This window comes from Bacillus cereus (assembly GCF_002577405.1).
GTDB lineage: Bacteria > Bacillota > Bacilli > Bacillales > Bacillaceae_G > Bacillus_A > Bacillus_A cereus_AU.
In genome coordinates this window covers 1-57,671 of record NZ_NULR01000007.1, presented here as the reverse complement: position 1 = coordinate 57,671, position 57,671 = coordinate 1, and the positions used below count along the sequence as shown (strand labels likewise).

Genomic DNA, 57,671 nt, shown 5'->3' with positions numbered 1-57,671 from the left:
TCCACTGTTGCGAACTTCACCCCTGTCACTATTGCTGCGCTAACCGCCCCCGTACATATAGATATTGGCGTTATATTTTCAGTAATTATAGCCGGTAATTCCTTTTCACGACGTTTCTCAAATCTTTCTAATGCAGATACCTCTCGTTTCTCTAGCTGGATTGGCTCTGGAAATACCTCCCGTTTCTCTAGCTGGATTGGTTCTATAGGTACCTCTGGCATTAACTTTCTAAATCGTTCCATTAAATCATCAGCTTGTGCAGGTTCAAAGCGCTCATCTAAGTAGTTTCCAACATCTCTTCTAATTTCTTTCAATAATCCTCTTGTATAACTATTGATACTTGCGACTTCATTTTTTATAAACCCTTGTATGGACTCTTCTGAAGCACCTACTTTAATATTTTTGAGATTAGTATAGTTATGATCCAAAAACTGCTGTATGTTATACTCATATTTACGGAAATCCATTAAACCAGCTCCACTTCTTCTAATCTTTGAACCTCTAAATTTTGAATCTCTAGGTATTTCTCAGATACCTGGTCACTAATCCCTATCAAATACAATCTGCGCACATCTAAATTTTCAATTTGTTGCTGTAGCCCTGTTTTACTTTCTCTACTCTGTTCTTCTAATTTATTTAATTGTTGTTGTTTCCATTGACTATAGTATTTAATTCTTGTGTCTAATAGATGTTTCTGTATTACATTTTCCACCAAACTAGGTATTTCATCGTATGTTTTCCCTCCCATTTTACGGAGGCTCTGTATCAATTCACCGTGTGTTTCTTCAATCCCCATTCTTACCTCATGACTTACATCTTCAATAAAAGCATCCGTATCAAACACCTCACGACGTTCCTCTTTACCAATCCAACTTTTTAGCCAATTGCGAAAACCAGGTATTCTCTCCGTGCTTGTACGTATGATTCTTCTATATTCAATATCCTCTTCTACACTCTTTCTTATACCCTCAACAGAATTACCTCTAAACATCTTCTCAATTTCAATTTCTAATTCACGAATTATTTCTTGAAGATCAAAGAAAGAGGATTCTGTAGCATCTATTTCTAATTTCTCTTCATAAATTTTATTAAACGAACGCTCCATATCACTAAAGATTTCAGCACATTCTTCAACAACCTTTAACAGCTCTTTTTGAATCAATTCAAAGTTTTTCTGATTAGATGATTGCTTCGTAGTTTCTACTTTAGCATCCATTAAAACAAAGAAATCATTTGCGACTTCTTCTGAATTATAGCGCGTTAATTTTCGTTTATCAGATCTCCACACCCTTTGCATTTCACCTAACCAATCTTCGGCTACCATAGGAGCATCTTCATCAAAACGTTTTCGCATCTTATTCATCAACGTTTTCTTCTGTATATCCGAGCTATCCTCTACCATCTCTTCCACAGTATTTTTAATGTCTTTCTTCAACTTCCGAATACTTGAATCGAAAATATCTTTTAACTCTTCAATTTTCCCATTAAACTCATCTGTACCTTGTTTCAACTGAGTTTTTGTCACTTGTAAACTTTCATTAATGGATCGTAACTCTACGTCTAAAGCACGATGATACTTTTTAAAGATATCTTCAATTAAATACGAATTTTTTTCTTCGAAGTACATACCTAAACTATCTTTTACTGCATGGATTTGGCTTACTTCCTTTATAAACGGTATATCACTCTCTTGAATCGATCTTCCAGATACCGGATAACCCTCTTGATCCACAAATTTAATCGTTTCATCCTTACGAATATCCTCTAAGTTTATGTATCCATTCTCATACATCGCTGTTATCAAGCCAAAATAAGATGATACTTTAAAGATTTTCGGTGTACTAATAACTCCTTCAAGCACTTTATGTAATTCCCAATATGCTTTCTCAACTTCCGCCTCAGGATACTGATCTAATTTATTTACAGCAAAGAAAATATGTCGATCTGAATTATCTATCGTACTTCTCTTTGCATTCTCCACGTACTCTTTAATTACACGCATGAAGTTAACTTCACCGACTGTTGTTGGATCTATAATAAATATAACTGCATTCACACTTGCTAAAATTGAAGAAGTAATTTTACTATGTGCTTCATATGGTGCGAAAAGACCAGGTGTATCAATTATTTCCACACCATTTTTACATAATTCAATTGGCCAATATACATCAACCGAACTAATATCATTCTCTACAACAAGTTCATCATCTTCAATACGATTAACTGCTGTATATCGTTTCAGTTGATCTTTCAATTCAAACGAGCTAAATATTTGACCTTTTTCCGGAAACTCCATGATTGATCCATCACGATAATTAATAACTACTTTTGGCTCAGTTCCATATCTAACCGTTGTTATTGCAGCAGTTTCTACTAAAATACTTGTAGATAATAAATCAAATTCTAGTAAGCTATTTATAAATGTTGATTTCCCAGCGCTAAAAGGTGCTACTACCCCAATTTTAAAAACTCCATCATTCAATCTCTTAAGATTCTCCTCAAATTCCATTGATTGGAGAATGCTTTCTGATATATTTGCTTCAGCAACTTTTTCTTCCATATATTTTTTTGTTAAGTCTAATTTAATTTTCGTTGTTTCAATCATTTTGTCACTTCCTCTACTTTATTTAAAATCTTCAATAAGCCACTTGATCTTAATATTTCTTCATTCCAATTATCAACTTTATATTTCGGCATTGGATAACCCTTCTCGTCTAATATAAGCAGTTCCTCGTCCTTTTCTAATACCCCTTTAGGAAAGTTCCTCTTCTCATATACACTCTCGAAAAACGGCATCAGACGTTGATTTAAATCCCGATTCAAAGATGCCTCATCCGGATTAAGAACAATTACATTCACATTGCTATGACAACTTAAAATGTCATTAGCCTCGTTCAATGCATCCACTGCAACAAAAGATATGACACCCGAATTATTACTCATCACTTCGAATTCGGATTGTTTATTAAAAATAGCCACACTACATCCTAATTTTTGTTCAATCTCTTCTATAATTATTTCTGGAATATTCTTACCAATAACTGTTGGAATTGATGAATTTCTCAATAATAACAGTTTATTTTCTGACCAAAGAACAAAATATTGTTTTAATGTATCAATGCCTAAAAATTTATTAAATAGCAGCATGTATTCATTATTATTATTTAATTGCTTAATGCTACAGTACTCTTTCACTTGTTCATTCCAAAATATAAACCGATCATCTTTATTCATATAAGCTTCATATCCTGCTAGGGACATTGAAATAATATTAGGATTATGAATAAATTTCTGTAATGATTTTTCCAAATCTTTCTCAATCAATATTAGGTCTGCATCCTTAACACGTTCCCTATCGATTAAAATAAATAGAAAGCTTTGATCATGAGCACCTTTGTCTTTTAACATTTGTACTTGTTCAACTAACCAAACATTATTAGCAAAATGAGTATTTAAGAGAAAGACGGAGTAATGTGAACTCTCCTCTAAAGAGTCATCACCAAACGTTTTCTTATCAAATTGAAATCCTAAATCTTCATTCATGTCTTCATTCATGTCTTCAATCATGTACATGAAACGATCAAACTGCTCGTCTTTTTTTGTATAAACATTAACTTTCAATTTTTTCACCTCACAAAGTTCCGTCTCCTATAAGAGGAAGTACTTTCATTTCTAATTAATAAATTGCGCCGTGGTTTCATTGATCAAGAACTTTTCAACTTCTTGAATCCCACTCATAGATTCCATAATTTTTAAATCACCCTCTACAAGCCCACGCCCACTAATAATTTCTAAATCTTTTTTCACATATAATGACTGATCACGCCGAATATCATCCATTGTCAAATAACTTGCTTGGCAATATCTAGCTCGACTAGCAAAGTAAGATGAAACAAAAAATATCTTTTCTGCCTCAATTTGATTTAAAATTCCCTGTCGAATCTCTTGCTCCAATTTAATTCGATCATCTTCTTTAGGAACTAAATCCATTTTATTAACTACTAAGATACATTTTTTATTGTATTTCTTTTGGAATTCTTTAATCTTTTCTATATATGGCTGAAAACCAATTTGTAATGGATTTAAAAGATAAATAACAATATCTAAGTTTTTTATATACGCTTCTGTTATATCATCATGCTCTCTTATCTTTCCGAACAAGCCTGGTGTATCGATATACTGTATGCGCTTATCCCTCGCATAATGGGGTAACATAACTTCAATAGTCGAACATTTTTCAAGTTCTAAATCTGTCGTTATTAAGCTTAACCTCTCTTTGAAAAGATCAGCACTCTGATATTCTTCATAAGTAAAAGCATATTTAAGATGACTCTTATTCGTAATAATATAGCGATCATCATACGATATTTCAGTAACTTTTGCTGTCTTCACTAATATATCCTCTTGTAATAGCGGCATGTGCAATAGACTATTCATAAAAGCAGATTTACCATATGTAAATGGGCTAACAACTCCTACTCTTAAATCACATGATTTTGCTCCAAAATATTTACATTGAATATACTCATCTGCTTTTTTTCTAGACATGCTACGATAAGCTCCAACAATATCTTCTTTTTGCCCTTCGCTATACTTCTCCCAATTCTTATTAACTTTCCAAGCTAATTTTTTATGCCAACTCTTTCCTGAAAAATTAAACACAAATTCTGATTCATCCATGCTTGAAAGGTCAATAAATACTTTATCCACTCTATTCCAGTTCATCTCTTTCACTTTCAATTTCAATCTACGAAATAGCTCATCACTATTTTCCCAGCTAATTTCTTCATTCAGACCTAAAATAGAACTAATAAACTTTGACTTATCTTTCAGAATAAAATCTTGATTTGTAAAATAAATTACATATTCCTTCTTGTTACCATCTTTAATAACAAAATATGACGAATTTCCAAAAGATATATGGATTGCTCTGATTCCATCATATCCTTGCTCAAAACAAGACACCCTCTGTAGTAGCCCACTAATTGGAAATACATTTCTAACTCCTTGAAGATTTTTATAAACATGATCAAGAACAAATAGTCGACACCCCGGGATACCATACTCTTTTAAAATTGTTTTTATAGTATCATCAAAATTGTTTTCGTCATATATAATAATTTCCTCATTTAAAAACCAATCTTCACCGGTTTCAATCTTATATAATCTCGAATCTAACAATAAAAGATTCATATTTGATCCTCCATTTAAATAACCATGCATTTACCAAATGATAACTATATTAAAAAGATTTAATAGTGACTCATTTTTAAAATTTCACTATACCTTAGTCCTATTCATACTTCCCCAACATCTTCCCCAAACTCTCCTTCAGCTCCTCGCGAAACTCCACTGGCTTCAACACCTCAACAAAAGGTCCTTGGCTTAGTAACCACATTTTGATTCCCTTACCAAATACTTTCGCTTCAATGATGGCACCATCTGCGTCTTGAGATACGACACGTGCAGTTGGGAGGCGATCTAATACAGCTTGTAGTGATGCGCCTGAAAAACGGAATGTAAGATCCATTAACGGCCCTGAATGCATAAATTGAATTTTCTTTCGAAATTCTCCTTCTTCAAAACGATCTGTATAGTTAACTTTAAAATGCTCCTTTTGAATTTCATAGTTTGTAATTCGGTCCATTCGATAAATCGTCGGAAATTCAAAGTCACGTTCTACTGGAAAAGCCGCTAAGTAAAAATAATACTCAGAAAATAGAATTCCTACTGGTTTTACTTGTCTTTTAGTTGCTTCTGTTGCCGCTTCTTTTTTATATTCCATTTCCAACAACTTCTTCGTTCTAACCGCATCACTAATATCCCATATCATTTGAAGTAAAGAACATTGATGTTGTAATGGCTCATAGTGATGACGTTCATTTCGCATAACATCTTTAATAAAATCACGATCTTTCGGTGCTGATTGATTCATAATTTTATCAAGTAACGTATTCATTTCATTCTTTGAAAAAGCTCTTGTTTCTAGCAAAACTTTTCCTAATGATAGGATTTCTTCTTTGCTAAGCCATAAATCACTACTACGTGACAAATGAACTTGTTGTTTTTTATCGTCCTGTTCTAATTGTAATGAATTACCCGAATTCATTTCTAAATACAACTCTATTTCTTCTAAATCTCTTTTAATTGTTTTCGGATGAACTCCAAAATTGTCTGTTTCATCTTTCTTTATTAACACGTTCCCCTTACATAGACGATCATATAAAGATAAAAGTCTTATTGTTTTTTTCTCACGTTCGTTCAAATTTTTCACCAACCTTCATAAAAACATAATATAACATTATTTAAAAATAGATGTTTCAACTACAGAATATATCCTTATTCTTCCACTTCGTTACACGATTACTATACCATATGAGGGTGGACAACTTTTGTCCGTTTCTAATATTTTTTTGAAAGACCCATGACAAAATTTGTATAATCATTCCAGCAATATGATTATACTATTTTTTCCTTATAAAAGGATATATCTGGTCCCCAATATTATAAAAATATGAACTTCGATTTTTTTAAATTCAACTACTTTCTTTTATTCAGCCAAATTTGAAGGGGATACAAATAACAAGATAAAAAAAAGAGGAGAACCTAACTCCCCTCTCCCTTTCTATAAATACTCTCCCGTCCATCCATCTTCATCCGCAATTGATCTTCCGTCAACGTTAACTCTACATTTCTATACTCACCTGAGTTTTGCTTTACTGCGATGATGTATGTATTGTCTCCATTCTTTGGCTCAGAGCTTACATAAAATTTATATTGCGGGAGTCTGCCACCACCTGGCTGTTCCTGTGCAACAATTAACTCACCACTTCTTTCTCCTTCACCTAATATGAAAGCAATGTCATCTCCACCGCTTGTATTAACCCAGTCACCTTCTATCTGTGTGAATGGTATTTTTGTTTTTGTATTGTTTGATTGCTCGTTTTCACCTGTATATGTTTCTCTTTTATCAACAGGCTCATAGTAGTTCATAAATTCTTCTTTCGTTATTTGTGTAAGTGAGAGGGTTGCTGCTCCATACCCTTGTCTTATTAACTCAATGTTCTCGTCATCTATTACATTTACACGAACATTAAATGGTGTGAATGTTTCTAAGTTAGATTTCGCTTCATAGATGCGCAAACTAATCTTTTTCTCATCACTCTCTTGTTGTTTGAATAAGTATGTAGCGTTTTCTTCACCGTTATAAACGGTGATTTCACCTTTTTTATCTTCAGCTACACGAATTTCAACATGACTATCCTTACTTTTGTCTACCCAATAACCATCTATATCTAATAGTGTTACAGCGTTTAGTTGTTCGTCTTCTACTTCACTAGTTTCTACCGAAGTTGCTACTTTATCATCCTCTGAGAAAAATGAATTTTTCATCATAAGTATCGCTGTTATTACAATGATTGCTCCGATAATACTGAATAGAATAAAGTTCCCTTTCTTCCTATTATCTGTTTGTTTCGGAACTTGTTCATCCTCTTCCAGACTACCTCCACATGAGACACAAAATCGTTCGTTCCCAGACCTTTCCTTACCACAATGTCCGCAAAAACGATTCCGTCCTTTCTTCGGATCCACACGTTTTAACAATTTATCTATCATGCCTTGTCCAACTAATGTTCCACTAAATACATTCAAGGCTGTTTCTTTCTGTTCTGGAGTCATGCTTCCCCACTGTGAAGAACCCTTAGTATCTGAAGTAACTTTTACATGATCATTTCCTTGCGCTTCTACATTTACAAAATTCGCATCCGGACCATGGTATGATAAGTTATTCGTTACGTCTCCGTCTGGCGCTGTTCTTATATGGCCTTTCACCGCTACCATATCTGGATTGACCGGCTTTGCATCTGGACCATGATACGACAAGTTATTCGTTACGTCTCCGTCTGGCGCTGTTCTTACATGGCCTTTCACCGCTACCATATCTGGATTCACTGGCTTTGCATCCGGACCGTGATATGATAAGTTATTCGTTACGTCTCCGTCTGGCGCTGTTCTCACGTATCCTTTTACCGCTACCGTTTCTGGATTCACAGGTTTCGCATCTGGACCGTGATACGATAAGTTATTTGTTACGTCTCCGTCTGGCGCTGTTCTTACATATGATTGTACATGTTGTACGTTCGTTCCTTTAGTTATATGCGCATCTGAAGAATGTACAACTGTTTCTCCTGTAACAGCGTGTCCATCAACCATTCCTGGTTCTGCGACATAAACATCTCCACCAACATGCATTTTTAAAAATGGCAAAATGAAAGAAATGATAATAAGAGGTACGCTTCCCATAATTCCAAGAGCTGCATAACTACTATAATTATGACCATACAACCAAATTAACGTTGTTCTTATGCCAATAAACCCTAAACCCGAAACAATAATAGACTCCATTAATTTACTAGGTGAAGAATCATAGGCTAAAGAAGCACTAGTAGGATCAAAACTCATTCTGGCTAGTAAAATAGCCGCAATTCCATATACAAGCAATCCAGCTAAAAAAGGCCTCCAATTTTTTAGCACAAACTGAATTCTCATAAAAAAGAGAACGAGCATAACAATAAAAATAATTGGTGCTAAAAAAGGAAGAATGACCGATATTATGCCTAGTATGAGCATAAAAAATAGCATTTTCTTCAATAATTTAAATGATGTAATAATAAAAAATAAAAATAATCCCAAACCAAATAATCCTGGATGGATATACCCTAAAAATAGACTGATAGGAAATAATGTTATCGCTATTTTATGATGGTTGGTTTCTTTCTGACTTGCAATCCATTCCTCCATATTTTATATTCCTTTCTTATTGGTTCATAAACCGTTTTCATCCTTATCGATTATATACCACTTTTTTAGAATTTATATATATACATTTAAATTAAAATAAACCTGTAGTTCCCCGCAACCAATACCACATCAGAACCCCCGCCCCATGCCTCCCGGTCTTGTTAATTTTCTCCAATAATATTCAACAATTTCTTGCGGATATTTATCTAAAATTTTATTAGCAAACAGATCTAATTTTGCACTAATCCCATCAGTAACATTTTAGATAATGACTTTGAAAAACATTATTGAAAATATTCAGAATTTTCACTATAATACTCTTAATATATTAAAAAAGGGGTGAATCTATGTCTCAGATTGAAACTGAAATAAGTCAATTTGGATACAAACAAGAATTAAAGCGAAGCCTTGGTTTAAAAGAGCTGACCATTTATGGCATGGTCTTTATGGCTCCATTGGCGCCGATGCAAGTGTATGGAATGGTAGCACAGCAAAGTTTTGGTATGTCATGTTTGGTGTATATCGTAGGGGTAATTGCCATGTTGTTTACTGCCTACAGCTATAGCCATATGGCAAAGGAGTTCCCTATATCTGGATCTGTATATTCGTACATCCAACGTGCAGTAAATCCGCATGTTGGATTCGTAGCAGGCTGGATTATCCTTGCTGACTATGTGCTACTGCCTGCATTGTTGTATTCGATGACTGGAAACTGGATGACCGGAATTTTTCCTACTGTCCCTTCTTCGGTATGGGCGTTGCTGTTTATTGCTATTAATACGTATATTAATATCCGAGGAATCACAGTTACTTCTCGAATGAACATGATTATGTTTTATGTACAAGTCGTCGTCATTGCAGCCGTATTGATTGTTGGTATTAACTATGTGTTTATAGGAGGTCACGGCACTGGTGGATTTACCCTTGATCCATTCTTCCAATCTGAACATTTCAATTTTGGATTGATTGCTACTTCAACTACAATCGCCGTCCTTGGTTTCTTAGGTTTTGATGGGATCAGTACGCTGTCGGAAGAGGCGACAGAACCAAGAAAAACTGTTGGAAAGGCAACGGTTCTTTCTATTGTATTTATCGGATTTTTCTTTGTGGCTCAAGCGTATATCGCACATTTGATTCATCCAAACTATGCCAACCTTGATCCAGATTTAGGGTACTTTAATATTTTGAAAGAAGCTGGTGGTACCGCCTTTTACATAGTAATAATCCTTATCAACGTAGTTGCTATAGCCGGAGCAGTAAATTTAAACTGTATGGCAGCAACCTCTAGAATTCTCTTTTCTATGAGTCGTGACAATCTTCTACCATTTTCAAATGTTTTTAAGAAGATTCACCCTAAATATCAATCACCAGTCAATTCAACTTATTTGTCTGCCATCATATGTGCCGTTACTGTTCTCGTGTTACCAACAGAAACAATCTTAATGTTTGTTAACTTTGGGGCCGTTACTTCATTTATGATTTTAAATTTATGTGTTTTTTGGTACTTTTTCTTTAAAAAGAAAAATCGTGGTTTGAAATCTTTTATATATTATTTGGTTATGCCTTTAATTGGTTTTGGCATTGTTACTTTTGTTTGGTCAGGATTTACCCTCAAGACGTTTATTTTTGGTGCTTGCTGGTTGGTTCTCGGAATTACGGTAGGAGCAGTTAAATCAGGAGGATATAAAATAAAACCACCTGCATTCCGAGAGTAATACAATTTAATGGAGGAATGGCATATGAGATTGTTAGGGAAAGTTGCGATTGTAACAGGAGCTGGAAGAGGCATTGGCGCAGCTATTGCAAAACGATTCGCTAAAGAAGGAGCGAAAGTCGTGGTGAGTGATATCATCGACCAAGGAGCGGATGTCGTAGAGGAAATACAAAATGCTGGTGGCGATGCTGAATTTTTCCGTATAGATGTTTCAGATTCCAATCAAGTTCAAAATTTAATCAATTATACTGTGGAACATTTTGGCGCTTTACATGTTATTTGTAATAATGCGGGGATAAATGTTCCTGGGAAAATTGAGAATATTACGGAAGAGGTGTGGGACCGAACGATGGATGTAAATGTGAAATCCATGTATCTTACGACCAAGTTCGGTATCCCTGAACTGAGAAAAAGTGGTGGCGGATCTATCATTAATTTAGGATCTGTAAACAGCTTAGTTGCAGAGCCTATGTTATCTGCATATGTGGCTTCCAAAGGAGCTATATTAATGCTTACCAAAGCCATAGCGTTAGATTATGCTAAGGAAAACATTCGTGCCAATTGTATTTGTCCAGGTTGGGTGAATACTACCATTAACGATGCACATGCGAATTTAATGGGTGGTATTGAAAATGTACTAAATAGTATTGATGACTTCCAACCGATTGGTCGTGTCATTCATACAGACGAAATTGCGAATGTAGCCTTATTCCTTGCCTCAGATGAATCATCAGCAATGACTGGTAGTGCTGTGGTTGCAGACGGTGCCATGACAGCTAAATAAAAAAGGTAATCACATATTAGATATGACTAATGTGTGATTACCTTCTTATTTTTAAACAGTACGAATTTATTTCAAACCTACACTTGAAAACATATAACTTCTCCCTTATCAACAAGAAAAAGACCACCAAAAGGCAGCCTCAAAACTCAATCTTATTCCCCACTCCACGCTCCACCGCTTTTTCATACAAATACTTCGCAACGATAATATCCACTACCGCCAAACCAACCGATTTGAAAACAGTAATCTCTTCATCGTTTTCGCGGCCGGCTTTTTCTCCGCTTATAATTTGACCAAGTTCAGCGTGGAGATTGCTAGCTTCGAATAGACCTTCTTTTATCGGAATTTGAAGATCACCTGTTTCTTCTAGTGCTGCTTCTTTTGATTCGACTACTACTTTGTTTGCGCTTGCGATGGCGTGGGATGGTAGTTCTTGCATGCTCGGTCTGAATGAGCCGACGGCGTTTATGTGTACGCCTTTTTGCAATGTTTCTGTGAAGACTGGTGTGGATGCGTTCGTTGTTGTGACGATGATGTCTGCTTCGCTTATTGCTTCATCTGGACTTGCATAGACGTAAGCTGGTTTGTCGAATGTCTCTTGTATATATTGCGCAAATGCATACGCTTTTTCTTCCGTTCGATTGTATAAAATGACTTTTTCGATATCCCTAACGGCGAATACAGCTTCGGCAATTCCTTTCGCCTGTTCACCGGTGCCGATGATGCATAAAGTTTTTGCGTTATGACGAGCTAAATGTTTTGTCGCTACTCCTGATAAGGCGCCTGTTCGGATCATCGTTAAGTAGGATCCTTCTAAAAGTGCGAGTGGTTCTCCCGTTTGAAAGTCTGATAGCATAACAATCCCGTTTATCGTTTTCTTTCCTATCTTTTTGTTCTGCGGGACTACTGTTACTACTTTTAAACCGAGTGCTTCAAGTCCTTCCGCGACTGAAGGCATAATTAACGCGGTATTTTGCTCGTCCGCAAATGGTAATGAGCCGCGTATTGGTGTAATCGTTCTTTCTGCGGAAAACTCTTTTAAGGCAAGCGCCGCGTATTCAATGACTTCGTTCATATTTACTAAGTTTCTTTGTTCGTTCGCGCTTATGACTAGCATATTTGTTCACCCTTTCCTATATTCTTCTCCTCACTTTGTGCTATATTTTCATTCACGACCTGCGCTCCTACTAAATCACCCGTAATATTTACAACTGTATGGCCCATGTCAACGAGCGGAGAAACAGCTGCGATGATCGGGATAATTGTTAGCGGAAGCCCTAGTGTAGAAAGTAAAATGGTCGCGGTAATAACGTCCGCACCTTTTACTCCAGCACAGCCCGCTGCAAGGACGATTCCTAAAAATACAGTTTGCATAATAAGCCCAAATGTAATTGGAATTCCGTATACATTTAATGCGAAGACCGCTAAAACACCGAGCGCCGCTGATAATCCGTTCATATTAACAGTAGCTCCAAGCGGAATGGTGAAACCAGCTACCGATTCAGGGATACGAAGTCTTTTTTGCGCCACTTCCATCGTTACTGGAAGCGTTGCGCTACTCGATGTTGTACTAGCAGCTACAATCATAGCTGGGCTCACTTGTTTATAGAAATGAATAGGGCCAATTTTCCCGAAAACTTTCAATATAATTGGATACATAATGAACACAATGAGTAGCAATGACAAATAATCAGCTACTACATAACTAACGACCGCAGTAAGCATGTCTGCTCCAAATGTGCCAACTACATGAGCAATTAACGCCATAATTCCGTACGGAGCAAATCCAATAACGATTTCCGCAATTTTAATCATTATTTTTGATCCTTCATGAACTAATTTACGAGTTCCTTTCGCTTGATCACCAAGAAGAATAAGTGCCATGCCGACAAAAATAGCAAAGATAATAATTTGAAGCATACTTGTTTCTGCAGCCGCTTGAATGACGTTAGAAGGAAACCATTGTACGATATTATCTATAAAACTAAATTCCTCTTCTTTAAATTTCTGCCCGCCCGCAAGAAGTCCTTCTACTCCTTTACCAGGATTGATAATATAAGCAATTACTACGCCGATACTTGTCGCTAATACAGCCGTGACTGCATAGTAAATGAAAATTCTTCCGCCAATTGCTCGTAACATTTTCGGATTTTCAAGTTGTGCGATACCTGAGACGATGCTTAAAAAAGTTAAAGGAACGATAATCATTTGTAATAAACGAATAAATATATCCCCAATCGGTTTTAAAACAGCTACTTTTGGTCCAAATACTACCCCTAACGCAATACCGATTAATGCCCCTATCAAGATTTTCACAGGTAAATTTAATTTTCGCCACCACTTCATCCAAAGGTCCCTCCCCTTAAGAAAACATTAAGCTAACAAAAACCCCCGATTCAAAACATCCCTCGGATCTACTACAAACTGATGAAATCCTGTAATAAATGCATTCCCGGTTACTTTCGGAATGACTGCTTCATATTGATCTACCTCTGTTACGGACAATACTTCTCCCTCGAATTTCCCATCAGTAATGCATTCGTGGACGAAAATTTCTCCCTTTTGTAAAGCCTCTTTTTCAAAAAGGGTTGCGATTCTTGCGGAAGTTCCTGTGCCACAAGGAGAACGGTCTACTTGCCCGTCAGCGAAGATCGTTACATTTCGTAACGTAGCGTCTTTTTCTTTCGGTTCATCTGAAAAAATGACGCCGTATATTCCTTTTAACCCTTCTTCCAGTGGATGCTTTACTTCCATCTGGCTCTCGATATAGTGCTTAATTTTACCGCCCCACGCTTGAATTGCAGGTAAATCTTTAAAATCGACCTTCAAACCAAATTCTTTACTATCTACTACCGCATAAAAGGCTCCGCCAAATGCGATATCTACTTGAAATTCATAGTCATCTATTTTGATAGGAACGTCTTTCTTATATACGAACGAAGGAACATTTTCAAATGATACGGACTCTACTTCGCTCCCGTTAAATTTTGCATACGCAATAACTTCCCCGGCAGGACTATCAATAATGAACTTTTGTTTTTCACCTGTCACTTCAAACATGCCCGTTTCAATTCCTACTGTAATAACAGCGATAATGCCGTGACCACACATCGTACTCCAGCCTTCATTGTGCATAAATAATACGCCAAAATCAGCGTGAGCACTTGCAGGCGGTGTAATGATACAACCGTACATGCCGTGATGCCCTCTCGGTTCATACATAAGAATTTCACGAAGATGATCCAAATGTTCCATGCAGTATGCACGTCTTTCTAACTGCGTTTCTCCCTTTATCTCTGGCACGCCGCCCGTAATAATTCGAAGCGGTTCCCCAGCTACGTGCGCATCAATTGTTGTGTATATTTTACTAACCTTCATTTCTATCTCTCCTCTATATATTGATACTATTTTCATTGCAAGTATCATGCCAAAGTGCAAAGCGTTAATTTGTTTACATTTTTCTGAAAAAGGTGTATCCTTTTGGCAACAAATCTGTATACTACTGTCTACTTTTTTATAAAATCAGTAGGGATTTTCAGCCCACAAATAGCGGGATAAATTCTTTGGAGGCCATGTTATGAAACAATTTGATAACTTTGCAGTTCCAACGTTGCATACACTCCTCTCTTACGTGGAAGAAGCGATTTCTATCGTAAATACAGAAGGAGTTATGTTGTACTGGAACGAGGCAGCAGAAAAGATGTATGACATTAAGAAGGAAGATATTATCGGTAGAAATGTGCAAGAGTTCTTTTCAAAAGAAGATATTATGAATTTAAAAGTTCTTGAGAGCGGGCAACCGGTCCGGGATATTTATCACCTGCCTCGGCCAGATAAGCACGTATTAATTAGTACGACTCCTATTTATAACGACGACAACGAATTAGTTGGTTCTATGTCTGTAGAAAGAGATATTACTGCGACGATTAAGTTAAATGAAAAATTATCCTCTACTTCTGAAGAATTACAGCAATTAAAACAAATGATTCAACATCAGCAAGATGACCCCTTCAGCACGATTAAAGGAAATAACGCAACACTTCAGCACATTATCCACAACATGAAAAAGGTAGCAAAAACTGATGCGACGATTTTAATTACAGGAGAAAGCGGTGTTGGGAAAGAACTCTTTGCCCAGGCCATTCACGAAGCTAGCCTTAGAAGCAAGCAACCTTTTATTCCGATCAATTGCGGCGCTATTCCTGCCGCTCTCTTTGAAAGTGAATTATTCGGTTATGAATCTGGAGCTTATACGGGAGCCGCTAAAGGCGGAAAAGCAGGAAAGCTAGAACTAGCAAATGGCGGCACTTTATTTTTAGATGAAGTAGGAGAACTCCCGCTTGATATGCAAGTGAAACTACTTCGTGCTTTACAAGAAAAAGAGATTTACCGAATTGGCGGACAAACACCGAAAAAGATAAACGTAAGAATTATTGCCGCAACGAATCGTATGTTAGAAGATATGGTGCTCAGCGGGACATTTCGATCTGATTTATTTTATAGATTAAATGTCTTCACAGCGCATATCCCGCCATTACGAGAACGAACGGACGATATTTCCTTTTTAACTCATCATTTCTTAAAGGAATTTTCTTTTAAATATAACAAGCCCGCTCCTTTCGTTCATCAAGAAGCAATGAATCGACTACATACATACTTTTGGCCGGGGAATATTCGCGAACTGCGCAATATAATAGAAAGATTAATTGTCCTTCATGACGGGAAAGAAATACGGGAAGCAAATATTTTACAACTATTGCCTTCGCAAAAATCCGTCTATCATACAGAGCGTTCACTCACCGATGAGAAAAAGAGCTTGGAGAAAACTAGAATTATACAAACTCTCGAAGACACGTACGGAAACAAAAGCATCGCTGCGAAAAAGTTAGGCATGTCCCGGGCTAATTTATATAAGAAGTTGAAGAAGTATGGGATTACTTATGAAGTAGAGCGATAATCAGCGGTGTATGTTCATAAGCCAGTAAAAAAATCATTTATTCATTGTGGAATTCAAGCTACATATTCGTTCTTGGGAGGTGCTGTGGCAGATCTCTTCTGAAATAATTGGATATTCATATTAAGATTATGATTATGAAGTCATATACTTAAACTATAGGACAGGATTATGGATTTCCTATATAATTATAGCAAATAAAAGATAGGTTATTTAAGGATGGCTCATATGTTGAAAACAAAAACTAAATATCAAACTTGGATACGAATTTACAAACTAATTATTTTTTTGGTTATTTCACTCATTCTTCTCTCGGTAACATTATTACCTGTTAATTTATATTTGCGAGTCCTGTCAGGTATTTTTGCGTTACCTTTTATTTATATAGCATTTATACTTTCTTATTCAGTTTACCAATTTGCAGCATTTGGGGGGAATTATCAGTTAAAAATACATGATTTAATTGTTGCCAAGGTGAATTGGAATGGAAAAGGAAAAATACTAGATATAGGAACCGGTAGTGGTTCACTGATTATTAAACTGGCAAAGACTTTTCCTAAGTCCTTTCTAACTGGAATTGATTATTGGGGCGGAAATTGGGAATATTCCAAATCTAAGTGCCAACAAAATGCTGAAATAGAAGGGGTCTCTAATAGAATTGATTTTCTGAAAGCAAGTGCTGCAGAACTCCCTTTTACTGATGGTGAATTTGATATAATTGTAAGCTGTCTAACATTTCATGAAGTAAAAGATGAAGAAAATAAAACTGAAGTAATTAAAGAGGCTTTAAGAGTGTTAAAACCTGGTGGCGAGTTTGTTTTCTTAGATTTATTTATGGATGAAAAAATATTTGGAGATGAAAGAGAGCTCTTACATGTCTTAAAGAAACATGGTGTATCTGAATTGAATAGCTACAAGCTTGCTGAAGAAATAGAGTTACCAAAACTCTTATTGAACAAAAAAGTATTAGGAAATGCAATGATTTTGAGTGGTAGGAAATAAGAATGCCCGTATAATAGCGCGGACTTCTCTATTATACGGGCAACTACTTAACTTAACAAAGTGAGGTAGCTTTATTTCAAATCCACACAAACTATTATTTAGACATTAACGAACATTAATGGTAGAAACATACGCATTCCCTACCTACAACCAACCCAACACTCCCGCAAAAATATATCAGCGATTATTCAATTATATTGAACGTAACTTCGAATATATCGGCGATTCGACACAACTTATCGACCAACCGACAAATTCCGCACGTTTACGCTCGGTAACCACCAACCAATCCCACACCCGGTACACCCGAGGAAACCCAATCTATCCATCAAACCCTAACCGCCACCACATCCGGCACTTGCTTCGCAATCTCCTCACCAATCTTTATACTTGCTGTCGCAGCTGGAGATGGTGCATTGCAAATATGCAGCGAATTGATGCCAGGGATAATGCAGAAGTCATCAACCATATTTCCGTTTGATAAGATGGCTTGTGCCCTTACACCTGCATGCGTTGGGATGATATCTTTTTCTGTTAGCTCTGGTATTAAGCGCTGCAAGCTTTTTAAAAATGATTGTTTACTAAATGAGCGCACCATTTCTTTTATGCCTTCTTTCATATTTGGCATCGCCATTTTCCAGAAGCCTGTGTATGTCATTGTTTCCATGAAGTCTTTTATGTCGAAGTCTTTTTTCGTGTAGCCTTCTCGCTTAAAGCTTAATACTGCGTTCGGTCCTGCATGTACGTCTCCGTTTATCATTCTTGTAAAATGAACACCTAAAAACGGGAATTCTGGATTTGGAACTGGATAGATTAAATGTTTTACGAGATGGCGTTTTTCTGGGACAAGTTCGTAATACTCACCACGGAACGGAACGATTTTCATATCCGTTAATATGCCTGTCTTTTTCGCAATACGATCACTATGTAAGCCGGCGCAGTTAATGAGAAATTTCGTTTTAAATGTGCCTTTGTTTGTCTCAATTGTTACGGCGTCTTTCTTCTCAGTAATACGCTCTGCGGCTGTTCCTAAATGTACTTCTCCGCCGCTTTCTTGAATCAAACGGGCAAATGCATAACTTACTCCTTTATAATCAGCAATCCCGCAAGACGGAACTCGGATTGCACCAAGTCCTTTTACATGAGGTTCAATTTCAGCTAATTCTTCCTTATCTATTTTTAAAATATGTAAATCGTTTTGTAAGCCTCTCTCATATAAATTATGTAAAAGAGGAAGTTCTTCTTTTTCTGTAGCGACAATTACTTTTCCGCACATGTCATAAGCGATGTCATTTTCTTTACAAAATTGAACCATAGCTGCGTTTCCTTCTTTGGCAAACTTTGCTTTATAACTTCCTGGTTTATAATAAATTCCAGAGTGAATTACTCCGCTATTATGCCCAGTTTGATGATGTGCAAGTTCCTTTTCTTTTTCAATGATCGCGATTTTCGCACGAGGGAATTTTTTCGTCAAAGCCATTCCAGTTGAAAGGCCAACAATTCCTCCGCCAATAATTATAAAGTCATACATCCTACTTCCCCCTTAATAGTATAAAAGGCAGGTCTCTTTTCAAGACCCGCCGTACATATTATTTAGAAAAACAACCACGCTGACGCATTAATTCTCTATATAAATCTTTATTTTTTTCAAACGCAGCTCTTCCGTGCATCCAAAATAAATTGTTTAAAAGAACTAAGTCACCAATTGGTAATTTTAATGCATGTGTCGCTGGTGAGTTTTCAACTGAATACGATAAGTCTTTCAGATAGTTTGCTTGTTCAATATTATCTGGATACGCGAACTGATCGATAAAGCAAATGCATGGTGCGTTATTTACATCAAAAAATGTTTCACGATACACGATTTCTTGCGAATTTTTACTCGGTGGTGCTTTATACGTAATTTTAACAGATGCGAGCGAATGATCTCTAAATTTCTGAAGATCTTCCCAATCGTCTAAATGTAGTAAACGGGATTCCCCTCCTACTGCATTTTGCTCTTCAATTTTCATCATAAGAAGCCAATCTGTCGGTTCATCAACGAATGTACCGTCTGTATGAAGTGTAAACAATCGGTACGCTTGACGAAGGTAAGAATCACTACTATCCGTATCTTTCACATTAAATCTAGCATAATACGTTCCTGTCATTGCATCAAAGTTTGGCGCCCCGATTAAATGCGTTAATGCTGTTGCAAATTTCACGTAGTCTGCTGGATCTGCCGTTTCACCTTGTACCCCAATTGTAAATCCGCCCGTTTCACGGTCATGAATAATGCCGCGAATGTTATCCATAAATGATTGCCCAAAAATCTTTTTCATGCTATCCGCAATATTAAACCGAGAATACGGAATATATTGTAATGACTGCTCTGAATGCTCTTTTACCTCTTCAAAAAACTGCTGAAGCAATTGCTGATTTAATACGATATGATATAAACGTTTATGCTCCGGATGAGGAACAATTTCATACCCCTCATATTTCTTTGCAAACTTCATCTTCGCACTTTGTTCTGTAATAATCGACATTTCAATTCCTCCCTAAATTAAATATGAAGAACGTATTGACGCTTTTTACAGACAGTTATCCTTATCTTCTTATGCTGAGATTCGGTCTTACTGCCCTAACAACGAAAAGGCCAGTCATACATATCCGCGACATAACAATCGCAGATACATACAACTGGCTCATAATTACGAATGTTCTTTAATCTCTTAAAGTACAATAATAATAGACAGTTCATATGAAAATATGTGTAAAACAGGAAAACAAGATCGAATTTAGAGAAGGCTAATTTCTCGAGTGGATCTTATTAATTAAATAATAATTCAAAATATTCTAATTGTCAATTCGTTTTTTATTATTTTCTCTACAAACTTTACACATTTTACAAATACCCTTACTTTCCGCACAGCCTCTTTTTTTCGTCTCTTGTTTTACAACTTGCACTTCATTTAACTTTTTCATATTCCTTGCCTCCTCAATAAAATAAGCCAGTCGTATCCCGTTAACGGAAATACAACTGGCTCTTGTTTATGGTGATAAAGTGAAACTTTGATCAGTGGGGACGTAGTTCATCCCCACTGATCATTAGTTTCACCAATCGGGCATTTACGGGCAGTTGATCTCCCGTGGAGATCTTACTGCGCGTTAATGCGGGATAAACTAGACAGTTTTTATGGTGTTGTTTCCTCGTACTCTCCCTCGAGCTGTTCATCATTTAAATAACTTACATATTGGCGATGCAAATCTTTTACCGCACTGACGATAGCATTTTGCGCTTTTCCTTGATAATGATCTGTAATATCTTGCACGATTTCTTCAATACCATCTCGTAAACTATGTCCTCTCAAAATTTGAGCGACGAAGTCTCTACCATGCTCTGTCGCAAGCGTACATGACGCTTCAATAATGACATGATATTTATGATCTGCCTCAATTGTAATTGTTAATGTTTCATACATGCTGCGAACAGCCATACCTTTCGGAAGCCTAGAGTGTCCTGCCATAAAAAATGTCCCTTTACGCATATTGCATCCTCCATTACTATGTTTTTTATTGTTTATACTTGATCTACGTATACTGTCTTTATTCTCGTGTAAAATTCTTTCGCCGCTTTTCCTTGTTCACGCGGTCCAGCGCTGGAGTTTTTCATTCCGCCAAATGGAACTTGAGGTTCTGCTCCTGCAGTTTCTGAATTCACATGAACCATTCCAACTTCCATATCATCAATGAACCTTTGCGATAAACTTAAATTGTTCGTACAAATCGATGCACTTAATCCGTATTCTGTATCATTCGCTAAAGAAACTGCTTCTTCATAACTATTCACTTTAAATAAACATATAACTGGACCGAAAATTTCTTCTTTTGCAATGCGTGCATCTACATCTACATTTTCAAAAATAGTCGGTAACACGTAAGAGCCCTTCTGCAATTCAGCATCTTTCGGCTCGCTACCACCATACAGTAAGGTAGCCTCTCCTTTTCCTACTTCAATCATCGATAAAACAGATTGCTGCTGCCCTTTTGAAACACATGGGCCCATAAATGTATCTGGTTCTAACGGGTTCCCAACTGTAAGAGCTTCCGTACGCTGCAATAGTTGCTCACGGAACGCTTCATAAATTTCCTCTTCGACTATTACTCTACTTGTTGCGGTACACTTTTGCCCCGTTGACATAAACGCACCTTTTATCGTCATATTGACCGCCTTTTCAATATCGGCATCTTTTAATACAACTATCGGATTTTTCCCGCCCATTTCTAATTGTACTTTTTTCCTAGTTTCAACGGCTGCTTTTTGAATGATATTGCCAACGTGATTAGAACCAGTAAAGGATACCGCTTTTATATCCGGATTTCCCGTTAACTCTGCTCCAACTTCAGAGCCTTTGCCGAACACACAATTTATAACGCCTGCCGGAATGCCTGCCTCATGGAAAGCTTCCACGAGATGGTACACCGATTTTGGCGTAACTTCAGCCGGCTTAATAACAATCGTATTTCCGTAAATAAGTGCTGGCGCCATTTTCCACGCCGGAATCGCAATTGGAAAGTTCCATGGCGTAATTAATCCCACCGGGCCTACTGCTACACGTTTACTGTAAAGCATCGTACTTTCATTAGCAGACGGAATGATCTCTCCGATCGGCTGATTCGCTTCCCCTGCATAATATTCAAGAATGCTAATCGCTCGCTTCGTCTCGCCTATCCCTTCCGCAATCGTCTTTCCTTCTTCATTCGTTACATCACGGCCAATTTCATTTACTTTTTCTTTTAAAATAGCTGCCGCTTTCCATAAATAACTTGCTCTCTCTTGAAACGATAATTTTTGCCATTTATGAAAAGCTTCTTTCGCTGATGCGATTGCGACTCGTGTATCTTCTACTGAACTAAATGGGAATTCACCTAGCACTTCCCCGTTATGCGGATTATAATCTTTAACGTATGCATTCGTGGAAGGTTCTTTCCACTCACCGTTTATATAATTGAAAAACCTCATGCCCCTGCCTCCACCATTTTTTTATTTTGATAGTTTCGCAATCGCAGCTTCTAAAATAGTAAGCCCTTCTTCAAGCTGTTCATCTGTTATAACAAGAGGCGGTAAGAAGCGAAGTACATTGCTATAAATACCAGCACTTATCGTAATGACCCCTTTATTATGCGTTTCCTTCATAATTGCTTTAACTTCTTCCGCTGCTGGCTCTTTCGTCTCTTTATCTTTTACAAGTTCAATAGCAGTCATCGCGCCGAGTCCTCTAACATCGCCAACTAATTCATATTTCTCTTTCCAGCTATTAAACACTTCCATCATGCGTGCACCAATTTCTACAGCACGACCTACTAAATTCTCTTCTTCGATTATATCTAAAACAGCCAATGCAGCCGCACAAGCAGCCGGACTTCCTGAGAAAGTACCACCTAATTGACCTGGTCCAGGTGCATCCATTAAATCCGCTCTTCCTGTTACTGCACTAAGCGGCATTCCAGCAGCGATTGATTTTGAAAAAGTCATCAAATCAGGAGCTACGCCGAAATGATCCATTGCAAATAAGCTACCCGTACGAGCAAAACCAGTTTGAATTTCATCCGCAATCATAATGATTCCATATTTATCACAAATATTTCGAACACCTTGCATGAATGTAGTCGTCGGAACGATAAATCCACCTTCTCCTTGAAGCGGTTCCAAAATAATTGCAGCGATATTATCACTTGCTACTTCCTCTAACATAAAGCGTTCGAAATATGCTAAAATTTGCGCGTCTACTTCTTCTGGCGTCAATCCTTCTTCAGCACGGTAGTAGTATGGATATGGTAATTTGTATACTTCTGATGCAAACGGCCCAAATCCATGCTTGTACGGTTTCACTTTACTTGTAAGTGACATCGTCAAAAGTGTACGCCCGTGATAAGCACGCTCAAACGAAACAATCGCACTTCTTCCAGTTGCTTTTCTAGCAATCTTCACCGCATTTTCTACTGCTTCAGCTCCACTATTCGCAAACATCGTTTTTTTCTTGAAATCACCTGGTGTTAATTCATTCAGTCTTTCCGCGAGTGCAATATAACTTTCATACGGCGCTACATGAAAACAACTATGAATAGAAGATTCCACTTGATCTTGAATCGCCTTTACTACTTTCGGATGACAATGCCCGACGTTTTGCATACCAATTCCGCCCGCAAAATCGATTAATTCATTACCATCTACATCAGTAATAATCGCTCCTTTTGCTGATTGCACATACAACTCTGTAATATTGTAAGGCCCTTCTGGTACTGCATTTTTTCTTCTTTCATGTAATATGCTAGATTTTGTAGTTGTAATATCTTTCTTCTCTTTCAACATGGAACATACCCCTTTTCTTATTCTTTCTCTAAACTAACTTCCGAATCTTTTATAATCGTAAAATCATTCAACTTTTGCTTATCTACCTTTCTAACTCTTAGGAAATAGCTTATTATTACTACGATTGTAGCTAGTAACGTCATATAGAATTGCATGCGCATATCTGCTATAAATGCTTGTGAAACAAATATCGTAATAATCATTAGAAGCGTTGCATATGTGAGATAAGGGAATAACCACATTTTCACTTTTAGCTTTCCAGCCCCTTCTCTTTCCCTTTCTCGTCTTAACTTGACATGTGAAACGGCAACGAACATATACATAAGCATTGTTACCCCGCCTGAACTATTCGCTAAAAATGCGAACAGTTTATCAGGAGATATAAATTTCAACATCGCGCAAATAAAGGCAAATACGATACTTGCAAATATCGCTACAACCGGCGTTCCTCTGCTGTTTAACCTTGAAAAAGAAGAAGGTGCATCTCCTTTTTTAGCTAGTGAAAATAACATACGCGAACTCGTATATATACCTGAGTTCATAACGGAAAGCAATGATAAAAATACAACACCATTCATAATCTCTGCGGCTGCAGGTACCCCTGCCATATTAAATAAACTTGCATACGGAAGTTTTAATAACTCTTTATCCGTCCACGGAATAAACATAACTAAAATTGTTACTGACCCTACGAAGAAAAGCATAAGACGCCATACAACACTATTAATAGCTCGTATAACATTCTTCTCTGGATTCTCAGATTCCCCGGCTGCAATAGCGGCTACTTCGCTTCCCGATAAAGAGAAAGAAATAAACACAACGCTCAGTAAGACAGGGACAACTCCATTCGGGAAGAAACCACCGTGTTCCGTAATAATAGAAAGACTCGGTCTATCCACCCCAGGAACAAGTCCAAAGAACATCGAAACTCCTAAAATTAAAAACGCAACAATCGCAACAACTTTAATAAACGCTAACCAATATTCAAACTCACCGTACAATTTTACTGAATATACATTCGTCATCGTCATTAAAAGGACCATACATAAACTCGCGATCCATGCTGGAACCGAAGGGAACCAATTGTTAATCATCACGCCTAAAAGCACCGCTTCAATTGCGATAATAATGACCCAGTTAAACCAATACAACCACCCAATCGTATACCCTGCCCACGGCCCAATTGCTTTATTCGCATACGTTGCGAAAGAACCGCTATCAGGATTTTCCGCTGCCATCTCTCCTAACATCCGCATCACGAGCACAACCATTAAAGCACCGATAATATAGGACAAAATTGCCGCAGGCCCTGTCGATTGAATAATCGTTCCACTTCCTACAAACAAACCTCCCCCGATAACACCGCCAATTGAAATCATTGTTATATGCCGAGTTTTTAAATCCTTCTGTAACTCCTTTTTCTCTTTAGCCAAACAATTCACCAGCCCCTCCATTAGCGTGGACGTACACCATCTTCCCCATTACCTATTAACCTTGGTAACGCTTTCTCCAAATCCCCTCCTACTTTAACTAAAAAATAAAAAGAGCCAGAAAAACAATGTACACATTTACATTGGATTTTACTGTCTCTATCCTTATGGCTCGTCCTCCTGCTAAGGAAGTTCAAGTGGAAAGAAGCTCCGCTATTCAATTGAACAAAAGTAAACCCGGGCTTACAGAGAGGCTAATCACTGTCATCCGATAATAAGTTAATCATAATACAAATAAACTGAATATTCAATATTAATTTGAGATGAAATTTCCAAATCACCCCAACATATACTGTTCAAAAGCAAAAGGAAGTGATCTCATGTACTATGGAACAAAGGGCTGGTACGTAGCTGAGCTTAAAAAATTAGGTGTTCGTTATTTTGAAGGACGGAAGCTAGAAAGTTACCGTGGACACGTATTACGCAATTTACTAGCCGCACAACAGGAAAAACCGAAAGAAGAGTAATATAATAATATAGCGATATAAAACGATTCTCGGAATATATCAGCGATTTTTCAAATATATCGATCACAACTTATCATATATCGGCGATTCGACAAGGAATATCGACCATTCGACAAACCCCGTCCCCCCTCCCACCTAAACCACCAACCAATCGCACATCAATACAAACAAAAAAGGTCACCCAAACGGGTGACCTTTCTTTCCTATTCACAAACAAGAATTTGTCTAGAGAATGTGCCTTTTTTTGCGACGCCACGATCTGTGATTTCAAATCCGGCTTCATGAATCATGTCATCCATCGTTTCCATCGTGACAACGACTACTTTTTTTGCAATGCGGCGCGCACTTGAGAGAATTGAAAGTTGATCTTCTGGTGTTGCGTGCGTAAATAGATCGTACGGCATATCGATAATCGCGACGTCGTAGTTCTCAGTCATTTCTTCAATTGGACCTTTCGTTACTGTTCCTTCAAACCCGAAATGCGCGATGTTTTTTCTCGTTCCAAGAACTACAAGTGGATTTATATCTCTACCAACGATGTTAATTCCCATAGAAAGTGCTTCTACTACTACTGTTCCAATGCCGCAGCACGGGTCAATAGCTCGTACTCCCTCGGGGTTTGGTACAGCGATATTTGCGACAGCTCTAGCAACACGTGTGCTCAGTGATGTCGAATAGCTATGCGGTTTTTTTATGTGATGATACCAAACTGGATCACTTTCTACATAATGTCCGAAATACCAACGTCCTCCAAGAGGAACAATCCCAAATACACGCTCTGGATTACGAACGTCTGCTTCTCCTTCAATATGCATACCGAGGTCTCGCTCAATAAGACGTCTTTCTCCATATTCAATTTTATTCTCTCCAACAAGGTCATTAATTTTAACGAAGATAACTTTGAATGTCGCTCCCGCCAAGTCAATTTGTTCCACTTGTTTCAAGATGCTTTCTAAGTCGTCTCCTTCGTACATCACTTCAACTCGCTCTTTAATAAACGGACTTCTACTTGGATCAATTTTGACATCACTTTTCAAAATGTTAACGTGAGACTCCATTCCAAATAATGAACGCATTTCCAAGTAACATAAAGAACGTTCATCCTCACGGAAAGCATACGTATATATACATGCAGGTGTTTTACTATGATTACTCAATCTATTATCATCCTTTATCGTTTAAAATTATTATGATCACAATTACTCGAATACCTTTTTCATATAAAATTAAATGATATCATATGCCCGAAATAAAGAGAAACTTTTATAGTTCATTTCATAAATAAAAGAGATTGCCCATTGGCAATCCCTTTTTATTTATTAACGGAAAGAAGATACGTTATTACCCATTTCTTCGTAGTAATCTAAAATACCTTGATAAATAGCTTCTGCTGCACTTTGTCTCTGTGCTGGTGTAGCAATTTTATCTGCATCACTTTTATTATCTACAAATGCTAATTCTGCTAATACAGCTGGCATTGTATTTTCTCTAATTACATATAAATCGCCTTTTTTCACACCACGGTCTTTTGTTCCCAGTGCGTCTACAAGGCGCTCTTGAATTTTCTCTGCTAGTAAACGACTTTCTGATACATTAGGATTTGTTCCTCTTGCTGTCGCTGATTCATAGTAGAAAGTTTCTGTACCTTGTCCATTTTTCTTCTCCGTACCATTACCATGAATACTTACAAAGATATCTCCATTATTTTTTTGAGCAAATTCTACTCGTTTTTTCAATGAATCTTTTGAATCCGTTCCTGGACGTGTATCATTCTCACGAGTTAGCAGTACAGTAAACGGTGTCTTTTGCTCAAATATTTTCTGTAATCGTAATGATACATCTAATACGGTTTCACTTTCTTTCTCATAATAACCAGGATTCCCTGAGTCAACTCCACCATGACCTGGATCAATAATAATCGCTTTACCTTCTAAGAAGTTCTCTTGTTTTACTGGGTTTAATTGATTTTTATCAACCCATTGGAACCCACCATTTGTACGGATACGAATCCAGCTACCATTCTCTTCAATAACAGTTACTGTTTGTGCATCATGTGTACCTAGCACTTTAGACCCATGTGAGTCTTTTTCATATGTAGTAAATCCTTGATTAATAGATTCTGTTTTTTCTTGTAATGGTGTCCACTTATCACCTTTACTTGTTACAACCTTCAACCAGCCGTCCGCTCTTTGCTCTTTCACTTCAACCATTTGTGGCTTATGTTGAACGTCAGTAATACCAGATGATAATGATGGTTGATGATATGTAATAAAGTTTCTGTTCATATACATTCTTTTTGATGTATTTGTCTTATCTTTGTCTGCCATCGCAATGAACTGAGCTGCTTCTGCACGAGTTACAGTTCCTTCAGGGTTCCAGCCATTTCCTGTACCTTTAGAAATCTCTAAAGCTACTAAAATATTAGCTTTTTCCTTACCCCAATGAGGTTCCAAATCTTTAAACTGTGTTGGAAGTTCTCCAATAATTTTCTTATCTAATGAGTATGCTTGCACTAACATAGACGCCATAGATGCACGGTTAATTTGGCTTGATGGATTGAATTTACCAGTACCATCTCCATTAATTACACCTGCTTTTTCCACTGCAGCGATGTACGGAGCTGCCCAATGGTTTTGTGAATCTTTAAAAGATGGCTTTGCTTTTGGATCAATTGGTAAACCAAGAACGACTGCTAATATTTTTGCAGCTGATCCTTTATCTACCGCTTCAGATGGAGAAAACGTTCCATCTGGCTTTCCATCAAGGGCTTTTTTCCCCACTAAATAATCAACTGATTCTTGTGCCCATGTAGGAACATCCGAAAACTTCTTCGCTGCTGCGAAACTACTAACTGGAGACGATAATAAACTTACGGCTAAAATACCTGCCGCGACTGCACGATACTTCATAAAAAATAATACTCCTCTCAAAAACCTTTTAATAACGCGTAATCTTAATATGCGAATCATAATAAACACAAACAAAAAAAATTAGTGCGCCTCTATTATTTTATAATACTCGAATTATGTAGTAAACCTACTTTCTTAATATTGTAAAATAAAATACAATTAATTTACTTTTTGTTGCATACAGTCGTTTAAACTAACTTTAAATCGATACTTTGTGTCGTATTTTCTGCAAACAAAAAAGGCTACCCCCGGCAGCCCCTTTTCTTTCTTATTCTGAAATCATCTCTGATAATACATATGCATGAATAAGTGCTTCTGTATGCGCAATCGAACTTTCATGTGTGCGCTCAAATGCATGAGAAGAATCAATACCAGCTCCAATTAATGCATGTTTCACATCAAATCCAGCGCGAATCGCAGCTGATGCATCAGAGCCGTAGTATGGATAAATATCTACTTTATATTCAATAGCATTCGTTTTCGCAAGCTCTACTAAATGTTTACGTAATGCATAATGATACGGGCCACTAGAGTCTTTTGCACAAATAGATACTGTGTATTCATCTGATGCTTGTCCATCCCCTAACGCTCCCATATCAACTGCTAAATATTCAACCGTTTCTTCTGGAATGTTAGAGTTACCACCGTATCCGATCTCTTCATTATTAGAAATTAAGAAATGAGTTGTATATGGTAATGTTACGTTTTCATCTTGTAATCTCTTAATTAATTTTAATAGAATCGCGACACTTACTTTGTCATCTAAATGACGTGATTTTATGTATCCACTCTCTGTAATTTGAACGCGTGGATCAAATGAAACGAAGTCTCCTACTTCAATTCCTAATTCGCGTACTTCATCTGCTGAAAAGACACGCTCATCAATACGAACTTCAATATTTTTCTCATCGCGCTTCGCTTCTCCTGCATCTTTGTACACATGGACAGAAGTTTGATGCATTAAAATTGTACCTGTATACGTCTTACCGCTTGACGTTTCAATTTCGCAATATTCTCCTTCTACAGAGTTCCAGCGAAATCCACCAATCATAGATAAACGAAGACGACCGTCAGGCTTAATTTCTTTCACCATTGCCCCTAACGTATCAACGTGCGCCGTTAATAAACGGTGCTGTGCATCATTTTTTCCTTTTACCGTAATAATAAGAGCCCCTTTATTATTACGCTTCGTTTCCACATTCCACTCACTTACATAGTTTTCAATAAAACGAATGATTTTCTCTGTATTTCCAGATGGACTCGGAATAGAGACAAGCTCCTTAATAAGTTCCATCGTTTCTTTCGCATGATGTGCCATTGTCATTTCCTCCTCATTTTCTCTACTATTCAGTATACAAAATTTACTAGAAAACCTCTACTTATATAGTTTAATTTTCTAAATTGTAGTAAAATTCACTTTAGTATACAAAAGGAGTTATGAAATATGAATATATCAAAAAAACATGTACACATTGCACTCATTTGGTTTTTAGCATCATTATTTTGCTTACAAGTTTCTTACGCAGTTCATACTACTACTTCTATTACAATCGGCTGGATAGTAACAACTATCTTCTTTATCACTAGTTTAATCGCAACAAAAAAGCATAGCGTTACTCATTAACGCTATGCCTTCCTATAAAACTATTCTTCTGAAACATCTAATAAATAAATGCCTCTTTCAAACCCACCGCGCTCTACTTCTTTTTGCCTGCGAAGACGTTCTACATCTTCAATCGATGCACCTTCTGCACGCGCTAATGAGATGATAACTTCCAGTGCATCTGCAAGAGAATCTAGCGCATGTTCACGCTCTTTCATAGAAGCAAATTCACGAATTTCTTCCGTTCCAATTTTCGCTAAAGCTTGTATGTATGCTTGTCCTGTTAATTTTTGTGCTGTATACGTTTTTCCAGACATTAAAATCTTCTCTGGAACACGATCTCTTACTAATTTATTATATGCTGACATCATTCATCCTCCTATGTTTAATAACAACCGAGCTCTGCTTTATAGAAAAACCACTCTTTTTTCACACAAGCACTTAACATATCAATTCCTGATCCGTGTGCCCTTACTACCGGAAAGAAGTAATGCTCTGGTTCTTCTTTCTTATCGCCGTATAAGGTTTGGTACTCATCAGGAACCGCCTCTTTTTTCACATCTCGTTCTTTCGTCACTTCACCTGAGAAAGCAACGCTTGGATGTCCTTCAAAAAATAACGCAGTCCGAACCGCCATATATGGGGTACTATGCAAAGCATAATATACAATTACAATCATGCCGATCACACCGATAATTTTCTTCATATATTACTCCTAAAAAAAAGTGCTAACACAATTATACTAAAATGTGTTAGCACTTTCTCCACTTTATTCCCCTTTAAATGTAGGTAAACGCTTTTCTAAAAATGCAGCAATACCTTCTTTATGGTCCGCTGTTTGTCTCATCGCATATTGCCCGCGTTTTTCAAGCTGCAATGTTTGTTCTAGATTAGAGCGATTTACTTCACATAAAATTTGCTTCGTTTGAATCATCGCTTTGATCGGTTTTTGTGACCATTCACTAATCTTTTGCTTCACAGCTGTTTGGAAATCCTCGCCGATTACTTCATCAATTAAGCCGATATCTAACGCTTCTGTCGCCGATAATTTCTTTCCTTCCCAAATAATTTGCTTCGTCACATTTTCACCTACGCGCTTTTGCAGGAAGAAATGACCGCCGCCATCTGGAATTAAAGCGATTCCAATAAAGTTCATCGCAATAACTGATGATATATCTGCCATAACATAATCAGCTGTTAATGCAATACTTAATCCAAGACCAGCAGTTGGTCCATGAATTGCACTAATAACAAGCTTCGGCATCGTATATAAAGTCACAACGACTTCAGAAATGGTATTCATAATACCATCAAACTTGCTTTCATCATTACTTGAAAGCATCGATTTAATATCTCCACCCGCCGAAAAACCACGGCCATTCCCGCATAGCACAACAATATGCGCAGAACTCTCCGCTACTTCTTTCAACTTTTGTAATAGCTCTTTTAATGTTGGCTCATCTAATGCATTTAACACCTCTGGGCGATTGACCATAACTGTTGCAACGCGCCCTTCATATTTCACAACGACAGATTCTGTTTTACTTGTTACTTCCATTATATATACCCCTCTTTTCCACATAAAGATTATACTTATATAATTATAGAAAGTAGATGAAAAACCCTTCTTTTTTCTAAATTTTCTGTCTAATAATCTCATAATTTGTATATACCCTTGTATAAAACATACAATTTCGTTAAAAAATATAGCAATTAAAGTCGGTTTCCCCATACTTTTCATCTATTTACCATTACAATGAAATGGTGTATTCTTAAGTTTGATATAAAAAACAAGTATAAAAATTCATTCGCCTTCCTAGTAATACAGGGGTGCTGAAATAAAGGAATGGAGGAACATATGGTTACTAAGTTAAAACAGATGGATAACTACTTCCCGCATTTCCTACTGCTATTCATTGTATTTCAACCAATCTTAGATTTATTAACATCTTTTTCAATCTATGTATTACACATGAGTGCAACAGTCGGAATCGTAGTCCGTTTCGCCTTTATGCTTCTTGCATTAGGTTATCTACTTCTTCATCATAAACAACAAGGTGCGAAAAAATACATTCTCTATTTATGTCTACTTGGCATTGTACTCGCAATCGGCCTTGTGAATAATTTAATGGTCAAATCTCCAATTTCATTTGGAGAAGAAGTGAAATTTATTATGAAGAGTGTATATCCAATTGTACTACTGTTTGGATATATTATCGCACTTAAAGAACTAAAAAATAACGAATATGCGTTTCATAAAATCATTACCTATTTCTTATATGCAACGTTAATTTTGAGTATCTCAATCATTGTGGCAATGGTAACTGGTACAGATTTCCCAAGCTATCCTAACTCAAAAATCGGTTCAAGAGGATGGTTCTTTGCTGGAAATGATTTAAGTTCCATTTTCGCCATTATGTTCCCAATCGTTGTCTTATACTCAGTTCATAAAACAACTTCTTTCTCAAAAGTTTATTACTGGATTCCAACTGTACTTGCGATGTATGCAAGCATTATGATCGGAACGAAAGTAGGCTACGGTGCCATTGTTATTACACTTGGTATCGCTCTTTTATTCTTATTCATTGAATATATGATGCATCGTAAAAAAGAAGGAAAAGGATTCACATACCTTGTAAACACAGTTATTGCTGCTATCGTACTAGGAGGTTTACTTGTCCTTACACCACACACTCCTATCGCAAAAAATATGACGATCCATTTACAAATGTATGAATATAAAAAATCAGTACGAGAAGAAAAAGAACGAAAAGAAGGAAAAGTAATTAAAGAAGAAGAACATAAGCAAGGTGAACTAACAGACTCTGAAGTGAAAAGTTTAATTTACAGTGATCGTGACAAATATTTAAAAGTATACAAACAATATTATAAAGACGCACCACTATCTCAAAAACTATTTGGAATGGGATACGCTGGTAACTATACAACTAAAGTGAAGTTAATCGAAATGGATTTCTACGACCTATTCTTTGCATTCGGAATTGTCGGGTTCCTTACGTACTTACTACCGCTTCTTTATTTCGGTATAAAAATATTCATTCGTATGATCACAAACTTCAAGAAACTATTTAGTGTCAAACATATGCTACTTGCTAGCACAATCGTCTTATCGCTTGGCATCGGCTTTATGTCCGGGCACGTATTAACAGCGCCAGCTGTAAGTATTTTCTTTGCTGTCATACTCGCTTACTTAATTGTTGATTTAGAAATAGAATAAAAAAAGAAGCAGCATCTATTTGGATGCTGCTTCTTCTTTTAAAAATAATACATAAAATCATATTATTAATTCTATAAGAAGTATATATTGACCGAAAAAATTTCACAATCAAACTACCGTACAATTCAAATTTTTTTATTTAAATAAAACAGCCACCGAGCTCCGATAAAATATCAAATCCCGATGACTGTTCTATACTATTTACTTAGCAAGATTAATCCTCACCTATTTTTCTATTGAAACGATGCATGAATCTCTTCCAACACCTCATCAATATTATCCTTTGTAATGACAATACCGAAATCTTTCGGAACATTACTATCCTCTTCATTCACAACTTTATGTGCAATCATCTTCCCGACTTCTGGTCTAAAATGATGACCATCCATATAATTATCTAAATTCTTTGTTACAGAATTTAAATACATGAAATGATGTACTTCTCCAAACACATCTACAGCGTCATGAAGCCATCTTTTATAATCTTCCCATCGCCCCGATTGAATCATCGTACGGAACAACGGCTCTGAAACAGGCGTTGTGAATATGTAAAACTTCGTATTCGGATTATGAGCTTTTACAGTACCTAATATTTCCTTCATATTTTGATACTCATAATTTCCGCCATAAATCTCTCTACTAAATTTATCTACTTGCGCAGCAATTTGTGCATCTCGCTCTTCTTTCGTATAATCACGCATCGACTTTATGTTATCGCGATTATATACATCGATAGTCTTATTGTGATGAATGGAATTTCGAATTGTATTTCGGGAATATGTAATCCCATCCATACTCACATACGATTTAATTGGATATAGTAAGCTTTGCGCCTGATTAATATACACTTCTGGTTTATCAAAACCGATTTCTCTATTTTTGTTCGTTCCAAGAAAATCTAACCCAATAACAATTGACGATAAGTCATTACCTTTTCGCTCTTTTGCATATTCAATGTACGCATCATATTCACGCGGATCTGTACTACTTACCGCATAATTAAATGCGTTTAATCCAGTAAAATCATTTTCATTAATAAAAGTCGTTCTGCTACTTCCAAGTATAACGCCATCATACGTAAACGGACGATATGTTATATAGTTCGTTTTTTGTTGTCTCTCATTAAACCCAAACTGAACATCATTCCACTTATTTTTATGCGGGAATAACCAAAGTGAATCGGCATAGCCATTAAATATTCCAACACCTGCAAGTGGAACAAAAACACATACAAAAACTAAAATAAGCCACTGTTTGTTTTTCATATTCTCCACCTAGAAATTAAAGTATAAAAACTCACTAATGCTCGTTAAATGTAACACACTATACACAAGCAATATTGCAGTAAATAAAGCTGTCCATACTGTGGGACGGAATGAGTCTTTTAACTGAATTGAATTTTTTAAGAAGAAACTAATACATAATGCCCCGAAAATGTACGCTACTATTTTCGGATCTAATAATGAAACATGATATCCTTCCGTAAATGTAACACCGTACTCTTTTAAAAATTGTAGCTTCTCAATAATAAATGCTGGGAACACGCTATTTGCTAGTTCGAATCCACTAAACCCAAACATTCCTTTTAACACTTTCATCGCATCATGCATCGATGTTGCTCTAAAGAAGACCCACGTTATATTAATGAAGAAAAACGTCACGAGCCATCCAGCCCAGGCCGGCATGCGCCCTCCCGCTTTACTCCATAAACGATGAACGACAGAAGCTACTCCGTGCAGAAAGCCCCAAAAAATAAATGTCCAACCAGCTCCATGCCAAAGTCCACTTATTAAAAAGACAATCATAATATTGACGTATGTACGCGTAATTCCTTTTCGATTTCCTCCAAGAGAAATATATACATATTTCGTTAAAAACTGGCTAAGTGTCATATGCCAACGGTGCCAAAAATCTTGTATACTCACCGCTTTATAAGGTGAATTAAAGTTTTGGGGCAATTTAATATTAAACATTAACGCAATCCCAATTGCCATATCGCTATATCCACTAAAATCAAAGTACAGCTGGAATGTAAACGCTAATGACGAAAGCCACGCTTCCACAAATGTTAGCGACTGCTGTACATCAAATCCTTCATGTACAACGGGAGATAATACGTCTGCAATCCCTACTTTTTTAAAAATACCGATGGCAAATACAAAAATACCGAGAATGATATAATTTGATTGCCAACGCTTTTTACTACTATCAGCAAACTGCGGCATAATTTGCGCATGATGCACAATCGGCCCTGCAATAAGCTGCGGGAAAAACGTTACAAACAATGCGTAATCAAGAAAATGACATTTCTTCGTCTCTCCGCGATACGTATCTACTAAAAACGCAATCTTTTGGAATGTATAGAAACTAATCGCAAGCGGTAACGTTAATGATAATAGTGTAAAATGAGTTCCAAATAACGAATTCACATTTTGTAAAAAGAAATCATAGTACTTGAAATAACTAAGCATTCCAATATTAAATATTAATCCTACTGTTAAAAGAATCTTACTCTTATATTCCACAAGCCGCATTCCGATAAAGTAGTTCACAGTGAGCGACACTAACATAAGCGGCAAATATTTTACGTTCCAATAACTATAGAAAAATAAAGATGCTGCCACAAGCCAAGCTTTCGCTAAAGTAGTTTGTCCAAATTTATTTAATAAAAAATATAAAAGAAATGCTATCGGTAAAAATAAAAAAATAAACTCAAACGAGTTAAATAACACACCATCTCTTCCCTTCTAAACAAATCACACCTTATTCATCTTATCTTATCCAAATAGTGAGTGTCAAAAATATTCCGCACCGCTTTCCTTCTATTATATATAACACTTATTTTAATCGAATTATTAACATGCTAAAATATTAAAGGCACTTTTATATAAAAGAATATATAATAGAAATGTCGGTTTTTTTGCACGAAATGTATTTTGAAAAAAGTGAGGAGAGTCCTTTGGTATTTAGTAGTTCAGTTTTCTTATTTATCTTTTTACCTCTCGTATTATTTTTCTATTTTATAGTGCGTGCCGAGCTGCGTAATTTCGTATTACTGGCATTTAGTTTAATTTTCTATGCATGGGGAGAACCGCGATTCGTTCTTTTAATGCTCTTTTCCATCGTATTAAACTACTGCTTCGGCCTACTCGTGCATCATTATGATAAACGAAAAAATATGAAAGTCACATTTTTAATTATGGCTGTGGTCGGAAATATTTTATTACTTTCTTATTTTAAATATATTTCATTTTTCACAGACATTTTAAACAACGTATTACATTTATCTATTCATGTGGAACCTATTCCACTACCAATTGGAATTTCATTTTATACATTCCAAGCGATGTCCTATGTTATCGATATTTACCGTAAAGATGGAGAAGTTCAAAAGAATCCACTTAACTTAGCGCTATATATCTCTATCTTCCCTCAGCTTATTGCCGGACCAATTGTTCGTTACAATATCGTCGCTGAGCAAATTAAAACGCGCATCCATTCTTTTGAACGATTCACAGAAGGCATTCAAATTTTCGTTCTCGGACTAGCAAAAAAAATATTAATCGCCAACCAAGTCGGATTTGTCGCTGATAAAATTTTCGCCTTACCACCATCTGAAATGAGTGTTGGCACGGCATGGATCGGCATTATCGCCTACACCCTTCAAATCTATTTCGATTTCTCAGGGTACTCTGATATGGCAATTGGGCTTGGAAAAATGTTCGGATTTGATTTCCCGAAAAACTTCAACTACCCATACATCTCTAAATCTATTTCAGAATTTTGGAGAAGATGGCATATTACACTTGGCTCTTGGTTCCGCGATTATATATATATCCCGCTCGGCGGAAACCGCGTTTCAAAACTAGCGAATTATCGTAACCTCTTCATCGTATGGGGATTAACTGGTTTATGGCACGGGGCGAGTTGGACATTTATCGTATGGGGATTATATTACGGCTTTATTATTTCAATTGAAAAAGCTGGATTCGAAAAAATATTAAACAAACTATGGAAACCGCTGCAACATGCATACGTATTAATAATCGTTATGATTGGTTGGGTCTTTTTCCGAGCTGATAACTTCGCCTTCTCGTTCCAATATTTAAAAGCGATGTTCGGGATGCAAGGGCAATCTTTCATCGATGACAATACAATGTTATACGTACATGAATACATTATCGTATTTATCATTGCCTTTATCGCAGCGACACCAATTTTAAAACGAATTAAAAACATACTAGAACTTGCGCCCAAAACATATATGTTCACGATGCAAATTGTACGTCCTATATTATTACTAACATTATTTATGATTTCGATTATGTACTTAATTAACTCAACATATAATCCATTTATTTATTTCAGGTTTTAACTTATGTAGGAAGGAAAAGTTGTTATGAAAAAATTGGGGAACCTCGTCCTGTTTATCGGTTTTCTCACCATTATCTTTTCATTTGGCATATTATCGTTACTCAAAACAGACCGAGACATTTCACCTGTTGAAAATCGGCCGCTCGCTCAAAAACCAGCACTTACGAAAGAAGTTCTCCTAAATGGTAGCTTCTTTAAAGATTTTGAAACATACACAAATGATCAACTAATCGGAAGAGATGAGCTCATTAAAAATTATACGCTTGCTCAAATTAAAATGGGCAAGTCACTCATTAACGACATTATTTTAACTGATGATAAATGGCTCCTTAAAAATCCAGCGTGGACGAAAAAATATGATGAAATTGACCAAACCATGCCCGCTATAAACGACTTATCTCAGTTTTTAAAAGAACAAAACGTTGAGTTTTACTTTGCTTTACCACCGTCAAAAACGAATGCACTATCATTTAAATTACCTTCTCATATTCACACATATGCACAGGAAAATTTAAATTACTTTCTAAAAAAACTACCAGCTGACGTAAAGCCGATAAAACTCATGGAATACTTTAAACAGAACTATACGAACGAAGAAATACAAGACATGTATTTCAAAACGGATCATCATTGGAATATGGACGGTGCTTTCGTAGGCTACCAATATATAATGAACACAATCGCGCAACAATCTTCTATATATAAAGGAAAAGAAATAAAAAAAGAAGACTATACTCGTACATGTGCGCAAAATAAGCATTTAGTTGGAAGCTTTAACAACCAACTATACCAACTCATCGATGCCAATGGTGAAAAATTGTGCTACTACACACCGAAAGACGGTTTCAACTTCACAAGCGTAACCGCAAAAGATGTGAAAGGTACTGTTCATCAAAACTTAGATGACATATACGGCGTAGAAAAACAAAAAGATACAACATCATACGCAGGTTATTACACAGACGACTATCCAGAAATCGTCATCGAAAATAACAATGCACCAAATGAAGTACGCGCCTTAGTCCTAAAAGACTCATTCGCAAACGCAATCGTGCCACACTTAGCACAAAACTTCAAACACACATCCATCCTCGACCTTCGTCACTATCACGAAAAGGATGTATATCAATACATTAAAGACAACAACATTAACATGGTATTGTTTGTGTATAGTGATTCGAATTTGAGTGGGGACATGTTTAAGTTTAAGCAATAAAAGAAGCCTCTTGTAAAATATACAAGAGGCTTCTTTACATTAAAAAATCAGTGGGGATTCATCCCCACTGATTTTTCACTTTATCTATAATCGACTTATAGATTTGGGTTGTTAAGCACGTTCACGTGTACAGCTTGTGAACCAATTTCGCTTGTTACAACGTTTTTATCTTTTAACACTTTGAATACTAATGTACCTTTGTCAGTGTACTTAGTAGTTAAAGTATCATAAAGGTCTGCCTTGAAGTTTGGAAGTGCAGAATCACTTGTTTGAGATACTGTTACATCGCCAAGTTTTACATCACCAGCGCTAAATACAGCATTGCCGTCTCTATCTAAGTAAAGTTTACCTTGCTCTGTACCAGATTTTACAACACGTACTTTATGTTGTGTTTCTTTCGTTAAGTTAATACCTTTTACGATATCATCAAGGTTACTCTTCTCAAGTTCTAATACAGTACCGATGTTGATTTTCTTCTCAACGAAGTTTTCTGTTTCAACTGGTTTGAAGTTTACAGATTTAATAGCGATTGTCTCTTGAACGATTTCGATTGTCGCTTTACCAGCAGTTGCACCATTTTTCGTTAAGTGGATATCAACTTTACCTGGAGTTTTACCTGTAACAACAACTTTATTTCCAACAATTTTAGCATCAGCTACTGCTGGGTTTTTAGATTCAACTACATAACCTTCTAAGTTTTCAGGATCAGAGTATACGCGATCTGAAGTGTACTTAGATAATTGATATTCAACTTTGTTAGAAACATTTAGGTCAAGTTTTGTATCAGGTGATTCACCGTATTTACCTACTTTAGATACAAGTTCAAAGTTTTTAAATGCAACGTTACCTTCTGTTACGTTCACATATAATGAACCTAAAGTAGCGCCATTAGCGTTTTGGAAGTGAACTGTACCTTCGCCTACTTCGTTACCTGTAATACCAACAGTTTTTGTACCAATTGAACCAGCATCAGTCGTTACTACATCTAATCCACCTTCAGCAACTACACCTGTTTTTGGAAGAACTTCTTTAATTGCAGCTGGATTAGCACCAAATGGATCGCCATATTGGTCAGTTGTTACGAATGTAACAGGTAATGTTTTATTTTGAACAACTTGTAATTTGTCTGGGTTAGCTTTTACTGATACTAATTTACGAGAATCAGTAGTTACTTTAAATTTAACGTCTTTCGTTACATCACCTACTTTAATAGTAAGTGTAGCTTCACCAGCAGCCTCAGCAGTAATGTAGTTGTTTACTACAGAGATAATACCGTGGTTTGAAGATTTAATGCTAATTGATCCTGGATCAACTACTTTATCTTCTCCAGCAATTGTAGCAACTAATTTATTAAGAGATGCTTTTTCACCAACAACTAAATTTTGGCTATTTAAAGCAAAATCTTTACCAGAAAGCTTGCTACCATAGTTTACAACGCCATTGCTATCAGCATCTACCGCAAATACAACATTTTTAATTGCAGAAGCTGGTGTATCAAGGTTTTTCACTGTAATAATACCAGTGTTAGAAACTGTTAAACCACCGCGTTTTGTAACTTGTACTTCTACTTTGTAGTCACCTTGTGGAATTCCAACAGCAAGTTTACCTGTAGTAGAAGTAGCTGTGCCACCTTCAAAGATATTTGCTGGTGAACCGTCTAAGTTATTTGCTACAAATTTGACGTCATGATCTGCTAAGTTTAAGTACTCAACATCAGCGTTACCTTTTTCATCGTTTAATTTGAAGGCAACTGCTTGACCAGCACGATCATCATCAAATGTAAGTTTTTCAACAGCTAATTTTTTAACTTCGTATACGAATTTAGTTACGAATGATTGATCTTTTACTTTTACAGTAAGATCTTTATTTGGAGCAACTTTACCACCAAGTGTTACAGTTGCAGAAGTACCATCAGCACTTGCTTCGATTGCAACAGCTTTGTCTCCTTCAAGAGTTACATCATCAGCAGAAAGTTTGTCTAAGCCAGTACCTGTTAATGTTAATTTCGTTGGTTCAGAAATTTTCACATCAGTTACATATGCTTGTGCATTATCTTTTTTTCCATATTTTTTATCTGTTAATGCGATAAATTGAGCTGCTTCTGCACGAGATACAGTTTTATTTGGCTCCCATTTATCACCAGTACCTACAGAGATTCCAAGATTAATTAGGATGTTTGCTTTTTCTTCACCCCAATGATCTAATAAATCTTCAAATGTCGTAACTAACTCGCCGTCTACTTTATCTTTTAAGTTATAAGCATTTACTAACATAGAAGCGAAAGAAGCACGGTCAATCTTTCCTTCTGGATAGAAGTTTTCTTTTCCATCACCTTTAACGATACCAGCTTTTTCAACTGCCGCAATATATTTTGAAGACCAAATATTTTTAGCATCTTTGAAAGAAGGTTGAGCATTTTCATCAACTGGTAAATTTAAAATTTTAGTGAAAATTACAGCTGCAGAAGCGCGGTCGATTGACTCATTTGGACCATATGTACCGTCTGGTTTACCTGTAATTGCACCTTTATCTACTAAGTAGTTAATAGAACCTTCTGCCCAATGACCAGCTGGAACGTCTGGGAATGATTTTCCTGCTGCTGCTACCGGAGATACAACTCCTGCTACCATTGCTGCTGTCATTGTACCTGCGATTACTTTTTTGTAAGAGTTAGTCTTTGCCATTTTATAAATTTCCTCCTTCAGGAATATGCTACTAGTTTCATATCATATTAAATTTGAAAACTAGCTAGTTAGAAAAGCCATAAAACAATAAAAACATAAACAAAAATACTATAATGAAAAGTAGTTCACATAATAAAATGATACAAACCGTTAGATGTAAATATAAGGTTTAAATACCATTTTCTGAAACAAGTTCATCATACTATACAAAACTATTCGTTATCAAGAACTTTCTCAAAAGAAGATTCGACACATTCTGATAATTCAGTCTTTTAATTGTATTATTAAGATATTAATAATACTTGAATATAGAAATGAATAAACTGTTTTCCAATAAACTACTATCACTGCTCTTCGAATATTTTTCATATCGAATACACAATTGGAATTATAGCACATATTTCCACTTCATCACCTAAAAAAAAATTACAATAAGTGCAATTTTCAGACTATATTTGACTTAAAATTCCCTAATTCGACATTTTCTTCTTTTTTTCGAATGTTTTTTTAACGAGAAAAGGTGTGAATTTACAAAAAATTTACATATTAATGGGGTGTTTTTCTATTTTTGAAAGCGCTTTTTATTTATTTCTCAACAAAAATAACTATTAATCTTCAAAATATGATCTGTTTTTCAAAGATCGTTTTATATAAAAATTGGACCATAAAAAAAGAGCCCACATAATGTGGACTCTTTCTATTGAAATAAATTTCAATTAGCGAGTTGCTGTTACTGATTTGAAATCAACAAGTTTGTTTCCTGTTGCATCAGCAGTTGTGAATACATGAGGAGTATTCTCTGCACCTTGCTTAGCTTTAACAGTTACCGTACCATTACCTAAGTTAACTGCGTCAGTAACCTTTAGAACTACGTCTTTAGCTACTTTGTCTTCTTTAACTGCTACAGTTAATGGTGCACCATTTAAATCAAGTACGAAATCATTTGTATCAACTTTTACAGCTTCAGAGAATGTAAGAGTAATCTCTTTGTTATCTACGCTTGTAATTTTAGCTGATTGGAATACAGGAGCTTTTGTATCTTCAACTTTTAATAATAGGTTTGTTGTACCCATTTTCACGCCGTCTTTGTTTGCAACGTTAGCTACTGTGAACTTCACTGTTTCTGATTTTTCGAAAGTGAATGTTTTTGGTAATTCGATAGTTGCAGTATCACCAGATAAAGTGATTAGTGTACCTTCTGGTAATTTAGCGCCTGCTAACGTGTAGTTGTTTACATTAGCAGCTGAATCTGCACCTTGACCACCTTTTACTACCTTGTCAAATTTCACTGTAACAGTATTATTCTCTTTATTAAATACAATATCTTCATTCGTTACTTTTGGAGCTACTTTATCTACTGGTGTTACATCATCTTTCTTCGCAACTTTCACTTCTGTAGTAAACGCTGCTGAATCATTACCAGCTGCATCTTTAATAAATCCTTTTGAAGCAGCAACTTTATAGTTACCTTCAGCTGGGAATGTTAAAGTGATAGCTTTTTTATTATCTTCAACTTTTGCTGCAGTTACCTTTTCTGTTACATCTTCACTTGTATCTTGATTAATGATACGAATATCTTTTTTATCAAATTTAGCAGTTTCAACATTTACTTCTTTATCAAATGTAAATGTAGCTGCTAAGTTTTGTTCTTTATCTGCTACAGCTTTTACGAAGTTAGGAGCTACAACATCTTTTGCAACTTTTACTTCTTTAGATACTTGCTTACCTACGTTGTTAGCTACATCTTTATAACCAGTGAATTCAACTGTAAGATTTGCAGCTGTTTCCTCTTTTATAAGAGCAGCTGGTACTGTTACAAGTGCTTTTGTTTGATCATCAGCAAGTTTGATTTCTGTGTTAGGTAGTGCTTTTCCATTTTTCTTAACTACTACGCTACCTTGACCGTCTTTAATAAGCTCTTCTGAGAATGTCACTTCTAATGTAGCTGTTCCATCTACAAGTTCTTTCACTTTAATATCTTTAACTTCTGGAGCTGTAGTGTCTTTTTCTACTTTGTAAGTAGCTTTACCTTCATACATTTCCATTGTGTTACCAGTGAAATCTTTAGCGCCAGTTACGATTACGTTAAAGTCTTCGCCGTTTTTAACTACGTCTTGAACTTGAGCTTTTGTTAATGTAACTGTATTGTCTACAGGCGTAGCTTTGATTGCTTTACCGTTAATAACAACAGTAACTTCAGCTGCGCTTAATTTTTCACTGAATACAACTTTAACATTTCCATCTGGAGTAGATACTGTAGATACAGTTGGAGCTACTTCATCGTTAAAGAAGATAACTTCATATTTTTTTGGAACATCTTTACTGTCAACAGTTTTAACATTTTGAACAGTTAAAACGTAAGCTTCGTTGTTCTCAAGTTTTTTGTCTCCAGCTACTGTTAAGATTACAGATTTTTTATCTTTACTTAGTTTTGGAGCATCAAATGTCATGCCCTCTTGTGAAATTGCAAAGTTGTCAACAGTCACATCTTGAACTTCAGTACCGAATTTAACTTCGATCTCTTTAGCATTGATTGCTTTAATAGACTCAACTTTAGCTTCTGATTTTTGTCCGAAATCTTTATCAGTCTTAGCAATAAATTGAGCTGCTTCTGCTTTAGTTACAGTTTTCTTAGGCTCCCAAGTAGTAGCTGTAGTACCTGCAGAAATTCCTAATTCAACTAGGATGTTAGCTTTTTCTTTACCCCAGTTTAATGTTTCTAAATCTTTGAATTTAGTTGCTGGAGTACCGTTTACTTTAGACTCTAAGTCATAAGCTTCTACAAGAAGAGATGCCATTGAAACGCGGTCGATTTTTCCGTCTGGCTCAAATCCGTTGCCTGTACCTTTAATAACGCCAGCTTTTTCAACTGCTGCGATGATTGGAGTAGCCCAATGGTTTTGAGAATCAGCGTAAGATGGTTTAGCATCTTTATCGATTGGTAAGTTTAAGATTTTAGCCATCATTGTAGCTGCTTCTGCACGAGTGATTTCTTTTCCAGGCTCGAACATTCCTGCGTCATTACCTGTAATTGCGCCTTTTTCTGCTAAGTAGTTAATAGAATCAATTCCCCAGTGATCAGCTGGAACGTCTGGGAATGTTTTACCTGCTGCTGCTACTGGAGATACAACACCTGCTACCATTGCTGCTGTCATTGTACCAGCGATTAATTTTTTGTAAGAGTTAGTCTTTGCCATTTTATATATTTCCTCCTTCAGGAATGTAATACTAGTTCCATAATGTTTTAAATAGATATTCTATTTAATGTTGAAACTAGTAAATATAAATGTAATTAAAATACCCTATATATAGAAATGATTCCACAATATAGAATAATAAACATAATACACCATTTTTACTCGGATTTAAATCCTTAAATTCGACAAAAAAGTGAATTTCCGTAATTCTAATGTTCATTTTTTTCGACTTTTAATTTAAATAATCCGATTATAAAATCAGAATATTTTAAATGTACGAAACAATGCGTCAGAACTACGTTTGTACAATATTTATATAACCATTTACAACTATAGCAGAAAAACGTTTGCAATTTCAATATTTAACTATAAAGATATTACGACATTAATCGACATTATTTTTCTCTGTTTTTCGACATTATTCTTAAATTCATTTTTTCGAACAAACTCCACCTCGTTATCCATGTATTTTTGTACAAAACGCTTTATATCAATATTCCATATATGCTAACGTTAAGATTTTAAGATTAATACAGACCTATTCAAGAACAACTAAAACTTCAACGTGTTATTTTTTTCGACATTATTCTACAAATTTGTATGTTTGTCGGCCTTTTATTTTTCTTTAATACGCTGCTCTTTCAAATTCTTACCTACATAACAAAAAAAAGAACAGGCGATCCCTGTCCTTCTTTCCACTCAATTATTGAAATAAAAGAGGAATGGCCTCTCATCCTAAGATTCCATTCCTCTTTTTATAGACTCTTTCGCATGTAAGTCATTAATAATATATTTAGACGCTATGGAAATTTGCTCTCGCAATTCCTCTACCCTTTGTCCTAATGTTTCCTGTACATATTCTGTTTGCTCTAATTGTTTAATCGCCATACTATGTAATGTTTCTGTCGTCCAGTCTCCATCAACATTCCCAATAATCGGCTGATTTACTTGTTGTAAAAACGAATCGATCTTTGGGTCATATGAAATTCCAATCATAGGCGTGTTTGCAACTGCCGATAATATAAGAGCATGAAGTCTCATTCCTATTAAAAGAGAGCATTCTGATAAAATAGAAATTTTCTCATGAATATCCATTTTATAAGGAAGCATGTGTGCTTCTTCTCCCATCAAATTAATGATATCCCTTGATGCATTTTGATCAAATGGCCCATGCATTGGTACAAATAAAATATGGTAGCCCTCTTGCTTAAGCTTTTTCAGCGTATCTGCTAACTTCTTCATATAATCTTCTTTTGCATTCCAGTACCTTACACTAACCGCAACAACTTTTCCTTGCAGCGAATGTTTTTGAAGCCAATTGGATTTTTTTCCTTCTGGCTGACAAGCTAATACTGGATCTGGGACAAGTTCGATGTCTTTCTTAATACCAATTTCTTTTAAGTACAAAAAAGAGTCTTCATCACGCACTGATATATATTCAGCCTTTGATACATGCCATTTCACTAATAAACGATTTTGCTTCTTCGTAATAGGTCCGATTCCTTGGGCGTAAATATAATACGGCTTTTTCAAAAAACGTGCAAGTCGCATAATACCCGTATAATATAGAATACTCTTAATACTCGTCTTATCTTGCAAGAGACTTCCGCCTCCGCTAATTAAACCATTACTTCTTTTTATTTCTCGATAAATCGCTCTTATATCCCAACGATTTACTGCTTCTACATCGTACATTTTCCTTGTATAGTCAGGGTCATTTGAAAGTACAACAAGCTCAAGAGTAGGATCCTCTTCATGTAGCGCTTTAATAATTGATTGCAAAATTGCTTCGTCCCCAACATTATAAAAACCATAATATCCTGATAAAACTAACCGCACTCTTAATCTCCTCCAACATTTCGCAATCAACTCTTTTTGTAATTAAACAAATTGTCATCTATTCCTTGCCGAGAAAGGTTTGATAACTTCAAATTGATTTCTTTCACAAACATCTAACAAGTCATACCCATTTATAATATTCTTCAGTTTCTATAATAAACGATTTTATTTACGTAAAAATGGAATTTGTTCTTTCGATATCCAGTTTAGTTTCAATGCACATATGCCATATAATACTGAAGCTACACTTAGCGCTACAGCACTATATATCATTGCCAAAATCCTAGAATCTGTCACATTGATTAATGTAGACACAAAGTATAATGCTATACCTAAAATACTAGATACTCCAATCACAGCCAAAAATTTCCCTATAGCTATTGGATAGGAAAGATTTTTTCTAATATAAATATGATTTGCGATACAAATCATTATATAAATAATTAGAGTACTATACGCTGCTCCATTTATACCGAATTGGTTTACTAGCACTATATTTAATATAATTTTTACAAAACTTGCACCGATGATAATCCATGCTGCTTGCATCGAACGATTAATCCCTTGCAAGATTCCTATTGATAATACCATAAGTGAGGTGAAATACGAGCTACCAATTAAAATAGCTAACATGCCACTTCCTTTTGTATCTGTAAACAATGCAACATTAAGCGGTACTGTAAGAGCCATAAGCCATATCGTTATCGGCATTGTTAAAACGTGCGCAAACTCATTTGTACGCTTTACTGTCAGTTTAGCTAAAGCTATATCCTTTTTTGTTAAAGCCGCTGTTAATAATGGAATTAACGGAAATACTATCGCACTTGCAAATACAACAATTAATTGCATAAATGCAAAACCACGGCTATATATACCAAATTGTTCCTGAATCGTTGTAGAAGATTCATGTAGCACATGTGGAATTGTTACAGAATCAACTAAATTTAAAACAGGCATCGATAACGCTCCAATTGCAATCGGAATTGAAACACGGAGTATATTTTTCGCGTTTTTCTTAAAGTCTTGCAATGAATACGTTTTACTCTTATAGCGATACGGGCTTTTCACATATTTTACTCGCAAGTATATGAGTGACGTAATAACGCCAAAGCAAGAACCAATCATCGCTCCGCCAGTTATGATATCACTACTCTTATTCCAATATACAAATATATAAGCGATTGTTAACATAAAGAATACGCGAATTAACTGTTCAATTACTTGTGATACACCAGTAGGCATCATATCTCCGAACCCTTGGAAATATCCACGGTACACTGCCATATATGGTGCGATCAATAAAGCAAACGACGTAACAATTAATGCTAGCCTCGTCTCTTGTCCACCAAGCAAATTTGCAATGCTACTTGACCCAATAATAATAATTAAAAATCCGAGCACCCCAAATATAACACCGATAATAGAAGCGGACGTAAACAATTTAGCTATTCCGTCCCGATCATCCTTTTCATGAAGTTCAGCTATTAACTGGGATATTGCTAGCGGAACTCCCGCTACTGATAAAGTTAAGGCTATCATATATACAGGAAAAACAAGACGAAAAATCCCAATTACTTCATCTCCTGCTATATTTTGCAATGGAATTTGAAAAAAACTCCCCACTACTTTCGATAGAAACGTAGTAACGGTTAATATCGCAGCGCCTTTTACAAACTTTTTATTCATCTTCTATCTCTTTTCTTTCGATATATAATCTACATAAAATATTAAATCAGTATTATTTATTCATCTTGAGAATCATCACTTTATCTCATTTAGTTATCATACCAAATTTCTTATATATTGAATACTCTCTTTCTTTTTATGTTTTAAATATAATATTTGCAAGATATATGTTTTTTTATCCAGTTTTTTATCCAGTTTTTTCTTCAATTTACTACTTCTACTTATTAAAGATAAACATGTGCTATAATGTAGCTATTGTCAGTAAGAGGAGTGTTTGCAACATGCTGAATTCGGTAAAGAAATTGTTAGGAGATTCTCAAAAGAGAAGGCTAAAAAAATATGAACAACTTGTTCAAGAAATTAATGATTTAGAAAAACAAATGTCTAGTTTATCTGATGAAGAATTACGTCACAAAACTGTCACATTCAAAAGTATGCTTACGGACGGTAAAACGGTCGATGATATAAAAATAGAAGCATTCGCTGTTGTCCGTGAAGCCGCAAAACGTGTGCTTGGATTACGTCATTACGATGTACAGTTAATTGGTGGACTTGTATTACTAGAAGGTAATATTGCGGAGATGCCAACTGGTGAAGGAAAAACATTAGTTTCCTCTCTTCCAACATATGTACGTGCTCTTGAAGGAAAAGGCGTTCATGTTATTACTGTAAATGATTATTTAGCAAAGCGTGATAAAGAGTTAATTGGCCAAGTCCATGAATTTCTCGGCTTACAAGTTGGATTAAATATTCCTCAAATCGATCCTTCTGAAAAGAAACTTGCGTACGAAGCTGATATTACATATGGTATTGGAACAGAGTTTGGTTTTGACTATCTTCGCGATAATATGGCTGCTTCACAAAATGATCAAGTTCAGCGCCCCTATCACTTTGCTATTATCGATGAGATTGATAGCGTTTTAATTGATGAGGCGAAAACGCCACTTATCATTGCTGGGAAGAAATCAGGTAGCTCTGATTTGCATTATTTATGTGCAAAAGTTATTAAATCATTCCAAGATACCCTTCACTATACATACGATGCAGAATCGAAATCAGCTAGTTTTACAGAAGACGGTATTACAAAAATAGAAGATTTATTTGACATCGATAACTTATATGATTTAGAGCATCAAACTCTATACCATTATATGATTCAATCATTACGTGCCAATGTTGCTTTCCAGCTTGACGTTGACTATATTGTGCATGATGAAAAAATACTACTTGTAGATATTTTCACAGGACGTGTTATGGATGGTCGCTCTTTAAGTGACGGCTTGCATCAAGCACTAGAAGCAAAAGAAGGTTTAGAAATTACAGAAGAAAACCAAACACAAGCTTCTATTACAATTCAAAACTTCTTCCGTATGTATCCAGCATTATCAGGTATGACAGGTACAGCAAAAACGGAAGAAAAAGAATTCAACCGTGTATACAATATGGAAGTTATTCCAATTCCAACGAACCGTCCTGTTCTTCGTGAAGATAAAAATGACGTAGTATATATAACAGCTGATGATAAATATAAAGCTGTGCGTGAAGAAGTTGTGCAGCGCCATAAACAAGGACAACCTATTTTAATTGGAACAATGTCTATCTTACAATCCGAAAATGTTGCTCGTTATTTAGATGAAGCAAACATAAAGTATCAATTATTAAATGCTAAAAGTGTAGCGCAAGAAGCAGACTTAATTGCAACTGCTGGGCAAAAAGGACAAATTACAATTGCTACAAATATGGCAGGACGAGGTACTGATATATTACTAGGAGAAGGTGTCCATGAAATTGGTGGATTACACGTAATCGGTACAGAACGTCATGAGTCTCGCCGTGTTGATAATCAGCTTAAGGGCCGAGCTGGTCGCCAAGGTGATCCTGGAAGCTCTCAATTTTTCCTATCTTTAGAAGATGAGATGCTAAAACGCTTTGCTCATGAAGAAGTGGAAAAGTTAATAAAATCACTAAAACATGACAATACAGGACTTATTCATACGTCTAAAGTTCATGATTTCGTCAACCGTACACAATTAATTTGTGAAGGTGGCCATTTCTCGATGCGTGAATATAATTTAAAATTAGATGACGTAATTAATGATCAGCGTAATGTTATATACACACTACGTAACAACCTTCTAAAAGAAGAAACAAATATGATAGAGCTTATTATTCCAATGATCAAACACTCTGTGGATGCAGTTGCTAAGCAGCACCTTTTCGAAGGAATGCTTCCTGAAGAATGGGATTTCACTAGTTTAACAGCATCTATTAAAGAAATTTTACCGGCTGAAACTTTGCCACTATTATCTGCGAACGACGTACATTCGCCTGAGGATTTACAAATCGTTTTAAAAGATACAATTTCTAGCTATATCGAGCGTGTACAAGAATTAAATGACCATACGGATTTACAACAATCACTGCGCTACGTTGGTTTACACTTCCTAGATCAAAACTGGGTAAATCACTTAGATGCAATGACTCACTTGAAAGAAGGTATTGGCTTAAGACAATATCAACAAGAAGATCCAATTCGCCTTTATCAAAAAGAAAGTTTGGATATTTTCTTATACACTTACGGTAATTTTGAAAAAGAAATGTGCCGATATATCGCGAGACATTTAGCAGTTCCAGAAAACGTACAATCATGAGGTGAAAATTTATGTTATCATTCCTGAAAAAGGCAAAGAAAAAAGGAAAAGATACTACTGTTTCTAGTAATCAATTATTTGGACAAGAAGAAACTACTTCTCAAAATAAAACGGTAAAGCCAGTTCTTTACTTCCATCCTAGCTGGGGTGACGTAGCACAAGAACAAAAGTACATTTATCAATTCTTACATAAAGAATTACCACGTTTACAAGAATATCAAATTTCCTTATCAGGAATTGAAATTGAAAAACGTGATGGCGCATACGATGTAGCTGCATTTATTCGCAGCAGTGTCCCAAAACCGATTTCTTTCGAAGAAGTTACATTACTTCTATTAAACAAAGATAAAAAGCTTTGCGCACGTAAAACATTTAACCTGTCTGCTCTTGGCGATATTCCTGAAAATGTGAATATGCCGTTCGTATTTACATTTGAGCAAGAAACAATAATGGAAGCTGAACTATCTCAATCAGATTGGGAATTAGCTTTCGAACTTGAAAGTAAGCATCAACTAGATTTAGATCCATCTTGGGAAACTCAGTTACCTGAAGCAAGCAAAGAAGCTTTACGTAATTTTGTAGACAATTTAACACCTCCAAATGAAGGTGAAATTAACTTCCTAGGTTTACAAGCCGCACTGAAAGAGAACGGTGATTTACATACAACACTTCTAATTCGTAACGGCTGTAAAGATAACATTCAACTAGAACAACTTCCTCTTCACATTGAAGATGCTTCTGGAGAAGTCGTTGTTAAAGGTGCTTTCACGTTACCGAATCTTGAAATTAAAGCGAATACTACAAAACCGTGGTCATTTGTTTTCCCTGCTTCATCCATCTTGAAACAAAATATGGATTTATCTAGCTGGAAAGCATTTGTACCTCAAGACTAATATACAAAAAAGCCTATCATAAAAGATGGTCATCACACCTTTTATGATAGGCTCTTTTTTTATGTGAAATCTACTTAGTTACTAATAAACGTTCAATATGATACTCCGCTTCTAGTTTACACATTTCATCTACATGCTTTACGTTGCTCTTTTTTAACAGCTCAAATTGTTCTTCGCTCGGCTGCTCACTAATAAGTTCATTAATTTTTTCATTTACTTTCATCGCTAATGCTTGATGGAAATCTGGATGCCCTTTCAACTCGTCGTCTACTTTATTAATCCAAGTTGATTTTGTGTATAAATATTGTTTCCACTGTTCAACAAATTGCTGCATATCAAATTTTTCTTCATTCCATTCAATTTCTTTCATATATCTCTCAAAAGAAACAACAATTGATCGTGTAATCCCGACCTTCACTCCATGTGGTAACTGTTTGTACATCAAATATTCCCTCCAGCTTAAAGCTCTTCCTTCTGAATATAAAGGAATCTCAAAATTCATATACCTTCTTATAATAGCACATTGCTAATCTAAGATGTTACTATACTGTGTAGAAAATCAATTGTCAACAAACGTGCAACATCTAGATATACAGATTTCATACATAATAAACACAGTAAAAATAATAAGAACTTTCACACGAAATGCTTTGTAGAGTGTGAAAGTTCTTATTATTACATTGCTTTAGTTTTCAAAAATTGTAATTTTTCTTTTTGCTCATCATTCGCCATCATCACTATCGTCTTTTCAACATGCGGATGTACATGTTCAAGTGTCACACTCGCTCCTGCTTTATCCGACTGCTCAACAAAGTTTAATAATGCCATAGCTCCTGATACATCCATATAGCGTACATCTTTCATACGTAAAATAATTGGTGACTTCACATCTTGTAAAGAAGCAAAAATACGATCTACTGATAGAAATGAAAGTGGTCCCTGAATTGTATACGTCGCTTCTTTTTCTTCTATAATAGAAGCTTTACGCTCTTTACACTTCACCATGTATATAATGAAGGAAAGAATAATACCAAACGCAACAGCAACCATTAAATCGAATTTCACTGTCACAAACATCGTCACGAACATTACAATCACATCACCCTTTGGAGCTACATGCGCTTTCCTCAGGCTTTCCCAATCAAACATCCCGATGCCAGTTAAAATTAAAATGCCTGATAATACAGCAAGCGGAATATATTGTACCACTGAACCGAGTCCCATAATGAAAATAAATAATATGACACTATGCATACAAGCTGAAAGTGCCGTTTTCCCGCCACTTCTTATATTGACGATGGATCTAACAGTTGCACCTGCTCCTGCTAATCCGCCGAACAAACCGCTCGCAATATTACCAATACCTTGTCCGATTAACTCTTTATTACTTTTATGACGTGTCCCTGTCACATTATCCATTACGACAGACGTTAATAATGAGTCAATTGATCCTAGTAAAGCAATACTAAGTGCTGGTAATACAAGTGCTAACATGCCATTTGCGTCTAAAGTCGGTACGTGAAGAGATGGCATCGCTTCTGGAATTGCACCTATCTTTTCAACTACCTTATTTAAAGAAAGAGTTCCTACAATTGGTAAGTTTACCGTAAGTCCTTGTAGCATAGAAGAAAAGAACGGCAACGTTACTGTGACACCTACTAATGCCACTAAACTTGACGGAATGGCCTTAATCCATTTTCCAGAAACAATCATTACAATGATCGTTAATAACACGAGTAGAAAGCTATTTTGTACGTGCTTCATTTCACCTAAAATAATAATCAGTGCAATCCCATTCATAAACCCTGAAACAACAGGATACGGAATGTAACGAACATAAGAGCCTAGCTTACATACACCGAATAAAATTTGAAATACCCCTGCCATCGTAAAGGCAATAAAACTTGCTTCTAATCCGTGAGTTGCAATAACGCCTGTTGCAATTACTGTAATCGGCCCAGTAGGACCTGTTACTTGCCCTGGTGTACCACCAAATAACGCTGCGAATAAACCCGCAAAAATCGCACCGTATAATCCTACAAGCGCTCCCTCAGATGTTCCTGTTGCGGCAATACCAAATGCAATTGCTAATGGCAAAGCAACAATCGCAACAGTAAATCCTGCTAAACATTCCTTTGCTATTTTTTGAATCATAAAAAAACCACCTTCGTATAAAGTCCACGTTCCATTGTACACCTAAAAATACTCATTCGTTAGCGTATTTATAAGAAACTCTTTACAGTCTCGTGAAGTAAACGCATCCAAATAAAAGTTTCCCCCTTACCTATGGAAACAATTGCAACTATGCTATAATGAACAAATTAAATCTTTTACTATATACTTGGAGGCACTATGCTAACTTTTGAAGAAAAATTATCGATTATTGAATCTTTCCCGGAATTAGAAAGAAAGAACGTATCATTAAAACGCGTAAACTTTCACTTTGAAGAAAGTCGTTTAGATAAAAAGAACGTTGTATATCATTTACATCCAAACGGAAACGGATTTGTATATGCAAGCGGTATTAAAGGTTACAAAACGGATGATAAAGGTATGGTTAACATCCGTGAATTTTCAGCAGAAGAACTACGTTCATTAATTGAAAAAACAATTGAACGTCTATCACAGGAGCAAGAGGAAATTGTAACACCATTGACGCCTGCTGCCGAAGAGGAATGGCGTAACGAAGACGGCCATATCCTAACTCTTATTCAAGAGGATGACATGTGGAACGTTTACGCTGACGTAAACTTAGACGGTACATTCAACTCTTATCCAGAAGCTGCTGAATACCTTGACGAAGAAGGTTTTTCACGTAAATAATACGTTCCTTACTACTAATGAGGCCGTCCCAAAAGTTTTTTGGGTACGGCCCTCTTTTTATTAATAGGTAGGTTTTTTTTGTCGTATTTTGCAGTTGAGTCGATATATGTAGAGTTGTGTTCGATATAATTTCATGTACTATTACAATTTTCCCCACAAGAACATAACTCCATTTCAAAGTTAGGTTTTCTGGACAGTCCATTCCATAAAATTCCGAAATCAAAACTTCTTATTCTCACTATCCCCTATAAAAATTTGAATTTGACAACTATACGTCTCCGTATTAAAAAAATCATTAATTAACTCCACTTCAATAAAACTCTCCACTTCTATATCATTTTCTTTTGTATATTTAATCATGGTATTTCTACGTTCTTCTTCATTTTCTTTACTATACGCTAATGTTATATATTTCCCGCCTGGTAATACTTTTATATTTTGCATCTCTTCCATATGTACATGATCTTGCACCTTATTAAAAACATACTTTGGTTCTACATCCCACTTTTCATTGACATTGTAGAGAATTCCCATTTCCATTGACATTTTCTCTTCATAATCTTGAACGATTTTCTCTAGATTGGAATAATACAGTAACTCCTGTAAACTCCCGACTTCTTTACAAGGCGCTACAATTACATAACGCTTTTCAAAGAACTTAATAGATATTTCATCATTCTTTAATATTTCCTGTGAACTCCCTACTTTCGCATGTAACCCATCAATCGTTTCAATTACCTCTTTCATTTTCTTTATATGTTCTTCCGCTTCCGCTCTCTTTAATTGTAAAAATTGCAGCAACTTGTCCGTATTACATTCCTTAAAAATCTCTTGAAGTTCCACTATACTGGTGTTCAACTCTCTACAACTTTTTATAATATCAATGTGAATGAATTGATCTATGGAATAATATCTATATCCTGTTGATTCATCAATATGTTTTGGGATAAGAATCCCCATCTTATGATAGTACCTTAACGCCTTTATCGTTATATCCTTTATTTTTGCAACTTCTCCAATAGAAAATAATGTTTTCACCTGAATCTCTTCCTTTTTATTTTTTCCCTACCACTATTGACTCTCCCCTTAGAGGAGACCTTACTATTTATATTATAATAAGTTATTTATATTAATAAAGGGAGTATACAATTATGAACACAGTAAAATATAGAAGTCTTGTTAAGGAAGACTATGAGCCTATAAAACATTTAATTGGCGAGGCATTTAGATTTAATCAATTCATTACAGATAAAAATTTTTTAAACTCCATATTAAATGTCTACCTACACAGTTGCATTTTAGAAAGTTCCTTTAGTATGGTAGCTGAAAAAGATAATAAAATTATCGGTGTCATTTTAGGCGATTCCGAAAAAGATAAAAACCGTTTAAAGAGATTCCATAATACGTTTAGCTTTGCCTTTAACACGCTGAAACTATTCATGACGAATAAAGAGAATAGAGAGTTTTTAAAAACGTTTATAAAAGTTCAAAAAACATATAAAGAAATCATTCAAGGAAAAGAAGAGCAGTTTCAAGGTTGTATACAATTATTCATCGTATCCGAAGAATCTAGAGGTCTTGGAGTTGGGAAACATTTATTAAATCAGTTATTCCAATACATGACAAAAGAAGAAGTAACATCTTTATACTTATATACAGATAATGCATGCAACTATAGATTTTATGACAAACAAAACTTCAAACGTATACAAGAAAAAGCAGTTAATTTTGGACCAAAAGAAGAAGATTTCAACGTATTTTTATACCGCTATGACTTTAACTAATAGTAACATTTACACTTCGATGCTCTTTGCTAATTAGCAAAGAGCTATATTAAGTATGCTATCTAGCCTAAATCCTCCAGCCAAACTCTTCTACTACTATTATTTCAGTTCGATCAGTGCGAAAAAGAGGAAGATATGTAACAACTTCAATTTAAAAAGGAGCGCACAACATGGAATGGATTCACGAATTATTTCAGCAATATGGGTATTATGTAGTACTTGTTGGATTGCTTTTAGAATACATTGCTCTTCCGTTTCCAGGAGAGCCAACATTAGCCTATGCAGGATTCTTATCACATCAAGGTGATTTGAGTTTACCAATTTTAATTATTTTATCCTTTATTGGGACAAGCGTAGGTATGACATTCCAATACTTTTTAGGAAATAAACTTGGCATGCCTTTCATTCAGAAATATGGGAAATATGTATTTTTAACAGAACGGAAAATTAATTTAACGAAAATGTGGTTTGATAAATACGGATATTTTCTAATCTTTATCGCCTTTTTCATCCCAGGTGTTCGCCACTTCACAGGATACTTTGCAGGAATTATCAACTTACCGTTTCGCCGCTTTGCGATGACCATTTATTCAGGCGCCCTATTTTGGGTATCATTCTTCTTAATCGGTGGTTACTGGTTAGGGGAAAACTTAGAAAATATATTCCTAGTACTTGAACAACACATTTGGAAATTTATCTTCGGTATTATTATCATTGCGCTAATCGCCCGATTACGCCAGAAAATAAAGCATGTGCTTGTAAAAAATATGAATTAAAACGAAAAGCATGTTATTAAAATCGTTCATTCATAAGTATTATCCAGCTTAGCTGATTACACAAATAAAAAAAAGCGGAGACCCCTAGTCTCCGCTTTTTTATATACATCTTGTTTCCGAACTAAAACTACAAGAACTTAATACTCTTACATTCATTAATTTTTTCGGCGTCTAAACGTCATCGCTCCCAAAATTAATGCGAACATACCTGCAAGGATAGAAGTAGATTCAGTTGCTGCTCCACCTGTTTGAGGAAGTAACTTTGATTGCTTATTACTTTCTTTACTAGATGGTACTTCAGATTTATTTTTTACATCTTGTTTGTTTTGTACTTCTACTTTACCTTGTACATTTTGTTTACTTTGTACTTCTACTTTACCTTGAGCCTCTTGTTTGTTTGAAACTTCCGATTGCTCTTTTACTTCTGGTT

General features: G+C 35.8%; 45 protein-coding genes and 1 pseudogene (1 of these 46 running past the window's edge). 14 read left to right on the top strand and 32 right to left on the bottom strand.

Annotated elements, in window-relative coordinates; all coding sequences use genetic code 11:
• From COC96_RS10800 to COC96_RS10775, 6 genes are all read right to left on the bottom strand, one after another.
• Positions 1-467 carry the 5' portion of a hypothetical protein gene (locus COC96_RS10800; RefSeq protein WP_098269582.1) on the bottom strand. 295 nt of this gene lie to the left of the window's left edge, so 467 of the gene's 762 nt are visible here — the first part of the coding sequence; it begins with the start codon at positions 465-467; its stop codon lies off the left edge, out of view.
• Positions 467-2,605: a dynamin family protein gene (locus tag COC96_RS10795; RefSeq protein WP_098768773.1), complete on the bottom strand. Its 2,139-nt coding sequence runs from the start codon at positions 2,603-2,605 to the stop codon at positions 467-469. The genes COC96_RS10800 and COC96_RS10795 overlap by 1 nt, the downstream gene beginning before the upstream one ends.
• Complete coding sequence (locus COC96_RS10790) at positions 2,602-3,630, bottom strand: hypothetical protein (protein ID WP_098768772.1); 1,029 nt, start codon at positions 3,628-3,630, stop codon at positions 2,602-2,604. Before COC96_RS10790 ends, COC96_RS10795 begins: the two co-directional genes overlap by 4 nt.
• Before the next feature lie 42 nt (positions 3,631-3,672).
• Entirely contained in the window at positions 3,673-5,193 is a 1,521-nt protein-coding gene (locus COC96_RS10785; RefSeq protein WP_255287983.1) for a dynamin family protein, read from the bottom strand.
• Positions 5,194-5,293: 100 nt separating this feature from the next.
• A complete protein-coding gene (locus tag COC96_RS10780; RefSeq protein WP_141536085.1) occupies positions 5,294-6,265 on the bottom strand; it encodes a helix-turn-helix transcriptional regulator in 972 nt (323 codons plus the stop codon).
• 341 nt (positions 6,266-6,606) lie between these two features.
• Entirely contained in the window at positions 6,607-8,802 is a 2,196-nt protein-coding gene (locus COC96_RS10775; protein WP_098768771.1) for a hypothetical protein, read from the bottom strand.
• Between the two features lie 347 nt (positions 8,803-9,149).
• On the opposite strand from COC96_RS10775, the gene COC96_RS10770 reads away from it, so the two are divergent.
• Both COC96_RS10770 and COC96_RS10765 read left to right on the top strand, forming a co-directional pair.
• Positions 9,150-10,517, top strand: a complete 1,368-nt coding sequence (locus tag COC96_RS10770; RefSeq protein ID WP_098768770.1) for an APC family permease — start codon at positions 9,150-9,152, stop codon at positions 10,515-10,517.
• 24 nt (positions 10,518-10,541) lie between these two features.
• Positions 10,542-11,300 (top strand): SDR family NAD(P)-dependent oxidoreductase, encoded by a 759-nt coding sequence (locus COC96_RS10765; protein WP_098768769.1) that lies wholly within the window; start codon positions 10,542-10,544, stop codon positions 11,298-11,300.
• Positions 11,301-11,439: 139 nt separating this feature from the next.
• Here the strand turns inward: COC96_RS10765 and COC96_RS10760 are convergent, their stop codons facing one another.
• The 3 genes from COC96_RS10760 to COC96_RS10750 are packed head-to-tail and all read right to left on the bottom strand — an operon-like array spanning position 11,440 to position 14,726.
• Complete coding sequence (locus COC96_RS10760) at positions 11,440-12,417, bottom strand: ornithine cyclodeaminase family protein (RefSeq protein WP_098768768.1); 978 nt, start codon at positions 12,415-12,417, stop codon at positions 11,440-11,442.
• Complete coding sequence (locus COC96_RS10755) at positions 12,411-13,646, bottom strand: dicarboxylate/amino acid:cation symporter (RefSeq protein ID WP_098269575.1); 1,236 nt, start codon at positions 13,644-13,646, stop codon at positions 12,411-12,413. Before COC96_RS10755 ends, COC96_RS10760 begins: the two co-directional genes overlap by 7 nt.
• A 27-nt stretch (positions 13,647-13,673) precedes the next feature.
• Positions 13,674-14,726 carry a proline racemase family protein gene (locus COC96_RS10750; RefSeq protein WP_098768767.1) on the bottom strand — a complete coding sequence of 351 codons (1,053 nt, stop codon included), beginning with the start codon at positions 14,724-14,726 and terminating at the stop codon, positions 13,674-13,676.
• Between the two features lie 151 nt (positions 14,727-14,877).
• Between COC96_RS10750 and COC96_RS10745 the strand changes: the two genes are divergently transcribed.
• A complete protein-coding gene (locus COC96_RS10745) occupies positions 14,878-16,257 on the top strand; it encodes a sigma-54 interaction domain-containing protein (RefSeq protein WP_098768766.1) in 1,380 nt (459 codons plus the stop codon).
• Positions 16,258-16,482: 225 nt separating this feature from the next.
• Positions 16,483-17,256, top strand: coding sequence for a class I SAM-dependent methyltransferase (locus COC96_RS10740; protein WP_098768765.1), 774 nt, complete (start codon positions 16,483-16,485; stop codon positions 17,254-17,256).
• A 328-nt stretch (positions 17,257-17,584) separates the two neighbouring features.
• Here the strand turns inward: COC96_RS10740 and lhgO are convergent, their stop codons facing one another.
• From lhgO to COC96_RS10710, 7 genes are all read right to left on the bottom strand, one after another.
• Entirely contained in the window at positions 17,585-18,787 is a 1,203-nt protein-coding gene (gene lhgO / locus COC96_RS10735; protein ID WP_098768764.1) for an L-2-hydroxyglutarate oxidase, read from the bottom strand.
• 58 nt (positions 18,788-18,845) lie between these two features.
• Positions 18,846-19,784 carry a glutarate dioxygenase GlaH gene (gene glaH / locus COC96_RS10730; protein ID WP_098269570.1) on the bottom strand — a complete coding sequence of 313 codons (939 nt, stop codon included), beginning with the start codon at positions 19,782-19,784 and terminating at the stop codon, positions 18,846-18,848.
• A gap of 310 nt (positions 19,785-20,094) precedes the next feature.
• On the bottom strand, positions 20,095-20,223 hold the full coding sequence (locus COC96_RS27980) for a hypothetical protein (RefSeq protein WP_255287984.1): 129 nt from the start codon (positions 20,221-20,223) through the stop codon (positions 20,095-20,097).
• Positions 20,224-20,432: 209 nt separating this feature from the next.
• Positions 20,433-20,786, bottom strand: a complete 354-nt coding sequence (locus tag COC96_RS10725; protein WP_088232471.1) for a DUF3870 domain-containing protein — start codon at positions 20,784-20,786, stop codon at positions 20,433-20,435.
• A 32-nt stretch (positions 20,787-20,818) separates the two neighbouring features.
• Positions 20,819-22,261 (bottom strand): aldehyde dehydrogenase family protein, encoded by a 1,443-nt coding sequence (locus COC96_RS10720; protein WP_098768763.1) that lies wholly within the window; start codon positions 22,259-22,261, stop codon positions 20,819-20,821.
• A gap of 21 nt (positions 22,262-22,282) precedes the next feature.
• Positions 22,283-23,611 carry a 4-aminobutyrate--2-oxoglutarate transaminase gene (gabT, locus tag COC96_RS10715; RefSeq protein WP_098768762.1) on the bottom strand — a complete coding sequence of 443 codons (1,329 nt, stop codon included), beginning with the start codon at positions 23,609-23,611 and terminating at the stop codon, positions 22,283-22,285.
• Positions 23,612-23,628: 17 nt separating this feature from the next.
• The gene (locus COC96_RS10710) at positions 23,629-25,053 is read right to left on the bottom strand and encodes an amino acid permease (protein WP_098768761.1); all 1,425 of its coding nucleotides are present in this window, start codon (positions 25,051-25,053) and stop codon (positions 23,629-23,631) included.
• A 324-nt stretch (positions 25,054-25,377) separates the two neighbouring features.
• Between COC96_RS10710 and COC96_RS10705 the strand changes: the two are divergent.
• Positions 25,378-25,568: pseudogene (locus COC96_RS10705) on the top strand (YflJ family protein).
• Between the two features lie 203 nt (positions 25,569-25,771).
• Here COC96_RS10705 and COC96_RS10700 read toward each other — a convergent pair.
• From COC96_RS10700 to COC96_RS10690, 3 genes are all read right to left on the bottom strand, one after another.
• Positions 25,772-26,725, bottom strand: a complete 954-nt coding sequence (locus COC96_RS10700; protein ID WP_097904862.1) for a TRM11 family SAM-dependent methyltransferase — start codon at positions 26,723-26,725, stop codon at positions 25,772-25,774.
• 162 nt (positions 26,726-26,887) lie between these two features.
• Positions 26,888-28,477, bottom strand: a complete 1,590-nt coding sequence (locus COC96_RS10695) for an N-acetylmuramoyl-L-alanine amidase (protein ID WP_098269566.1) — start codon at positions 28,475-28,477, stop codon at positions 26,888-26,890.
• 268 nt (positions 28,478-28,745) lie between these two features.
• The gene (locus COC96_RS10690) at positions 28,746-29,795 is read right to left on the bottom strand and encodes a M42 family metallopeptidase (RefSeq protein ID WP_098269565.1); all 1,050 of its coding nucleotides are present in this window, start codon (positions 29,793-29,795) and stop codon (positions 28,746-28,748) included.
• 126 nt (positions 29,796-29,921) lie between these two features.
• On the opposite strand from COC96_RS10690, the gene COC96_RS10685 reads away from it, so the two are divergent.
• The gene (locus COC96_RS10685) at positions 29,922-30,101 is read left to right on the top strand and encodes a hypothetical protein (RefSeq protein WP_098269564.1); all 180 of its coding nucleotides are present in this window, start codon (positions 29,922-29,924) and stop codon (positions 30,099-30,101) included.
• 20 nt (positions 30,102-30,121) lie between these two features.
• On the opposite strand, the gene COC96_RS10680 is transcribed toward COC96_RS10685, so the two are convergent.
• From COC96_RS10680 to COC96_RS10670, 3 genes are all read right to left on the bottom strand, one after another.
• Entirely contained in the window at positions 30,122-30,448 is a 327-nt protein-coding gene (locus COC96_RS10680; RefSeq protein WP_097904859.1) for a nucleoside triphosphate pyrophosphohydrolase, read from the bottom strand.
• A gap of 17 nt (positions 30,449-30,465) precedes the next feature.
• Positions 30,466-30,786: a hypothetical protein gene (locus COC96_RS10675; protein ID WP_098269562.1), complete on the bottom strand. Its 321-nt coding sequence runs from the start codon at positions 30,784-30,786 to the stop codon at positions 30,466-30,468.
• A gap of 63 nt (positions 30,787-30,849) precedes the next feature.
• Entirely contained in the window at positions 30,850-31,662 is an 813-nt protein-coding gene (locus COC96_RS10670) for an enoyl-CoA hydratase (protein WP_141536086.1), read from the bottom strand.
• 276 nt (positions 31,663-31,938) lie between these two features.
• Here COC96_RS10670 and COC96_RS10665 point away from each other — a divergent pair, with 276 nt between their 5' ends.
• Positions 31,939-33,318, top strand: a complete 1,380-nt coding sequence (locus COC96_RS10665; protein ID WP_098768760.1) for an O-antigen ligase family protein — start codon at positions 31,939-31,941, stop codon at positions 33,316-33,318.
• A 233-nt stretch (positions 33,319-33,551) separates the two neighbouring features.
• On the opposite strand, the gene COC96_RS10660 is transcribed toward COC96_RS10665, so the two are convergent.
• Together COC96_RS10660 and COC96_RS10655 are read right to left on the bottom strand one after the other, a co-directional pair.
• Positions 33,552-34,583 carry a hypothetical protein gene (locus tag COC96_RS10660; protein WP_098768759.1) on the bottom strand — a complete coding sequence of 344 codons (1,032 nt, stop codon included), beginning with the start codon at positions 34,581-34,583 and terminating at the stop codon, positions 33,552-33,554.
• Positions 34,584-34,592: 9 nt separating this feature from the next.
• A complete protein-coding gene (locus tag COC96_RS10655) occupies positions 34,593-36,050 on the bottom strand; it encodes an MBOAT family O-acyltransferase (RefSeq protein ID WP_098768758.1) in 1,458 nt (485 codons plus the stop codon).
• A gap of 227 nt (positions 36,051-36,277) precedes the next feature.
• Between COC96_RS10655 and COC96_RS10650 the strand changes: the two genes are divergently transcribed.
• On the top strand, positions 36,278-37,693 hold the full coding sequence (locus COC96_RS10650) for an MBOAT family O-acyltransferase (RefSeq protein ID WP_098269557.1): 1,416 nt from the start codon (positions 36,278-36,280) through the stop codon (positions 37,691-37,693).
• Positions 37,694-37,717: 24 nt separating this feature from the next.
• A complete protein-coding gene (gene patB1, locus COC96_RS10645; RefSeq protein ID WP_098768757.1) occupies positions 37,718-38,908 on the top strand; it encodes a secondary cell wall polysaccharide O-acetyltransferase PatB1 in 1,191 nt (396 codons plus the stop codon).
• Positions 38,909-39,003: 95 nt separating this feature from the next.
• On the opposite strand, the gene ea1 is transcribed toward patB1, so the two are convergent.
• The 4 genes from ea1 to COC96_RS10625 all read right to left on the bottom strand — a co-directional run bounded on the left by ea1 (position 39,004) and on the right by COC96_RS10625 (position 48,314).
• Positions 39,004-41,592: an S-layer protein EA1 gene (ea1, locus tag COC96_RS10640; protein WP_098269555.1), complete on the bottom strand. Its 2,589-nt coding sequence runs from the start codon at positions 41,590-41,592 to the stop codon at positions 39,004-39,006.
• 716 nt (positions 41,593-42,308) lie between these two features.
• Complete coding sequence (locus tag COC96_RS10635) at positions 42,309-44,789, bottom strand: S-layer homology domain-containing protein (protein ID WP_098768756.1); 2,481 nt, start codon at positions 44,787-44,789, stop codon at positions 42,309-42,311.
• A gap of 735 nt (positions 44,790-45,524) precedes the next feature.
• Positions 45,525-46,628 carry a polysaccharide pyruvyl transferase CsaB gene (gene csaB / locus COC96_RS10630; RefSeq protein WP_098768755.1) on the bottom strand — a complete coding sequence of 368 codons (1,104 nt, stop codon included), beginning with the start codon at positions 46,626-46,628 and terminating at the stop codon, positions 45,525-45,527.
• A 165-nt stretch (positions 46,629-46,793) separates the two neighbouring features.
• A complete protein-coding gene (locus COC96_RS10625; RefSeq protein WP_098768754.1) occupies positions 46,794-48,314 on the bottom strand; it encodes a putative polysaccharide biosynthesis protein in 1,521 nt (506 codons plus the stop codon).
• A gap of 281 nt (positions 48,315-48,595) precedes the next feature.
• Here COC96_RS10625 and secA2 point away from each other — a divergent pair, with 281 nt between their 5' ends.
• Positions 48,596-50,965 carry an accessory Sec system translocase SecA2 gene (secA2, locus tag COC96_RS10620; RefSeq protein ID WP_098269551.1) on the top strand — a complete coding sequence of 790 codons (2,370 nt, stop codon included), beginning with the start codon at positions 48,596-48,598 and terminating at the stop codon, positions 50,963-50,965.
• An 11-nt stretch (positions 50,966-50,976) separates the two neighbouring features.
• Positions 50,977-51,858: an accessory Sec system S-layer assembly protein gene (locus tag COC96_RS10615; protein ID WP_098269550.1), complete on the top strand. Its 882-nt coding sequence runs from the start codon at positions 50,977-50,979 to the stop codon at positions 51,856-51,858.
• 70 nt (positions 51,859-51,928) lie between these two features.
• On the opposite strand, the gene COC96_RS10610 is transcribed toward COC96_RS10615, so the two are convergent.
• Both COC96_RS10610 and COC96_RS10605 read right to left on the bottom strand, forming a co-directional pair.
• Positions 51,929-52,300 carry a hypothetical protein gene (locus tag COC96_RS10610; protein WP_098269549.1) on the bottom strand — a complete coding sequence of 124 codons (372 nt, stop codon included), beginning with the start codon at positions 52,298-52,300 and terminating at the stop codon, positions 51,929-51,931.
• A 233-nt stretch (positions 52,301-52,533) separates the two neighbouring features.
• On the bottom strand, positions 52,534-54,012 hold the full coding sequence (locus COC96_RS10605) for a SulP family inorganic anion transporter (RefSeq protein WP_098768753.1): 1,479 nt from the start codon (positions 54,010-54,012) through the stop codon (positions 52,534-52,536).
• Between the two features lie 198 nt (positions 54,013-54,210).
• Between COC96_RS10605 and COC96_RS10600 the strand changes: the two genes are divergently transcribed.
• Positions 54,211-54,681, top strand: coding sequence for a hypothetical protein (locus COC96_RS10600; protein WP_098768752.1), 471 nt, complete (start codon positions 54,211-54,213; stop codon positions 54,679-54,681).
• A 219-nt stretch (positions 54,682-54,900) separates the two neighbouring features.
• On the opposite strand, the gene COC96_RS10595 is transcribed toward COC96_RS10600, so the two are convergent.
• Positions 54,901-55,719, bottom strand: coding sequence for a MerR family transcriptional regulator (locus COC96_RS10595; protein WP_098768751.1), 819 nt, complete (start codon positions 55,717-55,719; stop codon positions 54,901-54,903).
• Positions 55,720-55,832: 113 nt separating this feature from the next.
• Between COC96_RS10595 and COC96_RS10590 the strand changes: the two genes are divergently transcribed.
• Both COC96_RS10590 and COC96_RS10585 read left to right on the top strand, forming a co-directional pair.
• Positions 55,833-56,465: a GNAT family N-acetyltransferase gene (locus COC96_RS10590; RefSeq protein ID WP_098768750.1), complete on the top strand. Its 633-nt coding sequence runs from the start codon at positions 55,833-55,835 to the stop codon at positions 56,463-56,465.
• 170 nt (positions 56,466-56,635) lie between these two features.
• On the top strand, positions 56,636-57,241 hold the full coding sequence (locus COC96_RS10585; protein WP_098269546.1) for a DedA family protein: 606 nt from the start codon (positions 56,636-56,638) through the stop codon (positions 57,239-57,241).
• 155 nt (positions 57,242-57,396) lie between these two features.
• Here COC96_RS10585 and COC96_RS10580 read toward each other — a convergent pair.
• Positions 57,397-57,671, bottom strand: a 275-nt coding sequence (locus tag COC96_RS10580) for an LPXTG cell wall anchor domain-containing protein (protein ID WP_141535999.1), incomplete at its 5' end; no start/stop codon positions are given.

Coding starts and splice junctions, on each gene's coding strand:
- gabT (WP_098768762.1), bottom strand. CDS start 23,611: ATGTTGAAAGAGAAGAAAGATATTACAACTACAAAATCTAGCATATTA.
- glaH (WP_098269570.1), bottom strand. CDS start 19,784: ATGTCGATTATTACAGAACAAAGTGCGAAGATGAAGTTTGCAAAGAAA.
- COC96_RS10605 (WP_098768753.1), bottom strand. CDS start 54,012: ATGATTCAAAAAATAGCAAAGGAATGTTTAGCAGGATTTACTGTTGCG.
- COC96_RS10665 (WP_098768760.1), top strand. CDS start 31,939: ATGGTTACTAAGTTAAAACAGATGGATAACTACTTCCCGCATTTCCTA.
- COC96_RS10690 (WP_098269565.1), bottom strand. CDS start 29,795: ATGGCACATCATGCGAAAGAAACGATGGAACTTATTAAGGAGCTTGTC.
- patB1 (WP_098768757.1), top strand. CDS start 37,718: ATGAAAAAATTGGGGAACCTCGTCCTGTTTATCGGTTTTCTCACCATT.
- COC96_RS10770 (WP_098768770.1), top strand. CDS start 9,150: ATGTCTCAGATTGAAACTGAAATAAGTCAATTTGGATACAAACAAGAA.
- COC96_RS10745 (WP_098768766.1), top strand. CDS start 14,878: ATGAAACAATTTGATAACTTTGCAGTTCCAACGTTGCATACACTCCTC.
- COC96_RS10660 (WP_098768759.1), bottom strand. CDS start 34,583: ATGAAAAACAAACAGTGGCTTATTTTAGTTTTTGTATGTGTTTTTGTT.
- COC96_RS10760 (WP_098768768.1), bottom strand. CDS start 12,417: ATGCTAGTCATAAGCGCGAACGAACAAAGAAACTTAGTAAATATGAAC.
- COC96_RS10775 (WP_098768771.1), bottom strand. CDS start 8,802: ATGGAGGAATGGATTGCAAGTCAGAAAGAAACCAACCATCATAAAATA.
- COC96_RS10625 (WP_098768754.1), bottom strand. CDS start 48,314: ATGAATAAAAAGTTTGTAAAAGGCGCTGCGATATTAACCGTTACTACG.
- COC96_RS10670 (WP_141536086.1), bottom strand. CDS start 31,662: ATGTGGAAAAGAGGGGTATATATAATGGAAGTAACAAGTAAAACAGAA.
- COC96_RS10675 (WP_098269562.1), bottom strand. CDS start 30,786: ATGAAGAAAATTATCGGTGTGATCGGCATGATTGTAATTGTATATTAT.
- secA2 (WP_098269551.1), top strand. CDS start 48,596: ATGCTGAATTCGGTAAAGAAATTGTTAGGAGATTCTCAAAAGAGAAGG.
- COC96_RS10610 (WP_098269549.1), bottom strand. CDS start 52,300: ATGTACAAACAGTTACCACATGGAGTGAAGGTCGGGATTACACGATCA.
- COC96_RS10590 (WP_098768750.1), top strand. CDS start 55,833: ATGAACACAGTAAAATATAGAAGTCTTGTTAAGGAAGACTATGAGCCT.
- COC96_RS10680 (WP_097904859.1), bottom strand. CDS start 30,448: ATGTCAGCATATAATAAATTAGTAAGAGATCGTGTTCCAGAGAAGATT.
- COC96_RS10615 (WP_098269550.1), top strand. CDS start 50,977: ATGTTATCATTCCTGAAAAAGGCAAAGAAAAAAGGAAAAGATACTACT.
- COC96_RS10635 (WP_098768756.1), bottom strand. CDS start 44,789: ATGGCAAAGACTAACTCTTACAAAAAATTAATCGCTGGTACAATGACA.
- COC96_RS10755 (WP_098269575.1), bottom strand. CDS start 13,646: ATGAAGTGGTGGCGAAAATTAAATTTACCTGTGAAAATCTTGATAGGG.
- COC96_RS10765 (WP_098768769.1), top strand. CDS start 10,542: ATGAGATTGTTAGGGAAAGTTGCGATTGTAACAGGAGCTGGAAGAGGC.
- lhgO (WP_098768764.1), bottom strand. CDS start 18,787: ATGTATGACTTTATAATTATTGGCGGAGGAATTGTTGGCCTTTCAACT.
- COC96_RS10585 (WP_098269546.1), top strand. CDS start 56,636: ATGGAATGGATTCACGAATTATTTCAGCAATATGGGTATTATGTAGTA.
- COC96_RS10785 (WP_255287983.1), bottom strand. CDS start 5,193: ATGAATCTTTTATTGTTAGATTCGAGATTATATAAGATTGAAACCGGT.
- COC96_RS10695 (WP_098269566.1), bottom strand. CDS start 28,477: ATGAAGTATCGTGCAGTCGCGGCAGGTATTTTAGCCGTAAGTTTATTA.
- COC96_RS10600 (WP_098768752.1), top strand. CDS start 54,211: ATGCTAACTTTTGAAGAAAAATTATCGATTATTGAATCTTTCCCGGAA.
- ea1 (WP_098269555.1), bottom strand. CDS start 41,592: ATGGCAAAGACTAACTCTTACAAAAAAGTAATCGCAGGTACAATGACA.
- COC96_RS10725 (WP_088232471.1), bottom strand. CDS start 20,786: ATGCGTAAAGGGACATTTTTTATGGCAGGACACTCTAGGCTTCCGAAA.
- COC96_RS10740 (WP_098768765.1), top strand. CDS start 16,483: ATGTTGAAAACAAAAACTAAATATCAAACTTGGATACGAATTTACAAA.
- COC96_RS27980 (WP_255287984.1), bottom strand. CDS start 20,223: ATGAAAAAGTTAAATGAAGTGCAAGTTGTAAAACAAGAGACGAAAAAA.
- COC96_RS10795 (WP_098768773.1), bottom strand. CDS start 2,605: ATGATTGAAACAACGAAAATTAAATTAGACTTAACAAAAAAATATATG.
- COC96_RS10750 (WP_098768767.1), bottom strand. CDS start 14,726: ATGATACTTGCAATGAAAATAGTATCAATATATAGAGGAGAGATAGAA.
- COC96_RS10685 (WP_098269564.1), top strand. CDS start 29,922: ATGAATATATCAAAAAAACATGTACACATTGCACTCATTTGGTTTTTA.
- COC96_RS10720 (WP_098768763.1), bottom strand. CDS start 22,261: ATGAGGTTTTTCAATTATATAAACGGTGAGTGGAAAGAACCTTCCACG.